This window comes from Rhodococcus sp. NKCM2511 (assembly GCF_014905595.1).
Taxonomy (GTDB): domain Bacteria; phylum Actinomycetota; class Actinomycetes; order Mycobacteriales; family Mycobacteriaceae; genus Rhodococcoides; species Rhodococcoides fascians.
Genome location: NZ_BNHJ02000001.1, coordinates 634,667 through 692,131, shown reverse-complemented (window position 1 = coordinate 692,131; position 57,465 = coordinate 634,667). Strand labels below are relative to the sequence as shown.

The 57,465-nt window shown below is 65.3% G+C and carries 55 protein-coding genes (2 of these 55 only partly in view); 45 read left to right on the top strand and 10 right to left on the bottom strand.

Annotated elements, in window-relative coordinates; all coding sequences use genetic code 11:
* Positions 1-498, top strand: the 3' portion of a protein-coding gene (locus JLZ96_RS03060) for an HU family DNA-binding protein (protein ID WP_027496655.1). It extends 198 nt beyond the left edge of the window; the window shows 498 of its 696 coding nt (coding positions 199-696); the start codon falls outside the window, past its left edge; its stop codon occupies positions 496-498.
* A gap of 120 nt (positions 499-618) precedes the next feature.
* On the opposite strand, the gene JLZ96_RS03055 is transcribed toward JLZ96_RS03060, so the two are convergent.
* The 3 genes from JLZ96_RS03055 to cofC form a co-directional block, all read right to left on the bottom strand.
* Positions 619-1,554, bottom strand: a complete 936-nt coding sequence (locus tag JLZ96_RS03055; RefSeq protein ID WP_032407046.1) for an NUDIX hydrolase — start codon at positions 1,552-1,554, stop codon at positions 619-621.
* Positions 1,554-3,674 (bottom strand): RNA degradosome polyphosphate kinase, encoded by a 2,121-nt coding sequence (locus JLZ96_RS03050; RefSeq protein WP_228139401.1) that lies wholly within the window; start codon positions 3,672-3,674, stop codon positions 1,554-1,556. The genes JLZ96_RS03055 and JLZ96_RS03050 overlap by 1 nt, the downstream gene beginning before the upstream one ends.
* A gap of 187 nt (positions 3,675-3,861) precedes the next feature.
* Positions 3,862-4,659, bottom strand: coding sequence for a 2-phospho-L-lactate guanylyltransferase (gene cofC, locus JLZ96_RS03045; protein WP_174557266.1), 798 nt, complete (start codon positions 4,657-4,659; stop codon positions 3,862-3,864).
* Between the two features lie 101 nt (positions 4,660-4,760).
* Between cofC and JLZ96_RS03040 the strand changes: the two genes are divergently transcribed.
* Both JLZ96_RS03040 and JLZ96_RS03035 read left to right on the top strand, forming a co-directional pair.
* A complete protein-coding gene (locus tag JLZ96_RS03040) occupies positions 4,761-5,759 on the top strand; it encodes an NAD(P)H-dependent glycerol-3-phosphate dehydrogenase (protein ID WP_201009482.1) in 999 nt (332 codons plus the stop codon).
* 73 nt (positions 5,760-5,832) lie between these two features.
* Positions 5,833-6,939 carry a D-alanine--D-alanine ligase family protein gene (locus JLZ96_RS03035; RefSeq protein WP_236253819.1) on the top strand — a complete coding sequence of 369 codons (1,107 nt, stop codon included), beginning with the start codon at positions 5,833-5,835 and terminating at the stop codon, positions 6,937-6,939.
* 7 nt (positions 6,940-6,946) lie between these two features.
* Here the strand turns inward: JLZ96_RS03035 and JLZ96_RS03030 are convergent, their stop codons facing one another.
* A complete protein-coding gene (locus JLZ96_RS03030; protein ID WP_201009480.1) occupies positions 6,947-7,576 on the bottom strand; it encodes a DUF3515 domain-containing protein in 630 nt (209 codons plus the stop codon).
* Positions 7,577-7,579: 3 nt separating this feature from the next.
* Positions 7,580-7,828, bottom strand: a complete 249-nt coding sequence (locus JLZ96_RS03025; protein ID WP_032366384.1) for an Lrp/AsnC ligand binding domain-containing protein — start codon at positions 7,826-7,828, stop codon at positions 7,580-7,582.
* Positions 7,829-8,061: 233 nt separating this feature from the next.
* Between JLZ96_RS03025 and JLZ96_RS03020 the strand changes: the two genes are divergently transcribed.
* From JLZ96_RS03020 to JLZ96_RS03010, 3 genes are read left to right on the top strand one after another with little or no spacing between them, the layout of a single operon-like run.
* Complete coding sequence (locus tag JLZ96_RS03020; protein WP_374758023.1) at positions 8,062-9,021, top strand: thiamine-phosphate kinase; 960 nt, start codon at positions 8,062-8,064, stop codon at positions 9,019-9,021.
* A gap of 38 nt (positions 9,022-9,059) precedes the next feature.
* Positions 9,060-9,584: a gamma carbonic anhydrase family protein gene (locus JLZ96_RS03015; protein ID WP_032366386.1), complete on the top strand. Its 525-nt coding sequence runs from the start codon at positions 9,060-9,062 to the stop codon at positions 9,582-9,584.
* On the top strand, positions 9,581-10,273 hold the full coding sequence (locus tag JLZ96_RS03010) for a uracil-DNA glycosylase (RefSeq protein ID WP_045841868.1): 693 nt from the start codon (positions 9,581-9,583) through the stop codon (positions 10,271-10,273). The genes JLZ96_RS03015 and JLZ96_RS03010 overlap by 4 nt, the downstream gene beginning before the upstream one ends.
* Before the next feature lie 5 nt (positions 10,274-10,278).
* On the opposite strand, the gene JLZ96_RS03005 is transcribed toward JLZ96_RS03010, so the two are convergent.
* Both JLZ96_RS03005 and rpmB read right to left on the bottom strand, forming a co-directional pair.
* Positions 10,279-11,073 carry an enoyl-CoA hydratase/isomerase family protein gene (locus tag JLZ96_RS03005; protein WP_230073411.1) on the bottom strand — a complete coding sequence of 265 codons (795 nt, stop codon included), beginning with the start codon at positions 11,071-11,073 and terminating at the stop codon, positions 10,279-10,281.
* A gap of 145 nt (positions 11,074-11,218) precedes the next feature.
* Positions 11,219-11,410, bottom strand: a complete 192-nt coding sequence (gene rpmB, locus JLZ96_RS03000; protein WP_008717389.1) for a 50S ribosomal protein L28 — start codon at positions 11,408-11,410, stop codon at positions 11,219-11,221.
* 283 nt (positions 11,411-11,693) lie between these two features.
* Here rpmB and JLZ96_RS02995 point away from each other — a divergent pair, with 283 nt between their 5' ends.
* The 14 genes from JLZ96_RS02995 (at position 11,694) to smc (ending at position 29,267) form a co-directional block, all read left to right on the top strand.
* Positions 11,694-13,361, top strand: a complete 1,668-nt coding sequence (locus tag JLZ96_RS02995) for a DAK2 domain-containing protein (RefSeq protein ID WP_032366388.1) — start codon at positions 11,694-11,696, stop codon at positions 13,359-13,361.
* A gap of 14 nt (positions 13,362-13,375) precedes the next feature.
* Positions 13,376-15,655 (top strand): ATP-dependent DNA helicase RecG, encoded by a 2,280-nt coding sequence (gene recG / locus JLZ96_RS02990; RefSeq protein ID WP_032372635.1) that lies wholly within the window; start codon positions 13,376-13,378, stop codon positions 15,653-15,655.
* Positions 15,656-15,765: 110 nt separating this feature from the next.
* The gene (locus JLZ96_RS02985; RefSeq protein WP_201009479.1) at positions 15,766-19,182 is read left to right on the top strand and encodes a pyruvate carboxylase; all 3,417 of its coding nucleotides are present in this window, start codon (positions 15,766-15,768) and stop codon (positions 19,180-19,182) included.
* A complete protein-coding gene (gene rsmD / locus JLZ96_RS02980; RefSeq protein ID WP_027496669.1) occupies positions 19,179-19,751 on the top strand; it encodes a 16S rRNA (guanine(966)-N(2))-methyltransferase RsmD in 573 nt (190 codons plus the stop codon). The genes JLZ96_RS02985 and rsmD overlap by 4 nt, the downstream gene beginning before the upstream one ends.
* A gap of 128 nt (positions 19,752-19,879) precedes the next feature.
* Entirely contained in the window at positions 19,880-20,368 is a 489-nt protein-coding gene (gene coaD, locus JLZ96_RS02975) for a pantetheine-phosphate adenylyltransferase (protein WP_027496670.1), read from the top strand.
* Between the two features lie 169 nt (positions 20,369-20,537).
* Positions 20,538-21,329, top strand: coding sequence for a DivIVA domain-containing protein (locus JLZ96_RS02970; RefSeq protein ID WP_045841865.1), 792 nt, complete (start codon positions 20,538-20,540; stop codon positions 21,327-21,329).
* A gap of 91 nt (positions 21,330-21,420) precedes the next feature.
* The gene (locus JLZ96_RS02965) at positions 21,421-22,029 is read left to right on the top strand and encodes a DUF177 domain-containing protein (RefSeq protein WP_027496671.1); all 609 of its coding nucleotides are present in this window, start codon (positions 21,421-21,423) and stop codon (positions 22,027-22,029) included.
* Positions 22,030-22,212 (top strand): 50S ribosomal protein L32, encoded by a 183-nt coding sequence (gene rpmF, locus JLZ96_RS02960; RefSeq protein WP_032397784.1) that lies wholly within the window; start codon positions 22,030-22,032, stop codon positions 22,210-22,212. It begins immediately after the preceding gene.
* Between the two features lie 26 nt (positions 22,213-22,238).
* Entirely contained in the window at positions 22,239-23,021 is a 783-nt protein-coding gene (gene rnc, locus JLZ96_RS02955) for a ribonuclease III (RefSeq protein WP_027496672.1), read from the top strand.
* Positions 23,021-23,887: a bifunctional DNA-formamidopyrimidine glycosylase/DNA-(apurinic or apyrimidinic site) lyase gene (gene mutM, locus JLZ96_RS02950; RefSeq protein WP_045841863.1), complete on the top strand. Its 867-nt coding sequence runs from the start codon at positions 23,021-23,023 to the stop codon at positions 23,885-23,887. Before rnc ends, mutM begins: the two co-directional genes overlap by 1 nt.
* Positions 23,888-23,936: 49 nt before the next feature.
* Complete coding sequence (locus JLZ96_RS02945) at positions 23,937-24,365, top strand: OsmC family protein (protein WP_032400562.1); 429 nt, start codon at positions 23,937-23,939, stop codon at positions 24,363-24,365.
* The gene (locus tag JLZ96_RS02940; RefSeq protein ID WP_201009478.1) at positions 24,365-25,261 is read left to right on the top strand and encodes an SMP-30/gluconolactonase/LRE family protein; all 897 of its coding nucleotides are present in this window, start codon (positions 24,365-24,367) and stop codon (positions 25,259-25,261) included. Before JLZ96_RS02945 ends, JLZ96_RS02940 begins: the two co-directional genes overlap by 1 nt.
* Positions 25,258-25,533, top strand: a complete 276-nt coding sequence (locus tag JLZ96_RS02935) for an acylphosphatase (RefSeq protein ID WP_027496676.1) — start codon at positions 25,258-25,260, stop codon at positions 25,531-25,533. Before JLZ96_RS02940 ends, JLZ96_RS02935 begins: the two co-directional genes overlap by 4 nt.
* 59 nt (positions 25,534-25,592) lie before the next feature.
* Positions 25,593-29,267, top strand: a complete 3,675-nt coding sequence (gene smc, locus JLZ96_RS02930) for a chromosome segregation protein SMC (RefSeq protein WP_167325578.1) — start codon at positions 25,593-25,595, stop codon at positions 29,265-29,267.
* 7 nt (positions 29,268-29,274) lie between these two features.
* Here the strand turns inward: smc and JLZ96_RS02925 are convergent, their stop codons facing one another.
* Positions 29,275-29,907 (bottom strand): MSMEG_1061 family FMN-dependent PPOX-type flavoprotein, encoded by a 633-nt coding sequence (locus JLZ96_RS02925; protein WP_045841949.1) that lies wholly within the window; start codon positions 29,905-29,907, stop codon positions 29,275-29,277.
* 97 nt (positions 29,908-30,004) lie between these two features.
* Here JLZ96_RS02925 and ftsY point away from each other — a divergent pair, with 97 nt between their 5' ends.
* The 12 genes from ftsY to trmD all read left to right on the top strand — a co-directional run bounded on the left by ftsY (position 30,005) and on the right by trmD (position 42,806).
* A complete protein-coding gene (gene ftsY, locus JLZ96_RS02920; protein WP_027496679.1) occupies positions 30,005-31,381 on the top strand; it encodes a signal recognition particle-docking protein FtsY in 1,377 nt (458 codons plus the stop codon).
* Between the two features lie 186 nt (positions 31,382-31,567).
* Positions 31,568-32,872, top strand: a complete 1,305-nt coding sequence (locus JLZ96_RS02915) for an ammonium transporter (RefSeq protein WP_370878683.1) — start codon at positions 31,568-31,570, stop codon at positions 32,870-32,872.
* A 72-nt stretch (positions 32,873-32,944) separates the two neighbouring features.
* Positions 32,945-33,283 (top strand): P-II family nitrogen regulator, encoded by a 339-nt coding sequence (locus tag JLZ96_RS02910; RefSeq protein WP_019664269.1) that lies wholly within the window; start codon positions 32,945-32,947, stop codon positions 33,281-33,283.
* On the top strand, positions 33,273-35,804 hold the full coding sequence (locus JLZ96_RS02905; RefSeq protein WP_027496681.1) for a [protein-PII] uridylyltransferase: 2,532 nt from the start codon (positions 33,273-33,275) through the stop codon (positions 35,802-35,804). Before JLZ96_RS02910 ends, JLZ96_RS02905 begins: the two co-directional genes overlap by 11 nt.
* Positions 35,805-36,006: 202 nt before the next feature.
* Positions 36,007-36,966 carry a M23 family metallopeptidase gene (locus JLZ96_RS02900; RefSeq protein WP_094717600.1) on the top strand — a complete coding sequence of 320 codons (960 nt, stop codon included), beginning with the start codon at positions 36,007-36,009 and terminating at the stop codon, positions 36,964-36,966.
* Between the two features lie 153 nt (positions 36,967-37,119).
* Positions 37,120-38,679 (top strand): signal recognition particle protein, encoded by a 1,560-nt coding sequence (ffh, locus tag JLZ96_RS02895; RefSeq protein WP_032366589.1) that lies wholly within the window; start codon positions 37,120-37,122, stop codon positions 38,677-38,679.
* Positions 38,680-38,690: 11 nt separating this feature from the next.
* Complete coding sequence (locus JLZ96_RS02890; RefSeq protein WP_201009477.1) at positions 38,691-39,809, top strand: amidohydrolase family protein; 1,119 nt, start codon at positions 38,691-38,693, stop codon at positions 39,807-39,809.
* Entirely contained in the window at positions 39,802-40,677 is an 876-nt protein-coding gene (locus JLZ96_RS02885; protein ID WP_201009476.1) for a CPBP family intramembrane glutamic endopeptidase, read from the top strand. Before JLZ96_RS02890 ends, JLZ96_RS02885 begins: the two co-directional genes overlap by 8 nt.
* 171 nt (positions 40,678-40,848) lie before the next feature.
* The gene (rpsP, locus tag JLZ96_RS02880) at positions 40,849-41,328 is read left to right on the top strand and encodes a 30S ribosomal protein S16 (RefSeq protein WP_032366399.1); all 480 of its coding nucleotides are present in this window, start codon (positions 40,849-40,851) and stop codon (positions 41,326-41,328) included.
* The gene (locus JLZ96_RS02875) at positions 41,325-41,567 is read left to right on the top strand and encodes an RNA-binding protein (protein ID WP_027496687.1); all 243 of its coding nucleotides are present in this window, start codon (positions 41,325-41,327) and stop codon (positions 41,565-41,567) included. Before rpsP ends, JLZ96_RS02875 begins: the two co-directional genes overlap by 4 nt.
* Positions 41,568-41,582: 15 nt before the next feature.
* Positions 41,583-42,122: a ribosome maturation factor RimM gene (rimM, locus tag JLZ96_RS02870; RefSeq protein ID WP_027496688.1), complete on the top strand. Its 540-nt coding sequence runs from the start codon at positions 41,583-41,585 to the stop codon at positions 42,120-42,122.
* A 3-nt stretch (positions 42,123-42,125) separates the two neighbouring features.
* A complete protein-coding gene (gene trmD, locus JLZ96_RS02865; protein WP_032391540.1) occupies positions 42,126-42,806 on the top strand; it encodes a tRNA (guanosine(37)-N1)-methyltransferase TrmD in 681 nt (226 codons plus the stop codon).
* Positions 42,807-42,811: 5 nt separating this feature from the next.
* On the opposite strand, the gene JLZ96_RS02860 is transcribed toward trmD, so the two are convergent.
* Complete coding sequence (locus JLZ96_RS02860) at positions 42,812-43,768, bottom strand: class A beta-lactamase-related serine hydrolase (protein WP_236253818.1); 957 nt, start codon at positions 43,766-43,768, stop codon at positions 42,812-42,814.
* A gap of 68 nt (positions 43,769-43,836) precedes the next feature.
* Here JLZ96_RS02860 and JLZ96_RS02855 point away from each other — a divergent pair, with 68 nt between their 5' ends.
* The 13 genes from JLZ96_RS02855 to JLZ96_RS02795 all read left to right on the top strand — a co-directional run bounded on the left by JLZ96_RS02855 (position 43,837) and on the right by JLZ96_RS02795 (position 57,086).
* Complete coding sequence (locus JLZ96_RS02855) at positions 43,837-46,188, top strand: Tex family protein (protein WP_201009475.1); 2,352 nt, start codon at positions 43,837-43,839, stop codon at positions 46,186-46,188.
* A gap of 107 nt (positions 46,189-46,295) precedes the next feature.
* Complete coding sequence (locus JLZ96_RS02850) at positions 46,296-47,159, top strand: hypothetical protein (protein ID WP_374758022.1); 864 nt, start codon at positions 46,296-46,298, stop codon at positions 47,157-47,159.
* Positions 47,160-47,292: 133 nt separating this feature from the next.
* Positions 47,293-47,634, top strand: a complete 342-nt coding sequence (gene rplS, locus JLZ96_RS02845) for a 50S ribosomal protein L19 (protein WP_027496692.1) — start codon at positions 47,293-47,295, stop codon at positions 47,632-47,634.
* A 184-nt stretch (positions 47,635-47,818) separates the two neighbouring features.
* Positions 47,819-48,610, top strand: a complete 792-nt coding sequence (lepB, locus tag JLZ96_RS02840) for a signal peptidase I (RefSeq protein ID WP_094663035.1) — start codon at positions 47,819-47,821, stop codon at positions 48,608-48,610.
* Entirely contained in the window at positions 48,607-49,368 is a 762-nt protein-coding gene (locus tag JLZ96_RS02835; protein WP_080729283.1) for a ribonuclease HII, read from the top strand. The genes lepB and JLZ96_RS02835 overlap by 4 nt, the downstream gene beginning before the upstream one ends.
* Before the next feature lie 37 nt (positions 49,369-49,405).
* Positions 49,406-49,711, top strand: a complete 306-nt coding sequence (locus tag JLZ96_RS02830; protein WP_008717288.1) for a DUF2469 domain-containing protein — start codon at positions 49,406-49,408, stop codon at positions 49,709-49,711.
* 397 nt (positions 49,712-50,108) lie between these two features.
* Positions 50,109-50,453 (top strand): Lsr2 family protein, encoded by a 345-nt coding sequence (locus JLZ96_RS02825; RefSeq protein ID WP_027496695.1) that lies wholly within the window; start codon positions 50,109-50,111, stop codon positions 50,451-50,453.
* A 351-nt stretch (positions 50,454-50,804) separates the two neighbouring features.
* Positions 50,805-51,161 carry a YraN family protein gene (locus tag JLZ96_RS02820; RefSeq protein ID WP_027496696.1) on the top strand — a complete coding sequence of 119 codons (357 nt, stop codon included), beginning with the start codon at positions 50,805-50,807 and terminating at the stop codon, positions 51,159-51,161.
* Entirely contained in the window at positions 51,161-52,666 is a 1,506-nt protein-coding gene (locus JLZ96_RS02815) for a YifB family Mg chelatase-like AAA ATPase (RefSeq protein WP_201009474.1), read from the top strand. Before JLZ96_RS02820 ends, JLZ96_RS02815 begins: the two co-directional genes overlap by 1 nt.
* Positions 52,663-53,784: a DNA-processing protein DprA gene (dprA, locus tag JLZ96_RS02810; protein WP_201009473.1), complete on the top strand. Its 1,122-nt coding sequence runs from the start codon at positions 52,663-52,665 to the stop codon at positions 53,782-53,784. Before JLZ96_RS02815 ends, dprA begins: the two co-directional genes overlap by 4 nt.
* A gap of 98 nt (positions 53,785-53,882) precedes the next feature.
* Positions 53,883-54,665 (top strand): siderophore-interacting protein, encoded by a 783-nt coding sequence (locus tag JLZ96_RS02805; protein WP_268963031.1) that lies wholly within the window; start codon positions 53,883-53,885, stop codon positions 54,663-54,665.
* A gap of 69 nt (positions 54,666-54,734) precedes the next feature.
* The gene (locus JLZ96_RS02800) at positions 54,735-55,661 is read left to right on the top strand and encodes a tyrosine recombinase XerC (RefSeq protein WP_027496700.1); all 927 of its coding nucleotides are present in this window, start codon (positions 54,735-54,737) and stop codon (positions 55,659-55,661) included.
* 69 nt (positions 55,662-55,730) lie between these two features.
* Positions 55,731-57,086: an AAA family ATPase gene (locus tag JLZ96_RS02795; protein ID WP_374758021.1), complete on the top strand. Its 1,356-nt coding sequence runs from the start codon at positions 55,731-55,733 to the stop codon at positions 57,084-57,086.
* Positions 57,087-57,089: 3 nt separating this feature from the next.
* On the opposite strand, the gene JLZ96_RS02790 is transcribed toward JLZ96_RS02795, so the two are convergent.
* Positions 57,090-57,465 carry the 3' portion of a M23 family metallopeptidase gene (locus JLZ96_RS02790; RefSeq protein ID WP_201009471.1) on the bottom strand. 125 nt of this gene lie beyond the right edge of the window, so only the last 376 of its 501 coding nucleotides appear in the window; its start codon lies beyond the right edge, outside the window; it ends in the stop codon at positions 57,090-57,092.

The window sequence follows — 57,465 nt, the reverse complement described above, 5'->3', positions numbered from 1 at the left end:
GAGACCGTTCGCGTCAAGCCGACCAACGTACCGGCATTCCGTCCAGGCGCGCAGTTCAAGGCCGTCATCGCCGGTGGACAGAAGCTGCCCGCAACCGGACCTGCCGTCAAGCGCGGTTCGGCAGCAGCTCCGGCCAAGAAGACTGCGGCAGCGAAGAAGACCGCCGCCAAGAAGGCAGCGGTGAAGACGACCGCCCGCAAGGCCACCACCGCGGCAGCCAAGAAGGCGGCTCCGGCGAAGACTGCCGCCAAGAAGGCAGCTCCCGCAAAGACCGCCGCCAAGAAGGCAGCTCCCGCAAAGACAACCGCACGCAAGACCACGACGGCTGCTGCCAAGAAGGCTCCGGCCAAGACGACCGCACGCAAGGCCGCAACCACTACGGCCCCTGCCAAGAAGGCTCCGGCCAAGACAGCGGCCAAGAAGACCGTCGCCAAGAAGGCCCCCGCCAAGAAAGCTCCGGCCAAGAAGGCACCCGCGAAGCGCGCTGCAAAGAAGTAGCGCTCGACCGGCACCGGTCATCCAGGACCGGGGCGTTCTCGCACTCCACAGAAGGCCCCGACCGAAATTTCGGTCGGGGCCTTCTGCTGTGTTCGTGATCCGAGGATCCTCGGATGCAACTCAGTCGTCGGCGACCAGGTTCGGTAGTGGGCTGGCGATGTGGTCGGCCGCGACGAGCCGACCCTCGTGGCGCGAGAGCACCCACACGCTCCCTTTTCGATTTCTGTTGGCAGGCAACGTGATGCCGTCCTTGTCGGCCCACCATCGCATGAGGTCGGGGATCACCTTGCCTTGGCTGCAGATCACCGGTGTGCTCATGGTCTCGGCGATGTCGCGAGCCCGGTGGCGGCCCTTTCGGGGGTCCTCGGCGTACCCCTCCTCGGACAGCAGATGCTCCGGTTCGACCTGTACGCCCAGCGATTCGGCAAACGGCGCGACCGTCTGTTCGCACCGGACGCGGTCGGCCGCATACACCGAGTCACCGCCGAACGCGCCCAGCAGTGAGACCAGTGCCTCGGCCTGACGTCTACCGGTCTTGTCGAGGGGGCGATCGGCGTCGTTGCCCTTGTATCGCGACCGCGAGCCGGCACTGCCGTGCCGGACCAGCAGCACGGTGGACGTAGCGGCCGGCTTGGCGACGAATCGTCGAAGAATCTTGTGGTCCATGGGATACGAGAGTTCGCCGCCGATCTTGTCGGGTGCGATCCAACGGAGTTCGTCCACTTCGTCGTTCGGGACGAATTCTCCGCCGGTTGCCTCGGCAGCCCAGTAGAGCACCTTCTTCATGCGACGGTGGCCGGGAATCGGGTAGGTGACGTAGGACAGCGACCGTCCGAGAGTCGAGTCGAAACCCGTCTCCTCCTTGACTTCTCGGACAGCCGCGTCGACCGCTGTCTCCCCGGGATCGAGCTTTCCCTTGGGAAAAGACCAGTCGTCGTACTTCGGCCTGTGTACCAGAGCTACTTCCACCACCGAGTCGTTCTCCGGCGATCGTCGCCACAGAATCGATCCGGCCGCGAAGATGTTGGCGCGGGGGGAGCCATCGGAAGTGCCCATCAGGACGCCTGATTCCTCCGGCTGCGCATCAATTCCACCTGGTGTTCTCGGACACTTTCGCCTTGCGCAGGCGACGCGACCCAGCCACCGTCCGGCCCCAGTTCCCAGCAGCGGGTGGTGGGGTCGAGAGCCGAGTCGAAGATGTCACCGAGTTGCTTGGTCAGCTTCGGATCCTTGACCTGGGCCATCACTTCCACTCGCCGGTCGAGGTTCCGGTGCATCATGTCGGCGCTGCCGATCCAGAATTCGTCGGCACCCTGGAAATGCAGAACCCGTGAGTGTTCGAGGAACCTGCCGAGAATGGACCGAACTTCGATGTTCTCCGACAGGCCCGGTACGCCCGGCTTGAGCGCGCAGATCCCGCGTACGACCACCTTGACGGGGACCCCGGCGACCGATGCGCGGTACAGAGCGTCGATCACCTGCTCGTCGACAAGAGCGTTGGCCTTGAGGCGAATTCCGGCTGCGCGACCCGCCTTGAGGTGCTCGACTTCCGCTTCGATGCGCTCGACGATGCCGCGTCGCACGCCGTACGGGGCCACGAGAAGATTGCGGTACTTGGACTTTCGCGAGTATCCGGTGAGCGAGTTGAACAGGTCGGTGAGGTCCGCACCGATCTCGGGCGACGACGTGAGCAACCCGACGTCCTCGTAGATACGCGCCGTCTTCGGGTTGTAGTTGCCCGTGCCGATATGGCAGTACCGGCGGATGACCGATCCTTCTCGGCGGACGACGAGGCAGGTCTTGCAGTGAGTCTTCAACCCGACGAGGCCGTAGACCACGTGCACCCCGGCCTTTTCGAGCTTGCGTGCCCACTCGATGTTCGCCTGCTCGTCGAAACGTGCCTTGATCTCGACGAGTGCAACCACCTGCTTGCCGGCCCCGGCCGCGTCGACGAGTGCGTTGACGATCGGCGAGTCACCCGAGGTGCGGTACAGAGTTTGCTTGATCGCGAGGACCTGCGGATCGGCCGCAGCCTGTTCGATGAAGCGCTGCACGCTGGTGGAGAACGAGTCGTACGGGTGATGCACCAGAACGTCGCCGTCGCGCAGCGTCGAGAACACGCTCTTCGGGGTTTCGCGCTCACCGAACGCGGGATGTGTTGCCGGGACGAAGGGAGCGTCCTTGAGATTGGGGCGGTCGACGCTGTAGACCTGCCACAGGCACGACAGATCGAGCAGACCGGGAACCTGAATGACGTCGCCCGGATCGACGTCGAGTTCGCGTAGCAACAGTTCGAGCATGTGCTCGGTCATGTCGTCGGCGATCTCGAGGCGGACGGGAGAACCGAAACGCCTACGCGCCAGCTCTCGTTCGAGTGCCTGCAAAAGATCCTCGTCGCGGTCCTCTTCGACCTCGAAATCGGCGTTGCGAGTAATGCGGAACGCGTGGCTCTCGACCACCTCCATGCCGGGGAACAACACGTCGAGGTGCGCCGAGATCAATTCCTCCATCGACAGGAAGGCGTCGATGCGATGGCTCCCCTCACCGCGCTTGACGCGCACGAATCGGTCGACGTTGTCGGGTACCTTCACACGGGCGAAGTGCTCGCCGGTTGTGGAGTAATCCTTCACCGTCACAGCGAGATTCAGGCTCAGGCCGCTGATGTACGGGAAGGGGTGCGCCGGGTCGACGGCCAGCGGGGTGAGGACCGGGAAGACCTGTTCGGTGAAATAGTCGGACAGACGCGCACGCTCGTCGCTGTCGAGATCGGACCACCGGATGATTGCGATGCCCTCGGCCGTGAGCTCGGGCAGGATCGAATCGAGCAGTACTCGGGCGTGTTTGAGAGCGAGCTCCTGAGTGCGCTGCCCGATGACCGCGAGCTGCTCGCGCGGGGTCATGCCATCGGCCGATCGAACCGACAGTCCGGTCTCGTCGCGGCGTTTGAGCCCTGCGACACGAACCATGTAGAACTCGTCCAGATTGGACGCGTAGATGGCCAGGAACTTGGCACGCTCGAGTAGCGGCAGGGACGAGTCCTCTGCGAGCGCGAGAACACGGGAGTTGAAATCCAGCCAGCTCAATTCCCGGTTCAGGTACCGATTTTCGGGAAGCACCATGGCGGCATCCACCGATTCCGGAGTGGCGGCAGGAAGGGCGGAGGGAATGCTCGGCATCGTTGCGGTCACCGGGGCACTCCACACCGGCTCCGCACCGTTGCTGTCCGCACCGTTGCTCTCCGCGGTCTCGATCGCCGGATCTTCGGTCGCTGGCTGCGCGTCGTCTGTGCTCACAGCACGATCATCCCCCATACCCGCCGTCGGTGAAACTCCGATGACCGAACTTGTTCGCACGTCCACCGAATCACGCGGTGGTTGCGGATTCCTCGTCGCTCCAACCGAGTGAGCGAAGTACGGCTGTCGTCTCCGGCCCGACCCCGAGTCGATGAGCCCGACGTACGTCGTCGACGGTGTCGACGTCGAGTCGAAGTCCCGGCCACGTGCCGTCCAGTGGTCGCGCTCCCGACAAGGTGTGGCGGCGTGCGGAATCCGATCCGAACAGCGGCGCGAGCTCGTCGGCAGAATTCTTCAGGATCAGCGCTGCGGTTCCGGTGCCGTGATGGTCGACCACGACCGACCTGCCGCCGGAGACTGCCGTCGCATACGCCTGCGCGAGTTCGGCGGGACGCAGCGCAGGCAGATCCGCTTGCAGCGCAACGATGTCGACCCGATCGGCCGGGGCCGCGCCGGGGTTCCCGTGGCGATCGCGTGGTGCGTGATCGACTCGCAGTGCGGCCGCAGCAGCGGAGAATGCGGCATTGAGACGGGCTTCGGGATCTCGAGCGCCGGAAGCCGACGGTTCGTCCAGCACCCGGGCACCGATTTGTCGCGCGGTGTCGGCGACGACCGGATCGGGTGTGACGACGGTGACCGAATCGACCACCGACACCGAACCGGCCGCGGTGACCGTGTCGACGAACATGGCGAGCACCAATCGGGTCCGGTCGGCCCCGGAGAACTCGGACGCCAGACGGGACTTCGCCGCTGTCAGGTCCTTGACCGCGATGACGACTCCCACCGCGCGGCGCAGTGCATCGGACGGCCGACCCTCGCGGTCGTCGTCGCTGCTTCGAATTGCGCCCATGGTGTTCGATCCTGCCAGCGTCACCGATGTCTGCCGACTCCGACCGCCCGGGCAGGTCTGCGCGTTAGGGTGATGCGCGCGTAGGCAGGGCATCGGCGAGCAGGTGAGAGGTTGGCGGCATGAGCAGAGCAGCGGTACTGGGGTCCGGGTCGTGGGGTACCGCATTCGCCAAAGTGTTGGCCGATGCCGGAACCGATGTCACCATGTGGGCGCGCCGAGAGGAACTCGCTGTCTCGATCAGCGAACGACACGAGAACGCGGACTACCTACCCGGAATCGAACTGCCGTCGTCGATCCGCGCCACGAGCGATCCGGCGACCGCCCTCGACGGTGCGGACATCGTGGTGCTTGCGGTGCCGTCGCAGAGTCTGCGCGCGAACCTGGGGGAGTGGACGGATGCGATCGCACCGCACGCGACACTGCTGTCTCTGGCCAAGGGCATAGAGACCGGAACGCTCATGCGCATGAGTCAGGTGATTTCACAGGTGACCGGGGCCGATCCCAGCCGGGTGGCCTGCCTGTCCGGGCCGAATCTGGCGCGCCCGATCGCCGAGGGGCAGCCGGCCGCGACGGTCATCGCGTGTTCCGACTCGCAACGAGCGCTCGAGATTCAAAAAGCTTGTGCCACAGGATATTTCAGGCCGTACACCAACTCCGACGTCATCGGTGCCGAGATCGGTGGCGCGTGCAAGAACGTCATCGCCCTCGCCTGTGGAATGGCCAGCGGAGTCGGCTACGGCGAGAACACCCTCGCGTCGATCATGACCCGAGGCCTGGCCGAGATCATCCGGCTCGGTGTCGCGCTCGGGGCCACACCGTCGACGCTGTCCGGGCTCGCCGGCGTGGGAGATCTGGTCGCGACCTGCTCGTCGCCGCTCTCGCGCAACCGTACGTTCGGTGAGCGGCTCGGTTCGGGAGGTTCCCTCGAGAGCGCGCAGGAAGCAGCGCACGGGCAGGTGGCCGAGGGCGTCAAGTCCTGTACGTCGGTGCGCGCGCTCGCCGAGAGCTACGACGTCGAGATGCCGTTGACCGATGCCGTGCACCGTGTGTGTCACGGGGGAATGTCGGTTCCGGACGCGGTGGGCCACCTGCTGGGGCGTCGAATCAAGCCCGAGTGAGGTCACGTTCGCGACGTGTGCACTAACAGGGCGAATCCGCGTTCGCGGGGAGACGGCGGTACGGTTTGTCACCGTGAGTACTCCCCGAATCAAAGTTGCCGTCGTCTTCGGTGGCCGCAGCAGTGAGCACGCGGTGTCCTGTGTCTCGGCGGGTAGCGTGCTCGCGAATCTGGACCCCGATACCTACGAGGTGGTCCCGGTGGGGATCACCCCCGACGGTGCCTGGGTGCTCGGCTCCAGTGATCCGGATGCGCTGACGATTCGGGATCGAGTACTGCCGACGGTGGACAAGTCCGGTGCCGCACTCGCGCTGAGCACCGATCCGGGACGCGCAGGCGCGCTGATCGCTCTCGGTGAGGGCGACGCCGGACAGGTCCTGGCTGCGGTCGACGTCGTGTTTCCGGTGCTGCACGGGCCGTACGGCGAGGACGGCACCCTGCAGGGAATGCTCGAACTCGCCGGTGTCCCGTACGTGGGTCCCGGAGTGTTGGCCAGTGCCGCAGGCATGGACAAGGAGTTCACCAAGAAGCTTCTGGGAGCCGACGGACTACCGATCGGCAGGCAGGTCGTGCTGCGACGCGGCACCGATGACCTGACCGAAGCCGAACGCGACCACATCGGTCTCCCTGCCTTCGTCAAGCCCGCGCGAGGCGGATCGTCGATCGGAATCTCGCGCATCACCTCGTGGGATCACCTGCAGTCGGCGATCGGCGTTGCCCGCGAGCACGACCCCAAGGTGATCGTCGAAGGAATGATCCACGGCCGCGAGGTCGAATGCGGCGTACTCGAATTCCCCGACGGCAGCGTGCGCGCCAGCGCGATCGCCGAGATCCGGCTCCCCGACGCGGACAGCGACGATCACGCCTTCTACGACTTCGACACCAAGTACCTCGACGATGTCAGCGAATTCGACATTCCTGCCGCACTCGACGACGACATCAGCGATCGTATTCGCGAACTCGCAGTCTCGGCCTTCCGCGCACTGGACTGCCAAGGATTAGCGCGGGTCGACTTCTTCGTCACCGAGCAAGGCCCGGTGATCAACGAGATCAACACGATGCCCGGATTCACGTCGATCTCGATGTACCCCAAGATGTGGGCCGAGAGCGGAATCGACTACTCGACCCTGATCAGCACCCTGATCGACACCGCTCTCGCACGCGGTACCGGCCTGCGCTGACCCGGCGCTACTGCAACGGTGCCGGGTCGAGGGGCTGCTGGGGTAGTGCTGCCGACACTGCCGACGAGGCATCCTGCAGAGGTGTCGGGCCGGAGTCGCCGGGAATGGTGAGAGCGATGTACGTGCCGCGATCGACGACGAACCATGTGCTGGCGTCGATGCCGTCGTTCTCGCCGGACACCTCGAACCACTGGACGCCGTCGATCACCTGAAGTGGTGCGGCCACGTCGAATCCGACAGGGCGAGGCAGCCCGCAGCGAAGCACGACCGGCTCGGCGTTCTCCTCGGCCGATACCCAGGCTCGGACTCCGACAGGTGCCGGGTCGGCCAGGTCGGCGCGGCTGTAGTCGCCCAGCTCGTCGGGCAGCGCATCGAGGAGGGTCGAGCACTGTGCGCTCGCGGCGTCGGGTGCGTCGACCGGTCCCAGCGCTACCGGATCGTGGGCGGGGGAGCTGTTCACCGCTATCGCGGCCACGAGAACTCCCACCACCAACGCGACCGGCAGGGCGATCGCGGTGGCTATGACCGCAGGGTGGCGCTTCTCGTCGGCCGCTGCTGCATTCTCGGACCGGGTGCCGGCGTCGTCGCCGTTGTCTTTGTCGTGGTTGTGGTCGTGGTCGTGGTCGGCAGAATTCATGCGCTACCGAACCGTCGAGGTCGACTGCGGGGCGACGGGACAGGTGAGGGTGCGCGTGATGGCGTCGACCTTCTGAATTCGGGAGACGATGTCCGCGATCTCGGTGTCGGATGCGCCGTCGGCCCTGACGATGACGTCGTAGGGTCCGACCACAGCTTCTGCGGATACGACGCCGTCGACCGACTCGATCTGCCGCGCAACGGTCGTGGCACGGCCGACTTCGGTCTGAACGAGAACGAAGGCTTGCACCATCGGTGGTCCCTTTCCTTGCTGGGACGATCGACTGTAAGTTGAGTCGACTGTACGTTGAGTCGGTTGCGTACTCACAGCACGAAACCGGCTGCGCCGGACCGGGCCCGGGCACCGCTAAAGGTACCGCAGGCGCGGTGCCGGTTTCGCGGGAGACCGACGTCCGAATTGCGCTCTGAGGGAGGAACATCATCGACGACACCGGCCCTTCGGGGACCACCGCCGCCGAACCGACGGTGGCCCAGATCGGCGAGTTCGACGTCATCGCCCGGGCCGTCGCCGATCGAGTGCAACCGACGTCGACCATCGTCGGCCCCGGCGACGACGCTGCCGTCGTCAGTGCATCCGACGGCAGGGTGGCCGCCACGACCGATATGTTGGTGCACGGCAGGCACTTTCGGCTCGATTGGTCGACTCCGGTGGAGATAGGCCGGAAGGCGATCGCGCAGAACGGGGCAGACATCGCCGCGATGGGTGGGCAGTGCTCGGCATTCCTGGTTGCTCTCGGCTGCCCGGCGGATACACCGGTGAGCGTGACGGACGGTCTGAACGAGGGCATGTGGCGCGAGGCGTCGGCTGCGGGTTCGGCGATCGTCGGCGGTGATGTGGTGCAATCGGATCAGCTGGTGATCTCGATCACTGCGCTCGGTGACCTACAGGGTAGGGCTCCCGTACTGCGATCGGGTGCGCAGGTCGGTGATGTGATCGCGTTCGCGGGGCGGCTCGGGTGGTCCGCGGCCGGACTCGCTCTGTTGCTCGCGGGCGGCGATCGCTCCGGGCACGACGCGGTTCTCGATGCACACCGCGTGCCCTCCCCGCCGTACCGTGCCGGTATCGAGGCCGCCGAAGCAGGCGCGACATCACTCACCGATGTGTCCGACGGGTTGTCGGCCGACCTGGGTCATATCGCCGACGCGTCCGGCGTATCGATGGTTCTGGAACCCGAGCGTCTTCCGATCGCCGACGAAGTCCGTTCGGCTGCAGAGCTGTTGGGGGTAGACCCCCTCGAGTGGGTACTCACCGGCGGCGAGGATCATGCTCTCGTCGGCACGTTCCCCGGCCTCGCTACCGTTCCGACGGGCTGGATCGTGATCGGCCGCGTCGAGCCGGCGTCGAATGCAACCGACGGTGGCGTCACTGTCGCCGGGCACCACCGCGTGGGCAGATCCGGTTGGTCGAGCTTCGACCGAGAGTGAGCTCCGACCGGGTCGATGGAGTCGGCTAAGTTGCAAGGATGGCTATCTACGCGCTCGGCGACCGCGAACCCGATATTCACCCGGACGCCTATGTCCATCCCGATGCAGTCGTCATCGGAGCGGTGACCTTGGCGGCGGGGTCGTCGGTGTGGCCGACGGCCGTGCTCCGAGCCGATTACGGCACGATCTCCGTCGGTGCGGGCACCAACATCCAGGACGGGACCGTCATCCACTGCACCCCCATCGACGCGACCGTGATCGGTGCCGGTTGCGTTCTCGGTCACAACGCGCATGTTGAGGGTGCGACCATCGGCGACAACTGCCTCATTGCATCGGGTTCCGTGGTGCTCAACGGCTCGAGGATCGGGGCCGGTTCCATCGTGGGTGCGGGTGCGGTGGTGCCGTTCAAGTTCGTCGTTCCCGAACGCAGCATGGCGCTCGGTGTTCCCGCGAAAATCCGTGAAGGCTTCGAGGTCCCGGAGGGGCACGTCGACATCAACGTGCAGATGTACTCCGCGAACGCCGCGTACTACCGCGACGCGCTGCGCCGGATCGACCGGTGACGGCCCGCCCGCTCGCCGAGAGCGTAGATCCGGGTTGGGCCCGTGCCTTGGCTCCGGTCGAGACGAATGTTGCTGCGATGGGCGACTTTCTGCGAGCCGAGCTCGCCGCCGGAAAGCACTACCTCCCTGCCGGCGAGAACGTTCTGCGTGCTTTTCGGTACCCGTTCGACCGGGTTCGGGTGCTGATCGTCGGCCAGGACCCGTACCCGACCCCGGGTCATGCAGTGGGGCTGAGCTTTTCGGTCGCCCCCGACGTGCGTCCCGTTCCGCGCAGTCTGGCCAACATCTTCAAGGAATATTCGGACGATCTCGGTCTGCCGACACCCAGCAACGGTGATCTCACGCCGTGGGCGGAGCAGGGTGTGATGCTGCTCAACCGAGTGCTCACGGTCGAACCGTCCGCAGCGGCGTCGCACCGCAAGAAGGGCTGGGAAGCGGTGACGGAGCAGGCAATTCGTGCTCTTGTTGACAGAGCCGAGGATCCCCGGGCTCCTGGCCTGGTGGCGATTCTCTGGGGCCGTGACGCGGCGACGCTCAAACCCATGCTGGGTTCGGTGCCGTACATCGAGTCGGCCCATCCGTCACCGCTGTCCGCATCACGGGGATTCTTCGGATCCAAGCCCTTCAGTCGCGCCAACGAATTGTTGGTCGAGGGCGGAGACGAACCGATCGACTGGACGTTGCCGTGACCGGCTCAGGAAAAATCGGGGCGACGCTTCTCGACGAATGCGTCGACGCCTTCCACTCCTGCAGGTGAGACTGCGGCTGCCGAGATCGAGGCGGCCTCGGCATCCAATTGCTCTGCCAGAGTAGCGGTGTCGGACGCCGCGAGCAGCTTCTTGATTCCTTGATACGCCGAGGTGGGGCCGACGGCGAGGGTTCGGGCCAGTCGTTCGGCCTCGCTGTCGACGAAGTCGTCGCCCACGAGGCGGCTGAGGATTCCGAGGCGCACCGCATCCTCACCGTTGAGAATCGAATCGTTCAGCAGGATGTCCATTGCGTGGCCGGATCCGACGATGCGGGGCAAGGTCCAGGACATGCCACCGTCCGGTGTGAACCCGATGGCGGGGTAGGCCGGTCGAAGCTTGGTCGACGGTCCGCCGATGGCGATATCGGTGAGACACACCAGGCTCATGCCTGCACCGGCCGCCCAGCCGTGTACACCAGCGACGATGGGAACCGTCACTGCTGCCAGTTCGCGAACGAACGCATGGAACGTATCTGCGACGGACCCGACGAAGGCACCGCGATCGTCGGCACCGGCGAAATCGCGCACATTGCCGCCGGCGCAGAAGTTCGGCCCGCGGCCGATGAGCAGGACGCTTCCTACAGATGTGGCACCGGTGTTCACCTCGTGCAGTGCCTGCGTTCCCGAGGTGATGCCGTCCAGGTCGAGAGAGGAACCGCCCGCCTCGGTGGCGACGACGATGTGCAGCACTCCGTCTTCGATGCTGACCTTGCTCGAGCTTTCGCTGTCCGAATGAGTCACGTTCGGCACTCTATCGGACGTCCAACTGTTTGCCCGAATGCGCAGGAACATCGACAGACAACTGTGCCCCGCATCCGAGTGGATGCGGGGCACAGTTCTCGCACGCGGTCGAGGCCGTGGAGGAAATCGAAGAGCGGGGCCGAAATCAGCCCCGAACCACCTTGCCTGCCTTCAAGCAGGAGGTGCACACGTTCATGCGCTTGGAGTTGCCAGGCGCAACCTGAGCGTGAACGGTCTGAATGTTCGGGTTCCAACGACGGTTGGTCCGTCGGTGCGAGTGCGAGACCGACTTACCGAAGCCGGGCCCCTTGGCGCATACGTCGCAGACGGCAGCCATAGTCGCGAACTCCTTGTTAGATGTTGAGCGTTACATGTGGTCGAAGACATCGAAACGAACTACGAGCAGATGCAAGGATTGCAATGCGTGAAGATCGCCTCGAGGCAACCCTGCAAGAATAGCGGCGTCCCACCCAATCACCAAACCGCCACCGCAGACGAGGTGTACCGGCTCACGCGCGCCGCGCTGACGATTCTGCCCGACTAAGCTTCGGGCACTGTCCGCGGCCGACATCGTCGGGCCCGGGCGCAGGTACGGACGGAACGCAGGGGAGGCGCTCGAGGTGGTCGACGTACTCGAATCCATCGATGCCTCGGGCCTGCGCCGGTGGGCCTATCGCTGTGTGGATTCCCTCACTGCTCGGTGCGACGAGATCGACGCACTGAACGTCTTCCCGATTCCGGACTCCGATACCGGCACCAACCTGATGTTCACGTTCCGCGCTGCGGTCGAGTCCATGCGCAGTGCCGGGCCGGCCGCAGGCGCGGGTGCAATCGGACGGGCTCTGGCGGTGGGAGCCGTATCGGGCGCGCGAGGAAATTCCGGGGTCATCGTCTCGCAACTCCTGCGCGCCGTGGGTGAGGCCGCAGCCGACGGTCCGCTGGACACCGTGTCGATCCAGGCGATGTTGCGGCGTGCACGAGTTCTGGTGGCGGGCGCGGTCAGTGTCCCCGCCGAGGGCACCATGCTCACGGTGCTCGAAGCCGCTGCCCACGAGGCCGCTGCCCACGACGCGAACGTCGATCTGGCCACGCTGGTGGTCGATATCGCGGAGGCCACCGCTCGCGCTCTCGATCGCACGACGGACCAACTCGCACCGTTGCGAGAGGCGGGCGTCGTGGATGCGGGGGCGCTGGGGTTGTCTGTGATTTTCGACGCGTTGGTCGAAGTCGTGACCGGCCGCACCCCGCCGAGGCGACGCTATCGCCGTCCTCAGGACCACGAACGGGTGATCGAAGTCGGTGTTTCGAACGCACCCGGAGCCTCCGACGGGGCAGCGACCCGCTCGCAGTCCCGGCCGCTCGGCTACGAGGTTCTCTACGTCGTACCCGGCATCGACGACACCCGCGCGGCAGCGCTGCGTGCAGCGCTGTCGGACCTCGGCGATTCGGTCGTGGTTGCCGGAGACGGCTCCGGGGCGTACTCCGCTCATGTGCACACCACCGACCCGGGCGGTGCCGTCGAGTGCGGGATCGCGGCGGGAAGCATTCGAGGAGTACGCATCTCGTGTTTCGGACTGGCCGAGTACTCCGTCGACGCGAACGTCGGTGAGCACGAGCCCGAGGCTATGTCGGTGGGTCGCGATATTTTGGCCCTGGTCGCCGGTGACGGTGCCGCGGCTCTCTACGTACAGGAAGGTGCGACGGTGGTGCGATGCGACGAGCCCATCGATTCGTCGGTGTTGCATCGCGCCATCGTGGGCATGAAGCACCGCGAGGTTCTGGTGCTGCCGAACGGGGCGCTGTCCGCTCAGGAGCTCGTTGCCGTCGGTGCTGCGGCCAGGGCCGACGGTAAGGACGTGTCGATGTTGCCGTGCTCGGCGATGGTGCAGGGGTTGGCTGCGCTTGCAGTGCACGACGCGGCCAGAGCAGCCGTCGACGATGCGTTCGCGATGTCCGATGCTGCAGCGGGGACGAGGTGGGGTTCGTTGCGCATCGCCGAGCAACGCTCGCTGACCTGGGTCGGCATGTGCGAGCCGGGTGACTGTCTCGGTCTGGCCGGGCAGGAAGTGGTGATCGTTGCCGAGCATCCGCTCGATGCCGGATGCAGACTGCTGGACCAGCTGTTGGCCACCGGCGGTGAGATGGTGACGGTCTTGCTCGGGGCGCTGGCTCCTGCGGATCTCGGAGGTCGGCTCGCCGACTATGTGGCGGGTGCGCATCCCGGCGTCGACGTGGTGGTCTACCCGGGCGGGCAGCCCGGGGATCTCGTGCAATTCGGAGTGGAATAGGGAATCTCGGAACTATGGCAACGCTGGTGGATCGGCTCGACGATGTCCTCGGAGCGGCGGCTGCGGCACCGCTGGCCGAGGTGTTCGGCATCCATACCGTAGAAGACCTGCTGCGGCACTACCCGCATCGCTACATGACGCACGGTTCCGAGCTCGGCGAGAAGGAACCCCCCGAGGGGGAACACATCACCATCGTCGCCACCGTGGAATCGGCCACCCTGCGTTCGATGAAGAACCGCAACGGTCAATTCCTTGCCGTCACCCTTGCGGCCGACGGGCAGCGGATCGAAGCCACGTTCTTCAGCCCGCACAAGCTCAAACACGTGGTCGTGCCCGGGCGGCGGGGCATGTTCTCGGGCAAGGTCAAGTATTTCGGTCGGCGGTGGAACCTCACCCACCCCAGTTACGTGATCCTCGGGGGCGACGACAACGACGGGGCCATCGTCCCCGCGGGTCGCATCGTCGGCGGTGGCACGCTGGCCGGCCTGGCGCGTGGCTCGGTCGATTCGTCCGGAGCCGTCGACATGTCGGTGTTCGACCGCGCCTTCGTACCTATCTATCCCGCGGCGAAAGATGTCGAGAGCTGGACATTCATGCGCTGCGTTCGGCAGGTACTCGACCAGCTGGACGACGTGGTCGATCCGCTGCCGGAATCGGTGCGCCGCGAGCGTGGCCTCATCGACATCGACGCCGCGCTGCGTTCGGTCCACTTTCCCGATACTGCGGCGGACAAGGACGCCGCCCGGGAACGATTGAAGTTCGACGAGGCATTGGCTGTTCAATTGGTACTCGCGGACCGACGACGCGACGCGTCCGACCGGGTAGCCGCGCGGTGCCCACCGATCACCGACGGCATCGCGGCGGAGTTCGACCGCCGGCTGCCGTTCGAGTTGACGGTCGGTCAGCACCAGGTTGCTGCGGAGATCGCCAACGACCTGTCGGGCCCGCATCCGATGTCGCGTCTGTTGCAGGGCGAGGTCGGCTCGGGTAAGACCATCGTCGCGTTGCGTGCCATGCTGCAGGTGATCGACGCCGGACACCAGTGCGCACTGTTGGCACCGACGGAAGTGCTTGCCTCCCAACATGCGCGATCGATCCGATCGATGCTCGGCACGCTGGCCGCCGGTGGCGAGCTGGGATCGCACGAGCTGGCCACCAAGGTGGCTCTGCTGACGGGGTCGATGTCCACTGCGGCAAAACGATCGGCCCTGCTCGACGCCGTGACAGGTGATGCCGGGATCGTCATCGGAACCCACGCTCTCATCGAGGATCGGGTCGAGTTTCTCGACCTCGCGATGGTCGTCGTGGACGAGCAGCACAGATTCGGTGTGGAGCAGCGAGATGCCTTGCGCGCGAAGGCTCGTGGAAACACCAGCCCGCACCTCCTCGTGATGACGGCGACACCGATTCCGCGCACGATCGCGATGTCGACACTGGGGGACCTGGAGACGTCGGTACTGACGGAGCTTCCGCGCGGCAGGTCGCCGATCGTCAGCAACGTCGTCCCGGCCAGATCCAAACCGGGATGGGTGGATCGAGCCTGGCAACGGATTCACGAGGAGGTCGCGGCGGGCCGGCAGGCCTACGTGGTCTGTTCTCGTATCGGTGACGGCGAGGATGCGGACACGGGCAAGAAGAGCGGAGCGGCGAAGAAGGCTGCGCCGAAAGTGGAGGACGGGCCGGAGACCACGGCTGCCGTGGATCTTTACGAGACGCTCTCCGCCGGTCCGATGGCCGATCTTCGTGTAGGGCTTCTGCACGGGCGACTGTCCGGTGATGACAAGGACATCACCATGTCGGAATTCAACGCGGGTGAGATCGACGTGCTCGTCTGCACGACGGTGGTCGAGGTGGGCGTGGATGTACCCAATGCCACGGTCATGGTGATCATGGATGCCGACCGCTTCGGCGTCAGCCAGCTCCACCAGCTGCGTGGGCGAATCGGCCGCGGCGGGCATCAGGGGCTGTGCATCATGATCAGCTGGCTCAGCCCGGGCGGTGGGTCGTTCGCTCGGCTCGAGGCTGTGGCCGCCACCAACGACGGGTTCGAGCTCGCCAAACTGGACCTGGCGACCCGCCGAGAAGGTGACGTGTTGGGAGCCGCACAGTCGGGCACGGTGACCGGACTTCGGTTGCTCTCGTTCATCGACGACGAGGACATCATTTCCGACGCCCAGGATTGTGCCCGGTCGTTGTTCGCGCGGGACCCGTCTCTGGCCGACAATCCCGGCATCGCGTCGATGATGCGTTCGGCGTGGCGATCCGACAGAATCGACTACCTCGACAAGTCCTGACCCCGTCGCAGTCCGCACTGCACCGTTTCAGTAGCCGAAATTGAACAAAAGTTCCCGCATCGTGGGATCAGTACGCCTCCGGGGCTGTGTCTGCCGGGTAAGTTGAGCCAATGTTCTCCAAAGTTTTGGTTGCCAACCGCGGCGAGATCGCTATCCGCGCCTTCCGTGCGTCCTACGAACTCGGTGCCTCGACGGTGGCGGTGTTCCCGTTCGAGGATCGAAACTCGGTGCACCGAACGAAGGCCGACGAGGCGTATCAGATCGGGGAGAAGGGCCATCCCGTTCGGGCGTATCTCTCGGTCGACGAGATCGTCGCCGCCGCCAAGCGTAGCGGTGCCGATGCTGTGTACCCCGGCTACGGATTCCTTTCCGAGAACCCGGATCTCGCCGCAGCCTGCGCCGACGCGGGCATCACGTTCGTCGGGCCCTCCGCCGATGTCCTCGAGCTGACCGGTAACAAGGCGCGTGCGATCGCCGCTGCGAAGGCCGCGGGACTACCGGTGTTGGCGTCGTCGGAACCGTCGTCCGATATCGACGAATTGGTCGCGGCATCGGAGTCGATGACTTTCCCGCTGTTCGTCAAGGCCGTGGCAGGTGGCGGTGGTCGCGGAATGCGCCGCGTGGCCGAGCCCGAGCAGCTACGCGAGTCCATCGAAGCTGCTGCGCGCGAAGCGGAGTCGGCGTTCGGCGATGCGACCGTGTTCCTCGAGCAGGCAGTGATCGACCCCCGTCATATCGAGGTACAGATTCTTGCCGACGGCCAAGGAAACGTCGTCCATCTCTTCGAGCGCGATTGCAGTGTGCAGCGTCGACACCAAAAGGTGATCGAACTGGCCCCGGCACCCAACCTTCCTCAGGAACTACGCGAGAAGATCTGCGCCGACGCCGTGGCGTTCGCCAAGCAGATCGGCTATTCCTGCGCCGGTACCGTCGAGTTCCTTCTCGATACCCGCGGCAATCACGTCTTCATCGAGATGAATCCGCGAATTCAGGTGGAGCACACAGTCACCGAAGAAGTGACCGATGTAGACCTGGTGCAGTCGCAGCTGCGTATCGCCTCCGGTGAGACGTTGGCGGACCTGGGATTGCAGCAGGAGAACATCGTGTTGCGCGGTGCAGCGTTGCAATGCCGCATCACCACCGAGGATCCCGCCAACGGATTCCGGCCCGACGTCGGCCGCATCACTGCCTACCGCACCCCGGGCGGTGCCGGCGTGCGCCTCGACGGTGGCACGACGTTGGGTGCCGAGGTCGGTGCCTACTTCGACTCGATGCTCGTCAAGCTCACCTGTCGCGGCCGTGATTTCGACACTGCCGTGGCGCGTGCCCGACGTGCGGTGGCGGAGTTCAGAATTCGCGGTGTCGCGACGAACATCCCGTTCCTGCAAGCGGTTCTGGTCGACCCCGATTTCACCGCAGGACGCGTCACCACCTCCTTCATCGAGGAACGTCCGGAACTGCTGACGTCGCGTTCCTCGGGTGACCGTGGCACCAAAATTCTGACCTACCTGGCCGACGTGACGGTCAACAAGCCGCACGGCGAACGTCCCTCGCCGGTATACCCGCACGACAAGCTGCCCGAGGTCGACTTCTCGGCTCCCATTCCCGACGGCTCCCGGCAACGGCTGCTGGCCCTCGGGCCGGAAGGGTTCGCCCGCGATCTGCGCAATCAGAAGGCGCTCGGTGTCACCGACACCACGTTCCGTGATGCCCATCAGTCGTTGTTGGCAACGCGTGTGCGCACCAGTGGTCTGCTCGGCGTAGCGCCGTACGTGGCGCGAACGACGCCGCAGTTGCTCTCGATCGAGGCCTGGGGAGGGGCGACGTACGACGTGGCGTTGCGCTTCCTGCACGAGGATCCGTGGGAGCGGTTGGCGAGCCTGCGAGAAGCCGTGCCCAACATCGCGATTCAAATGTTGCTGCGCGGCAGGAACACCGTCGGATACACCCCGTACCCGGAGAAGGTCACCCGTAGCTTCGTCGCCGAGGCCACCGACACCGGAATCGACATCTTCCGTATCTTCGATGCGCTCAACAACGTCGATCAGATGCGTCCGGCGATCGATGCAGTGCGCGAAACCGGTACGGCCATCGCCGAAGTAGCCCTGAGTTACACCGGCGACCTGTCGAATCCGAACGAGAACCTGTACACGCTCGACTACTACCTGAAGTTGGCCGAGCAGATCGTCGATGCCGGCGCGCACGTGCTGGCCATCAAGGACATGGCGGGTCTGTTGCGTGCCCCCGCGGCCAAGACGCTGGTGACGGCGTTGCGGTCCAACTTCGATCTGCCGGTGCACGTGCACACCCACGACACTCCCGGCGGACAGCTCGCTACCTATCTCGCGGCCTGGGAAGCCGGAGCCGACGCGGTCGACGGTGCCTGTGCTGCGATGGCAGGAACCACCAGTCAGCCCGCGCTGTCGGCGATCGTCGCCGCGGCTGCGCACACCGAGCGCGACACCGGCCTCGATCTGCAGGCCGTCTGCGATCTCGAGCCGTACTGGGAGGCCGTGCGAAAGGTGTACGCGCCCTTCGAGTCCGGGCTGCCTGCACCGACCGGTCGCGTGTACACCCACGAGATTCCGGGCGGCCAGCTGTCGAACCTACGCCAACAGGCCATTTCGCTCGGTCTCGGTGATCGCTTCGAGACGGTCGAAGCCAATTACGCTGCGGCCGACCGCATGTTGGGTCGATTGACCAAGGTGACGCCGAGCTCGAAGGTCGTCGGCGATCTGGCTCTTGCGCTCGTGGGTGCCAATGCGTCCGCCGAGGAATTCGCCGAGGACCCCAGCCGGTACGACATTCCCGATTCCGTTGTCGGGTTCCTACGCGGCGATCTCGGAACACCCGCCGGCGGCTGGCCCGAGCCGCTGCGCACCAAGGCGCTCGAAGGCCGTGGTGCGGGCAAGCCGGTGACGCCGCTGACCGACGAGGACGAGAAGAACCTCGACGGGACGTCGGCACAACGCCGTACCACTCTGAATCGGTTGCTCTTCCCCGGCCCCACAGCGGAACTCGAAGCTCATCGAGAGAAGTACGGCGACACCACCCGACTGTCTGCCAACCAGTTCTTCTACGGTCTGCGTCAGGGCGAGGAGCATCGAGTCACGCTCGAGAAGGGCGTCGAACTGCTCATCGGACTCGAAGCGATCTCCGACCCGGACGAACGCGGTATGCGCACCGTCATGTGCATCCTGAACGGGCAGCTACGTCCGGTGTCGGTGCGCGATCGGTCCATCGCGAGCGAAGCACCCACGGTCGAGAAGGCAGACCGCTCCAATTCCGGACACATTCCGGCTCCGTTCGCCGGGGTGGTCACGCTGGCGGTCGAGGAGGGCCAGAAGATCTCGGCCGGCGACACCATTGCCACGATCGAAGCGATGAAGATGGAGGCAGCGATCACCGCACCGCGGGGCGGCTCGGTCACTCGTCTGGCGATCTCGGGCGTACAGCAGGTGGAGGGCGGCGATCTGCTCGTCGTCATCGGTGGGGGGTCGACGGGCGAAGAGGCCGGGAGCGAATGACCCGGATCGTCGCGGGCGTTGCCGGGGGTCGCCGATTGGCGGTCCCCGGCCAAGGCACCCGGCCCACGTCGGAGCGGGTTCGAGAGGCACTGTTCAGTGCGCTCGAAAGTCGGATGGAGCTCGACGGGGCCGCGGTGTTGGATCTGTTCGCAGGGTCGGGTGCGCTCGGACTCGAAGCACTCTCACGTGGGGCCGCGTCGGCGGTGCTGGTCGAATCCGACGCACGGGCGGCCGCGGTAGTGCGCAAGAACATCGAATCGGTCGGCCTGACCGGAGCTTCGGTCAAATGCGCGCCGGTGGCCTCGGTCCTGGCCGGCACCGCCGACGCGGCGTACGACCTGGTGTTGGCAGATCCGCCGTACGCCGTCACGGATACCGCCGTGGCCGGCCTCCTCGAGCGGCTCGTGAGCGGGGGATGGCTCTCGGTCGACGCGGTGGTCGTGCTCGAACGGTCGTCGCGTTCGCCGGAGACCGTATGGCCGACTGGGCTCGTGCCGGAGAAGTCCAAGAAGTACGGCGAGAGTCGAATCGAGATCGCAATCCGGTCAGGAGTGGAGCCAGCGGAATGACCGGGTTGGGTCAGGAGTGGAGCCTGCGGAATGACCGGGTTGGGTCAGGAGTGGAGCCTGCGGAATGACCGAAGTGGTCAGGAGTGGAGCCAGCGGAATGAGCTGGCTGAGCTGATAGGTTCGCGGGCATGACTGGCGCACTGTGTCCTGGATCCTTCGACCCGGTGACCATCGGTCACCTGGATATCTTCGAGCGCGCGGCGGCCGCCTTCGACGAGGTGGTGGTGACGGTGATGGTGAACAAGAGCAAGAAGGGCATGTTCAGCGTCGAGGAGCGGATCGAGATGCTCGAGGTCGCGACCGAGCATCTGCCTAACGTTCGGGTCGGTTCGTGGTATGGCCTGCTGGTCGATTACGCACGGCAGGAGGGCTTTTCGGCGATCGTGAAGGGTCTTCGGAGTGCTGTCGACTTCGATTACGAGTTGCAGATGGCGCAGATGAACCGGACGCTGACCGGAGTGGACACGGTGTTCCTCCCTGCGAATCCGGCGCACAGTTTTCTGTCGAGCTCGTTGGTCAAGGAGGTGGCCACGTTCGGGGGAGACGTCACCGGTATGTTGCCGCCGTTCGTGCAGGACCGGTTGATGTCGCGTATCGCCGAGCGTGCCGCCCAGTAGTTCGATGGCCCAGTAGTTCGAAAGGGCGCAGTAGTTCGAAAGGGCGACACACCGGGTGGGTATAGCGCAGACCGGCGTATCGGCGGGCAGACTGAACAGCGAAGAACTGTGGGTGTCGTCTGCGGAGCAGATGCGTTCGCGGTGGCAGATTCGACGATTGGGGTAACCGGTGTACCGCGTATTCGAGGCGCTCGACGAGCTCGTCGCCATTGTCGAGGAGGCGCGCGGCGTTCCGATGACTGCCGGGTGTGTCGTCCCTCGCGGCGATGTCCTGGAACTGCTCGACGACGTCCGTGACGCCATCCCCGGCGAGCTCGACGATGCGCAGGACGTGTTGGATCATCGCGACAAGCTGGTGGGTGATGCGCGGGCGACGGCGGAGAAGACCGTCACCAGTGCGAACGCCGAAGCTCAGGACACGGTGGAGAACGCACGCGACTCGGCGGACCGCATTCTCGCCGACGCCAAAGCACAGGCCGATCGCATGGTGTCCGAAGCGTCGGCGCATGCCGATCAGCTCGTGGCCGATGCCGAAGCCGAGGCCGAGCGAACGGTTCTCGAAGGCCAGCGTGAGTACGAGGCGCTGACCGTTCGCGCTCGCACCGAGGCCGATCGGATGATCGAGTCCGGTACGGCGTCGTACGAGCGGTCGGTCGCAGACGGCACCGCCGAACAGAACCGGCTCGTCTCGGAGACGGAGGTCGTTCAGGCGGCCCACGCCGAGTCGGCTCGGGTGATCGACAGCGCACACGCCGAATCCGATCGGATGCGCAGCGAGTGCGACGTCTACGTCGACACCAAGCTTGCAGAGTTCGAGGAGTTCCTCAGCGGCACCATTCGGTCGGTGGGTCGCGGTCGGCAGCAGTTGCGCACCGGCTCGGGCGTCCCGGACTACGGCAACGAACCGTACGGTGACACCTCCTACGGAAGTGCAGACCAGGGACGTCGTAGTCGGCACTGACCCGTCACGATTTGCTCACGTATGCGCAGATGCGTATCGTTGTGTGGTTGCTTACCGACAGTAGGCACACCGACAGTAAGGAAGATCAGCCGTGCCCCCGCCCAAGAGAACGACGCGTCCCGAACTGGACGCAGGATTCGTTCTGGACATTCTCAACCTCGGTCGTCGACCCGGGTCGACGAAAACCATCGAGCGGACGGTTCCGGCTCCTTCCCGAATCGGCCTCGATGCCATCGCCATCGAAGCCGGTGTACCGGTTTCGCTCGATCTGCAGTTGCAGGCGGTATCCGAGGGCGTTCTCGTCACCGGTTCCGTGCGAGCTGCCACGGCCGGTGAGTGCACGCGCTGCCTCGACCCGGTCACTGGCAATGTCGACGTCTACCTCACCGAGCTGTTCGCTTACCCGAACAGCATCACCGAGGAGACCACGGATGCGGACGAGATTCACCGTATCGTCGACGACCTGATAGATCTCGAACCCGTCATCGTCGACGCGGTCGGTCTGGAGCTTCCACTCCACCCCGTCTGCAGTGACGAGTGCGAGGGATTGTGCCCAGAATGCGGCGTTCGCCTGGCGATTGCTGAATCCGGCCACAGTCACGATACAATTGATCCTCGCTGGGCTGGACTTGCAGCCAAATTTGGCGTGGATCCAGAACCGAGCACAGAACTTGTGAACAACGAAGCCGAGGAGAAGTAAGTGGCTGTCCCGAAGCGCAAAATGTCGCGTTCCAACACGAGGTCGCGTCGTGCACAGTGGAAAACCACTGCGCCCACCCTCGTGACGTGCCCCAACCGTGGTTGCGGCGAGAAGACGCTGCCCCACATCGCGTGCCCTTCGTGCGGTACCTACAAGGGCCGCCAGGTCGTCGCAGCGGTCTGATTCCCGCTCAGGTGACAAACGAAGTAGTGGACCGACACAACGGCGGGCCACAGAACAATAGCTCCACTGCCGTCAGCGGCGGGGACGACCGAGAGTCGCTCCTCGCCGCTATCGGTGTTTCTCTGTCCGAACCCTTGTTGACGCTGGCTCTGACGCACCGGTCGTTCGCCTACGAGCACGGTGGTCTGCCGACCAACGAACGGCTCGAGTTCTTGGGCGACTCCGTGCTCGGCTTGGCGGTCACCGAGCACCTGTACGCGGTGCACCCCACCAAGTCCGAAGGACAGCTGGCAAAGATCAGAGCCAGTGTGGTCAACATGCATGCGCTCGCCGAGGTGGCTCGTGATCTCGGTGACGGCGGCCTCGGTCGTCATCTGTTGCTGGGTAAGGGCGAAGAGCAGACCGGCGGGCGCGACAAGCCCAGCATCTTGGCCGACGGTATGGAGTCCTTGCTGGGTGCCATCCACTTGCAACACGGAATCGATGTTGCCCGCACCGTGGTTCTGACACTGTTCGCCGGCTTGCTCGATCGGGCTCCCAAGCTCGGTGCGGGTCTGGATTGGAAGACCAGCCTGCAGGAGTTGACTGCGGAACGTGCATTGGGTGTCCCCGCGTACGAGATCTCGTCGACCGGACCCGACCACGACAAGGAATTCACGGCCACTGTGCTCGTCGGCGGATTCCCGCGCGGCGTCGGGGTGGGCCGGTCGAAGAAGGAAGCCGAGCAGAAGGCTGCCAGCACGGCGTGGAACTCGTTGTCGGACAATGAGACTCCTGTCGTTGCCGACTCCGCATCCGACTCTTCCTGATGCCCGAACTGCCTGAGGTCGAGGTGGTCCGGCTCGGCCTGGAATCCCACGTGGTCGGCAAGACGGTGCGCTCGGTGGAGGTGCTACATCCTCGCGCCGTGCGGCGACACGACCTCGGCGGCCTCGATCTGATCGGCCAATTGCGGGGCCAGCGCATCGCTTCGGCCCAGCGGCGTGGCAAGTATCTGTGGCTGGTGATGGCACCCGGCGATTTCGCGACCGTCGTCCACCTGGGTATGAGCGGGCAGATGCTCGTGCAGCCTCCCACTGCCCCGGACGAGAAGCACCTGAGAATTCGAGCTCGCCTGGACGACGGTAGCGACCTCCGCTTCGTCGACCAACGGACCTTCGGCGGTTGGGCACTCGCTCCGATCGTGACGGTGAACGGGACCCAGGTACCCGAACCGGTCGCGCACATCGCCCGCGATCCTATCGACCCACTGTTCGATGCCGAATCGGTGGTGAACGTGTTGCGCGGCAAGCACACCGAGATCAAGCGGGCACTGCTCGACCAGACCGTGCTGTCCGGTGTCGGCAACATATACGCAGACGAAGCGTTGTGGCGCGCGAAGATTCACGGCAATCGAATCGCAGAAACACTGACGCGTCCCGCGCTGCGGCGTCTGCTGACCGGGGTCCACGCGGTGATGGGGGAGGCCCTCGCTCAAGGCGGAACGTCCTTCGATGCGCTGTACGTCAACGTCAACGGGCAGTCCGGCTACTTCGACAGGTCGCTCGATGCCTACGGGCAGGAAGGACTGCCCTGTTCGAGGTGCGGCGCACCGATCCGGCGCGAAAAATTCATGAACCGCTCCTCGTTCAGCTGCCCCACCTGCCAGCCGCGGCCGCGACACCTCCGGACCTGACCCCATTCCGCAGGCTCCACTCCTGAACCGCCCGCCTAGTATTTCGGTCATGGCAGAACAGAGCACGCCGACCAACCTCTGGGTCGAGCGCACAGGCACACGTCGATACACCGGTCGCAGTTCGCGGGGAGCCGAGGTGCTCATCGGTTCCGAGTCGGTCGAGGGTGTTTTCACTCCGGGGGAGCTGCTCAAGATTGCCCTCGCGGCGTGCACGGGCATGAGCTCCGACGTCCCGCTCTCTCGTCGACTCGGTGACGACTACTCCGCCACTGTCGAGGTGTCGGGGACCGCCGACCGCGAGAACGAGCTCTATCCCGAGTTGAACGAGATCCTTCGAGTCGACCTCAGCGCGATGGACCCCGAGGCGCAGCAACGCCTGCTGACCGTCGTCGAGCGTGCCATCGACAAGGTGTGCACGGTCGGAAGGACCTTGAAGGCCGGAACGACGATCAACCTGGACATCGACGTGGACGCCTGATGAAGTCTCGGGCGATCTTCACCGCGGCGTTGCTCTGCGGCGCGTCGATCGCCGCGGCCCCGGCCGCACAGGCGTCGAGTGCGTGCACTCCGTGGTCGGTGAGCACAGTGGCGTCGGGATTCGGGATGCTCGAAAATCTCGAGTTCGACGGCCGCGGTTCGATGATCGTTTCCGAGACGTCGCCGATCGGACCGGGTGCTCTACGTAGCGTCGCGCCGAACGGAGACCGGGGCACTCTGGTGCCGGGCGTCGAGTCACCCGGCGGCTTGGTGCGGGACGGAGACACCCTGTACTTCACCACCGGAAACAGTGCGGCCGCAGGATTTTTCGATTCCTCGACCGGAACGATCGAGGCGCTCGATCTCGATACCGGCGGTCGCTCGACGTACGCGTCGGGCCTGGCGATGCCCAACGGACTGGCGAGATCGGAGACGGGTGATCTCTTCACCACCCGTAATCTGGGTGTCGCTGCAAGCCTGAGCCGGATCGCGACCGATCGCACCGTGTCGACGGTACGTACGGATCTGGGGTCTGCCAACGGGATTGCGATTGCGCGCGGAAAGATATACGTGGGCAACACGTTCGATGTCGAGCCCGTCGTCTACGTCCTCGACGAGCAGGATCCGTCCGGTTCTGTCTCGCGTGTTCGCGTCGACGGATTCGGACCACTCACCATGTCGGACGACCTGACCGTGGGTGTCGACGGAATGATCTATCTCGCACAGAATCTCGCGGGACGAGTTATTCGCATCGACCCGACGTCGGGGTCGTCGTGTGTCGTGGCGACAGGTGTGCCGCTGACATCCGCGGTCGCGTTCGGCGGGGTGGGATTCGACCCGACGTCGTTGTACGCAACGAGTTTCGACGGATCCGTCCGAGAGTTGAGCCCGGCATGAACGACGAGCGTCTGACGGCGTGGGTGCACGGCCTGGTGCAGGGCGTCGGGTTTCGGTGGTGGACTCGATCGCGTGCTCTCGAACTCGGTCTCGTCGGTCATGCGACCAACCACGCCGACGGACGGGTGCTGGTGATCGCCGAGGGACCGCGCGATCGTCTCGACGCGCTTCTCGAACTGCTACGCGGCGGTGGAACCCCCGGAACGGTGACGCTCGTCGTCGAGAGTTGGGGGTCGGCCCGCGGTGATCTGAGCGGTTTCGTCGAGCGCTGACCTGCACTACCGGAGGCTGGGCGCGCGGGTGGGCACCTGGCCGGTAAAGTACGGACGCTATGTATCTGAAGAGTCTGACGCTCAAGGGCTTCAAGTCCTTCGCTTCGGCGACGACTCTTCGATTCGAGCCCGGTATCACCTGCGTGGTCGGACCGAACGGCTCCGGTAAATCGAATGTCGTGGACGCTCTGACCTGGGTGATGGGCGAGCAGGGTGCCAAAGCCCTGCGCGGCGGCAAGATGGAAGACGTCATCTTCGCGGGAACCTCGGGTCGAGCGCCGCTGGGTCGAGCCGAGGTGACGCTGACGATCGACAACTCCGACGGAGCGCTGCCGATCGACTACTCCGAGGTATCGATCACCCGCCGCATGTTTCGCGATGGTGCGGGCGAGTACGAAATCAACGGAAGTTCCTGCCGTTTGATGGACGTCCAGGAGCTGCTGAGCGACTCCGGTATCGGGCGCGAGATGCACGTGATCGTCGGGCAGGGCCGGCTGGCGGCGATTCTCGAATCCCGCCCGGAGGACCGGCGAGCATTCATCGAGGAAGCTGCCGGCGTTCTCAAGCACCGCAAACGCAAGGAAAAGGCGGTCCGCAAGCTCGACGCGATGCAGGCCAATCTCGCGCGGCTGACCGATCTGACGACCGAACTGCGTCGGCAACTCAAGCCGTTGGGTCGGCAGGCCGAGGTCGCGCGTCGAGCGCAGACGGTGCAGGCAGACCTGCGCGACGCTCGCCTCCGGCTGGCGGCAGACGATCTGGTGGCCAGGCGAGAAGAATTCGCCAACCAGACGCAGGACGAGGAAGCGGCTCGCGAGCAGTATGCGATGGTGCAGGACGCCCTCGAGGCGGGGACCGTCGCCCTCGCCGAACACGAGCAAGCCGTGGCTCGCCTGACGCCCAGCGCCGAAGCGGCCGGGCAAACGTGGTTTCGCCTCTCTGCGCTGGCCGAACGAGTCAACGCGACCGTTCGCATCGCGCACGAGCGGGCCCGGCACCTCGACTCCGTGCAGAGCGCAGGCCGAGGGCAGGACCCAGACGAGCTGGAGGCACAGGCCGAGCGGGTCGCCGAAGAAGAGATGGAACTCGTCGAAGCCGTGGAGATGGCGCGGGAAACCCTCGAAGCGGCCCGCGAACAGTTGGCCGAACGAGAGTCGGCGGCCGCGGCTGCGGAACGGGCGCACCTGGCGGCCGTGCGTGCGGTGGCCGATCGCAGGGAGGGCTTTGCACGCTTGTCCGGGCGGGTCGATACCTTCCGGACCAAGGTCGAATCTATCGACGCCGAGGTGGCACGCCTGTCGGTGGCCATCGACGAGGCCCGTGAACGGGGCGAGGCGGCCCAGCGCGAGTTCGAGAGCGTGCAGGACCAGATCGGTACCCTCGACGCCAGCGAACTGAGCTTGGACACCCACTACGAGCGCGCAGTGGCTGCGCTACGTCATGCCGATGCGCGTGTCTCGGAATTGCAGGCCGAGGAACGGACCGCGGGTAAGAGGGTGGCGTCCTTCGAAGCAAGGATCGAGGCGCTGACGATGGGCCTCGAACGAAAAGACGGTGCCGGCTGGTTGGTGGAGAACGAACAGGACGGACTGTCGGGACTGCTGGCCGGGCACCTGACGGTCGAGCCGGGATACGAGATCGCGGTCGCAGTCGCGATGGGACCTGCGGCCGACGCTGCCCACGCAGAGTCCTTCGCCGCTGCCCGCGATGCAGTCCTGGCGCTCCGCGCCGCGGACGGTGGTCGCGCAGCCATAGTGCACAGCAGTTCCGTTGCAGTGCAACCACTCTCACGTCCCGAACTTCCTGATGGCGCGCGGTGGGTGCTCGATCTCATCGACTACCCGGACCGCCTGGCCGGTGCCATGACGGCATTGCTCGACGGCGTGGTTGCCGTCGACTCGCTCGACACCGCGCACCGACTCGTCTCCGACAACGGCCGACTGCGCGCGGTGACCAAGGACGGCGACGTCGTCGAACCCGGGTGGGTGACCGGAGGATCGGACCGACGGCCCAGCACGCTCGAAGTGCAATCCGCCATCGACACCTCGACCGTCGAGCTGGCTGCGGCCGTGCGCCGGGCCGAGGAACTCGATGCAGCGCTTTCCGGTGCACTCGCGGAACAGCGCGACCGACGTGAATCGGCGGAGCAGGCTCTGGCTGCCCTCAATGAATCCGATGCCGCAATGGCAGCTGTGTACGAGCAGCTGGGCAGGCTCGGTCAATTGGCGCGGTCTGCTCATGCCGAGTCGGCACGGTTGACGACGCAGCGTGATTCGGCAGAGACGAGTCGCGAGGAAGCGGTCGCTCGGCTGGCCGAGCTGGAAGACAGCCTGCGATCTGCCGAGGACGAACAATCCGGGTTTGTGGGAGACGGTGAGAGCGGCGACGCGGCTACCACGATGGAGCGTGAAATGGCGGCGGCCGCACTCACCGAGGTTCGCGCCGTGGAAGTCGAAGCTCGGCTGAACGTGCGCACCGCGGAGGAGCGTGCGCAGTCGGTCCGGGGACGGGCAGATTCGCTACGCCGGGCGGCGCGAGCCGAGCGGGAAGCCAGAGCCAGGGCCGAGAGGGAGAGCGCGGCTCGGCGTCATGCTGCCGCGGTCGCTGCCGCAGTGGCGGAGTCGGGTGAAGAGCTCGCGACTCGTCTCGGGGCGGTCGTCGCTGCTGCCGCACGACGGCGCGACGAGCTCTCGGCCGAACGGACAACGCGCACAGCCGAACTCGACACGGTCAAGGAGCAGGTTCGGGCACTGCAGGGACAGTTGGCCTCGATCACCGACGCGGTGCACCGCGACGAGGTGGCGCGTGCCCAGGCCGCCCTGCGCATCGAGCAGCTCGAGACGACCATTCTCGAACAGCACGGGATCGGGCTCGACGATCTGGTGGCGGAATACGGCCCCGACGTCCCGCTGCCTCCGACCGAACTCGAAATGGCCGAGTACGAGGCGGCCAAGGAACGCGGTGAGCAGGTGGTGGCACCCGCCCCGATGCCGTTCGACCGCGCCACTCAGCAGGCGCGTGTCAAACGCGCCGAACGGGATCTGGCCACGCTCGGCAAGGTGAACCCGCTGGCTCTGGAAGAGTTCGCGGCACTGGAAGAGCGATACAACTTTCTGTCCACCCAGCTCGAGGACGTCAAGTCCGCGCGCAAGGACCTGCTCGGGGTCGTCGCCGACGTGGACGACCGCATCCTGCAGGTGTTCACCGAGGCCTGGCTGGACGTCGAGCGTGAATTCACCGGTGTCTTCGCCAAACTGTTCCCCGGTGGCGAGGGACGGCTGATTCTGACCGACCCGTCGGACATGCTCACCACCGGAATCGAAGTGGAAGCACGGCCGCCCGGCAAGAAGGTCAAGCGGCTGTCGCTGCTGTCCGGCGGCGAGAAGTCGCTGACGGCCGTTGCGATGCTCGTGGCGATCTTCCGTGCTCGACCGTCGCCGTTCTACGTGATGGACGAGGTCGAAGCAGCGCTGGACGACACCAACCTGCGGCGACTCATCGGTTTGTTCGAGCAACTCCGCGAGAAGTCGCAACTGATCGTCATCACGCACCAGAAGCCGACGATGGAAGTGGCCGACGCCCTCTACGGCGTCAGTATGCGCGGCGACGGCATCACCACCGTCATCTCGCAGCGGCTCAATCGCGAGCGCGTCGCCGTCGATGCAGTCGAACCCGCCGTCGAGGCCGCCGAACCGGACGTGTCGGTGCCCAGCGACACCGATTCCGCGACGTGAGGTTGCGCTACTTCTCGGGGTAGAGCTGCTCGGCGTAGGAGGGCCCGTAGTACTCGCGGAGTTCTTCCACCGTTTCGGGTGCCTGCGGAATCAACGCTTTCGTCAAGGACGCGACATCGGGAATGGAGTCCGCATCCCACGTGTCCGGCTGCCACAACTTGGACCGCATGAATGCCTTGGCGCAGTGGTGGAACACCTGCTCGATGTCGACGACGAGGCACATGATGGGTCGGTGGCCCTTGACCTGTAGTTCGTCGAAGAACGGTGCGTCGGTCACCAGCGACGCGCGACCGTTGATGCGCAGGGTGTCGCCGCGCCCCGGCACGAAGAAGTTCAGGCCGACGAACGGATTCTCGAGAATGTTGCGGTAGCCGTCCATTCGACGATTACCGGGCCGTTCGGCCAGTGCGATCGTGGCCTCGTCGATGACGTGGACCAGGCTGCCAGGCGGATCACCCTTGGGGGAGACGTCGCACCGCCCGCTCGCGTCCGAGGTTCCCATCAGGCAGAAAGGCGAGGCCGCGAGCCATTGCGCGTCGAGCGGATGCAGGGTCCGGCGATCCTTGTTGGCCGCCCGAAAGCTGGGTTCGCCGAACATGGCGGTCAGTTGGTCGGCGTCGCGCACCGTGGTCCACGTCATGGCGACGATGCTATCGACACGACCCGGACGGCGGACAGTCCATTTCGGCGATGCACCACCGATGCGTTCGGTCGTGACAACCTGAGAGGATGGTCACGTGAGTAATCAAGCGTGGATCATCGTCGCGGCGATCGCTGCCGTCCTGCTCGTCGTCCTCGTCGTCGGGTTCGTTCTGTCCCGTCGCCGGAGAGTGTCCCTCAAGTCGGACGAGGCCGCCCGAATCGAGGACGCGGCCACCAAGGACAGATCCGGTGGCTACACCGCGGGCAGCGGTTTCTCGTTCAGTCAGGGCACTGCGACCGCCGAGCCCGTCCCGCCTGCCCCGAAGCCCGTCCCGCCTGCCCCGAAGCCTGTCGAGACCTTCCCGGTCGAGCCGACGCCGGTGCCACCCACCCACACTCGGGACGAGCCGGAGGTCCTCGACCCCGAGGTTCCGGTCGTCGAGCCTCAGGTGCCGGTTGTCGAGCCAGCCGAGCCGGCCGAGCCCACCGCGCCTGCGGTGCCGGAACCCGCCCCGGACGCCGAGGCGCCTGCTCCTCGACTGGACACCATCGATCCGACCGAAGGTCGGTTGGACCGTCTACGTGGACGTCTGGCTCGTTCCCAGTCCGCGGTGGGCAAGTCCCTGCTCGGATTGCTCGGCGGCGGAGACCTGGACGAGGACTCCTGGGAAGAAGTCGAGGACACGCTGCTGATCGCCGACATCGGCTCGGCCACGACGACGGAGATCATGCGCACGCTGCGCGAGCAGATGGCAGCTCGCAGTATTCGTACCGAAGCCGATGCGCGAGCCCTGCTGCGGGAAATTCTGGTGGCGCAACTGCATCCGGAGTTCGATCGTTCGATTCGCGCGCTTCCGCACGACGGCGCGCCTGCGGTGTTGTTGGTCGTCGGAGTCAACGGCACCGGCAAGACCACGACCACCGGCAAGCTCGCCCGTGTCCTGGTCGCGGACGGCCGACGAGTGCTCCTCGGTGCGGCCGACACGTTCCGCGCTGCTGCCGCGGATCAGCTGCAGACCTGGGCCGAGCGAGTCGGTGCCGAAGTGGTGCGCGGAAAGGAAGCTGCCGACCCGGCCGCCGTTGCCTTCGACGCGGTGAGCAAGGGAATCGAGAACGGAGTCGACGTGGTGCTGGTCGACACCGCAGGTCGCCTGCACACGAAGTCCGGTCTGATGGACGAGCTGAGCAAGGTCAAGCGCGTCATCGAGAAGCGGGCCCACGTCGACGACGTGCTGCTCGTTCTGGATGCGACGGTCGGCCAGAACGGACTGACTCAGGCGCGCGTCTTCGCCGAGATCGTGGACATCACCGGTGTCGTGCTGACCAAGCTCGACGGAACCGCGAAGGGCGGCATCGTTTTTCAGGTACAGCGGGAACTCGGGGTACCCGTCAAGCTCGTCGGTCTCGGCGAAGGTGCCGACGATCTGGCTCCGTTCGAGCCAGGGGCGTTCGTCGACGCACTGCTCGGTTGATCGACCTCGCCGGGCTCCCGCGAACCGGGTAAAAAGCACAAACGCCAGCACGAAACCTTTTAGCAACAGAATTCGGTCATGCGTTCACATGCCCGAAACACCCGAGTGTCACGGATGAAACTTCGTGAAACCACTCTTCTTGCGTAACGGCGCGCCAACCGGTGTGCAGGAGAATGGAGGGTGTACGTGAGTCCCGAGGATATGTTGGCCAACTCCGGCAACGCCGCGTGGATGCTGATGGCAGCATCGCTGGTACTGCTGATGACGCCGGGCTTGGCGTTCTTCTACGGCGGTATGTCGCAGTCGAAGTCCGTGTTGAACATGATGATGATGTCGTTCGGAGCCATGGCCGTCGTCTCGATCATCTACTTCTTGTGGGGATGGTCGATGTCCTACGGCACCCAGGACATCGGCGGTGTCTTCGCCAACCCGTTCGAGTTCTTCGGACTCAAGGATTCGATCACCGACGCGGACGGCAACTACATCGCCGGCGCGTGGGGTTACGCCAACGTCATCGACGTGGCGTTCCAGGTCACGTTCGCCATCATCACGGTCGCCCTGATCAGCGGCTCGATCGCCGGTCGAGTCAAGTACGGCACCTGGCTCGCCTTCGCCGGAATCTGGGTCACCCTCGCGTACTTCCCGCTGGCCCACATGGTCTGGGGCGGCGGACTGCTCTCGGGTTCCGAGAAGGGCTTGGCTGCAAAGATTTTCGGAACGATGGTCAACGACGACGGTGACACCGTCGCCAACGTCGCACCGATCGACTTCGCCGGTGGAACCGTCGTGCACATCAACGCCGGTATCGCCGGCCTGATCCTGGCGATCATCATCGGCAAGCGAGCCGGATTCGGCAAGGTCGCCTACCGTCCGCACAACCTCCCGTTCGTCATGCTCGGCGCAGCGCTGCTGTGGTTCGGCTGGTTCGGATTCAACGCCGGATCGGCATTCGCCGCCGACGGTATCGCCGGTGTGGCCTGGGTCAACACCACCGCAGCCACCGCTGCGGCCATCGCGGGCTGGCTGATCACCGAGCGCATCCGCGACGGACACGCAACCAGCCTCGGTGCCGCATCGGGCATCGTCGCAGGTCTGGTCGCCATCACCCCGGCCGCCGGCGCGCTCACCCCGGTCGGAGCCATGATCCTCGGCGTCATCGCCGGCGTGCTGTCGGCTCTCGCCGTCGGACTGAAGTTCAAGTTCGGCTACGACGACTCGCTCGACGTCGTCGGCGTCCACCTGGTCGCAGGCCTGTGGGGCACCATCGGAATCGGCTTCCTCGGATCCGAGACCGGCCTGTTCTACGGTGGTGACTACAAGCAGCTCGTCGTGCAGATCGTCATCGCGTTGTTCGCATTGGTCTTCACCGCAATCGTGACCGCGGTCATCGCCTTCGCTCTGAAGCCGCTGGGCTGGCGCGTGACGGACGAGGAAGAGGCGAACGGCATCGACGAGGCCGAGCACGCCGAGACTGCATATGATTTCGCCTGACAAGGTAGAGATAGAGATGAACGCTGCACCGTACGACAACGGGCACTCGAGGTCTTGTGAAGGGAAGCAAAAATGAAGCTGATCACGGCAATCGTCAAACCGTTCACCCTGGAGGACGTCAAGACGGGGCTGGAACAGGCCGGCGTGCTCGGAATGACCGTCAGTGAGGTTCAGGGCTACGGCCGCCAGAAGGGCCACACCGAGGTGTACCGAGGTGCGGAGTACTCGGTCGATTTCGTTCCGAAGGTGCGTGTCGAGGTAGTCGTCGACGACGCCGCAGTGGAGAAGGTCGTCGAGGTCATCGTCGAAGCAGCCCGCACCGGCAAGATCGGTGACGGCAAAGTGTGGGTTTCCCCGGTGGATTCGGTCATCCGAGTCCGTACCGGAGAACGTGGCGCCGATGCGCTCTGACCCCACAGGGTCTCGGTCCGGGGGCCCCGGTTCTGGCGCACGCGCGCCAGAACCGGGGCCTTCGGTCTCTACGGGCTCCGCATCGAAGGGCACGAGCGATGCAGCTGCGGATCTCGCTCGGGCCAGAAAGCAACTGCTCGACGGCGGCACCCGCAACCGCCGCCTCGATGCGCCCTCGCTCAGGCAGGCGCTCGTCGATCTTCACGAGTTCTGGCTGACCACCAAGGGCGCAGAACTGGGCGTGAAGCCGGATTCCGGTTTCGCGATAGTTGCAGTAGGAGGTCTGGCGCGTCGCGAACTGCTGCCGTACTCCGACCTGGACTTGATTCTGTTGCACGACGATCTCGACCCCCGCATCGTGGCCGACGTCGCCGACAAGCTTTGGTATCCGTTGTGGGACGCCCACATCAAGCTCGATCACAGTGTGCGGACGGTGCCGCAGGCCCTGCAGGTTGCCGCGGCGGACATGACCGCAGCACTCGGAATGCTCGAAGCACGCCACATCGCCGGTGACGTGGAATTGAGCAACCTGTTGATCGGTGGCATACGTCGGCAGTGGCGCACCGGAATTCGCGGTCGCTTCGACGAGCTGATCGGCCAGACTCAGGGGCGCTGGGCACGAAGCGGCGAGATCGCACACCGTGCCGAACCCGACCTCAAGAGCGGCCGCGGCGGGCTGCGCGACGTGCAACTGCTCGACGCCCTCTCGATTGCTCAGTTGACCGATGGCATGCCCGGGTTGGGACCCGAATCACCGGGCGGCGGTTTGGCATTCGCGCACGGGCGACTTCTCGACGTGCGTACCGAACTGCACCGGGTGGCCGGTCGTGCCCGAGATCAGCTGCGTGCGCAGGACGCCGACGAGATCGGTGCTGCGCTTCGCATCGGCGATCGGTTCGATCTCGCTCGTGTGCTCAGCGATTCGGCACGCACCATCAGCTACTCGGTCGATGTGGGTTTGCGTACCGCCGGCAATTCGCTTCCGCGACGCGGTCTTTCGCGTCTACGTCGCGTACCCGTTCGCCGTCCGCTGGACGAGGGAGTCGTCGAGCACGCGGGCGAGGTGGTGCTGGCACGCGATGCACGACCGAACAAGGATCCGGGTTTGATCATGCGGGTTGCGGCAGCGTCGGCTCAGACCGGCATGCCGATGTCTGCCTCCACACTCAACCGTCTGTCCGACAGCGCCCCCGAACTCCGTGAGCCGTGGCCCAAGGAAGCACTCAACGATCTGTTGGTGCTGCTGGGATCCGGCCGCAAGGCCATCGCGGCCATCGAGGCGCTCGATCGAACCGGATTGTGGGGCAGGCTGATTCCGGAATGGGGTGCGGTTCGAGATCTGCCGCCTCGAGATGCGGTGCACACCTGGACGGTGGATCGACACCTGGTCGAAACTGCCGCGTACGCAAGTGCATTGACCACACGCGTCGCTCGTCCCGATCTGCTGGTGCTCGGCGCGCTCGTCCACGACATCGGAAAGGGACGCGGCGGCGACCACAGCGTCGTCGGTGCCGATCTCGCCGTTCAGATCGGTAACCGGCTCGGCTTGTGGCCCTCCGACGTGGCCCTGCTGACGGCAATGGTCCGCTATCACCTTTTGCTGCCGGAGACTGCCACCCGGCGCGATCTGGACGACCCGGCAACCGTGCAGACCGTCGTGGATGCGCTCGGTGCGGACACCGTTCTGCTGGAGCTTCTGCATGCACTCGCCGAGGCGGACTCTCTCGCGACCGGACCCGGAGTGTGGGGGGACTGGAAGGCGTCGCTGATCCGTGAACTCGTTCGTCGTTGTCGGCTGGTGATGGCGGGAGAGACTCTGCCGTCGCCGGATCCGCTCGACCCGGCGCACATCGAGTTGGCCTCGCGCGGGGGAGTGCACGTCGACATCACGCCCACCGACGGTCTGCACACCTTCGTCGTGACCGTGGTTGCACCCGATACTCCGGGACTGCTGTCCGACGCGGCCGGAGTGCTGGCACTGCATTCGTTGCGGGTGCTGTCGGCCTCGCTCGGCAGTCACGACGGTTCGGCGATCAACTCGTTCGATGTCGCACCGTTGTTCGGTGCTCCACCGCAGGCGGGGTTGATTCGGCAGGAGATCATCCGTGCGCAGGCGGGCGAGCTCGACCTGGTCGCCGTGCTCGACGCGAAGGAACGAGACGCCCGCGTCGAGACCTCGGACGAGGACGGCGAGGATTCGGCTGTGCCGGTCCTGTACGCCCAGGCTCCGCCTCGGGTGCTGTGGTTCGACGACAACGAACCGGGTCAGGTCGTGCTCGAACTGCGAGCCGAGGACCGCCTCGGCCTGCTGTGTCGATTGGCGAGCGCAATCGAGCAGCAGGGATTCGATATTCGCTGGGCGCGGGTATCGACGCTGGGTAGTTCTGTGGTCGATTCCTTCTGCATCGACTTGGCCGGTGCGGACAGTCGGGCTGTGCGCGAGGATCTCGAACGCGCGCTCCTCGCCGTCGTGCCATCGCCGGAACCGCCCAAACCCCCGGAAAAGCCCGAGGGCACTTGACCGTTGGTCGGAAGTTCGTCGGAAACCGACATGCCGTGGTGACATTTCACGAACTTCCGGCCGATGGGTTTACCCCCGAGACCGATTTGTTATGTTCGTCACCTGACGCAGCAGGCCCTTCGGGCCGAACTGCCGGCTCCGCTGCTCGAGCGTCTCGTCGTTCCTGCAGGCTCCAATTCTGACATTTCGAGAGGCGCGCACTGTGGGATCACACCGACGGTCGAACATCTACGTACCGGCCGAGACGGCATCGGGGACGCCCGGTGGCAAGCATCGCGCCGCGGAGGAAGTTCAGGACACCGGCAGGCGTGCGGCCACCATCGTCGCCGCAACCGGTGCCATCGTCGTCGGCGCGACCACCATGGGCGCGGGCACCGCAGGCGCGGCACCCGTCCCGGAACCGCCCGCGGCCGGATTCCCCTTCGCCGTCCCGGAGGGTTTGCTGCCTGCCGGATTCGAGCTGCCCCAGTTCGTACCACCGCAGTTCGTGCCACCGCAGTTCGAGTTGCCGCAGTTCGCGCCGCCTTTCGGTGCGCCGCCGCAGGCCGCACCGGACTTGGCTCCGGCCCCACAGACCGATCTTTCGGCAGTCCCGTCGGACGCCGCGACACAGGCACCGACTCCGGGGCCGCTCGCCGCTCTCGGCCCCGAGGTGGACGCCGCGGCCCAGCAGTGGCTCGACGACGTCGGACTCGGTGGAACGGGTGCCGGGCCGGCGTCGCCGCTCGAGAGTTTGCGTTCGTTGAAGAAGGCGACGGTCCAGCCCGTCGCCGGAGTGTTGACGTCGAACTTCGGTTCGCGGTGGGGCACTCAGCACAGCGGACTGGACATCGCCGCCCCGATCGGCACGCCCATCTACGCTGCAGCCGACGGCACGGTGTCCGATGCGGGACCGGCGTCCGGGTTCGGACTCTGGGTCAAGGTTCTGCACGACGACGGCACCGAGACCATCTACGGACACGTCAACGACTTCTCGGTGCAGCCCGGTCAGCGGGTCACAGCCGGAGAACAGATCGCAACTGTGGGCAATCGCGGTCAGTCGACCGGCCCGCACCTGCATTTCGAGGTGCACGATCCCGCCGGCGTCAAAGTCGATCCCGCACAGTGGCTCTCCACCCGCGGCGTCGCTGTGACGTGGAGTGATTCGGCAAGCAAGGCCTGACCGGTCGCACCGCACCGAACGGACTCACTGCCCGACGCCCTGAGCGAGGATAAGGTGGGCTGGCGTTAGTCTGGTGACAACGCCGGACTCGGTCTGGTGACAGTGCCGGACTCGGCTCGTTTTCGGTGATCGGCTAGCTCAGGAGTGCAATCGGTGTTCGAATCCCTTTCCGACAGGTTGACCGGGACTCTCAAGGACCTGCGTGGCAAAGGTCGACTGTCCGGTGCGGATATCGACGCCACAGCCCGCGAGATCCGACTGGCCCTGCTCGAGGCCGACGTGGCGTTGCCCGTCGTGCGGGAGTTCATCAACCGCATCAAGGTCCGCGCCAAGGGTGCCGAAGTATCGGGCGCACTCAACCCGGCTCAGCAGGTCGTCAAGATCGTCAACGAGGAACTGGTCGGCATCCTCGGCGGCGAAACACGCAGACTGGTGTTCGCCAAGAACCCGCCCACCGTCATCATGCTGGCCGGCCTGCAGGGTTCCGGTAAGACGACCTTGGCGGGCAAGCTCGCCAAGTGGCTCAAGGGTCAGGGTCACACCCCGCTTCTCGTCGCCTGTGACCTGCAACGTCCCGGTGCCGTCAGCCAGCTCCAGATCGTCGGCGAACGGGCAGGCGCGGCAGTCTTCGCCCCGCATCCGGGCACGTCCATCGGCGGTGGCGAGAACGCGCTCGGCGTGTCGGCCGCGGACCCGGTCGAGGTGGCCCGCGCCGGAGTGGCCGAGGCTCGCAGCAAGCAGTACGACGTGGTCATCGTCGACACCGCAGGCCGTCTCGGTATCGACACCGAGCTGATGAGCCAGGCCGCCGGGATTCGCGACGCGGTCGAGCCGGACGAAACCTTGTTCGTTCTCGACGCCATGGTCGGCCAGGACGCCGTCAGCACCGCCGAGGCGTTCCGCGACGGAGTCGGCTTCACCGGCGTCGTGCTGACCAAGCTCGACGGCGATGCCCGCGGCGGCGCAGCACTGAGCGTGCGCGAGGTGACCGGGCAGCCCATCATGTTCGCGTCGACCGGCGAGAAGCTCGAAGATTTCGACGTCTTCCACCCCGACCGCATGGCCAGTCGCATCCTCGGCATGGGCGACGTGCTCAGCCTCATCGAGCAGGCCGAGCAGCACTTCGACGCCGAGCAGGCCGAGGCCACCGCCAACAAGATCGGCTCCGGCCAGCTCACGCTCGACGACTTCCTCGAGCAGATGATGGCCGTTCGCAAGATGGGGCCCATCGGAAATCTGTTGGGAATGTTGCCCGGCGCGGGCCAGATGAAAGAACTGGCCAATGTCGACGAGAAGCAACTCGACCGGGTGCAGGCGATCATTCGCGGCATGACGCCGCAGGAGCGCACCGATCCGAAGATCATCAATGCCTCTCGACGACTGCGGATCGCGAACGGCTCGGGCGTGAAGGTCTCCGACGTCAACCAATTGGTCGATCGGTTCTTCGAGGCACGCAAGATGATGTCGGCGATGGCCGGTCGGATGGGCATGCCGGGTGCGCGAAAGCAGGTGCGCAACAACAAGAAGGGCAAGAAAGGCAAGAAGGGTGCTCGCGGGCCCACACAGCCGAAGATCCGCGGCGGGTTCCCCGGAATGCCGGGTGGAATGCCTGCCGGAATGCCCGACCTGTCGTCGATGCCCAAGGGCCTCGATCAATTGCCGCCGGGACTCGAGGGAATCGATCTCTCGCAGCTGAAGCTGCCGAAGAAGTAAGCGGGCCTGCGGTGTCGGCATTGCGGGTGCGGGGACGCGGGCTGCCGGACGAGTCCCCGATCGACCTATGGATCGACGGGGGCGTCCTGTCCACGGAGCCCATCGCCGATGCCGACTTCATCCACGACGGCGGGTGGATCCTGCCCGGGCTCGTCGACGCGCACTGTCATGTCGGCATCGAGTACGGCGGAGGACACACCGACCTGGCCGGGTCGATTGCGCAGGCCGAGACCGAACGAGGCGTCGGGGCTCTGCTGCTGCGTGACGCGGGATCTCCGGTCGACACGCGGGCGTTGGACGACCACGACGATCTCCCGCGCATCATCAGGGCGGGGCGGCACATCGCCTCCCCGAAGCGATACATCCCTGGCCTGGCGATCGACATCGAGGACGAATCACAACTTCCCGAGGCGGTCGCGCAACAAGCGCGATTCGGCGACGGGTGGGTCAAGCTCGTCGGTGACTGGATCGACCGCTCGGTGGGAGACCTCCGGCCTCTCTGGGACGACGCGATCCTCGTCGACGCCATTGCCGCGGCCCATGCGGAAGGGGCACGCGTCACCGCGCACGTCTTCGGGGAAGACGCGCTCCCCGGACTGATCGCGGCAGGCATCGACTGCATCGAACACGGCACCGGCCTGACCGACGAGACCATCGAGATGATGGTCCAGCACGGGACAGCGTTGGTGCCGACGTTGATCAACATCGAGACCTTTCCCGGCATCGCGGACTCGGCCACCCGCTACCCGGTCTACGCCCGGCACATGCGCACGTTGCATGCGCGAGTCGGCGATACCGTCGGCCGTGCCCACGACGCAAGTATCCCGATCTTCGCCGGAACCGACGCCGGCGGATCCATCGCGCACGGCCGCATCGCCGACGAGGTGGACGCTCTGGGACGCGTCGGATTGTCACCGACCGACGCGCTCGGTGCTGCTTGCTGGGACGCCAGGTCGTGGCTGGGGCGAGGCGGGCTCGAGCACGGTGCGCCCGCCGATCTCGTCGTGTACTCCGACGACCCGCGCGGGGGAGCGGACGTGTTGTCCAACCCCGAGCTGGTGATTCTGCGCGGCCGCGTGACCGATCGTCGCGGACGCGCCGCGAGTGGATCGGGATTCGGCGATGGTTGATCCGCGGCAAGGCCCGGACCGATTCGATGCCGACCAGTTCGGCCGCACACCAGGAGGCGCGGGGGAATTCGACGTGAACCGGCCCAGCTGGGCGGGAATGGCACCGATGAATCACGTGCAACAGCAGGGCTCGGGACTGTCCGAGACATACTGGCGTGCCGAAGCAGCGGCCGCGGAGCGCAGACCCGGCCAACGGTGGGGACTGCCGGCGGCCGCCCTCGTGCTCGGCCTCAATCTTGCCGGGTTTGTGCTCCTCGGCCTGGTCGTGTCCTCGGAGTCCTCGCCGCTGTTCGTCGTGGGGATCATGATCCCGAGCGTGCTCGCCGCAGGACTGGCGGTGGCGGTCACGATGTCGAGGGGCAACGGCCCCGTCGTCGACTTCGGGCTCCCGAGATCCGTTCACGAACTCGTCGGTCATATCCGATCGGGTCTGGCCTGGGGTGGAGTCGCCCTGATCGGTGGAGTGCTGCTCGCACTCGTGCTGCTCTCGCGTATCGATTTTCAGGATCAGGCACCGCTGGGCGGTATGTCAGACATCGCCGTGGGGTGGAAAGTCGTTTTCGCCGTGTGGATTTGGATCGGCGCACCGATCTGCGAAGAAACGATGTTCCGCGGCATGTTGTGGGGAGCTCTCGAAAAACGCACTCGGCCCATGCCGATGGCGTGGCTGGGCGACCGCTGGGTGGTACTGGTGATCACGGCGGTGATGTTCGCGATCTGGCACCGAGAATGGTGGCGCTTCGTCGTCCTGCTGTGGGGAGGACTCGCCATCGGCATCGCGAGAATGAGAAGTGGCTCGATCGTCGCGTCGACCACGGCTCACTCTGTCAACAACACCTTTCCGGCTTTGGTGATTCTGCTGGCCTGACCGGGCGATTGAGGGTATCGGGTGGTCGTCTGGCAGAATGGACCGCTGTTCGCCCGTCTCCGGTTACGTACCGCGCGGCGGTCACGACAACTCCAACGCAAAACCGGGTTCGCATGCCGTGCGAACCGCTGAATTGCGCAGTGACCACTCCTCGAAAGGCTTCACCAGAACATGGCCGTCAAGATCAAGCTCATGCGTATCGGCAAGATCCGCACCCCGCATTACCGCGTCGTCATTTCCGACGCCCGCACCCGCCGTAACGGCCGTGCAATCGAGACCATCGGGACGTACGAGCCCAAGCAGGACCCCAGCGTCATCGAGATCAACTCCGAGCGTGCGCAGTACTGGCTGGGCGTCGGCGCGCAGCCGACCGAGCCCGTCGAGGCACTGCTGAAGATCACCGGCGACTGGCAGAAGTTCAAGGGCCTGCCCGGCACCGAGGGCACCCTCCGCGTCGCCGAGCCCAAGCCGTCGAAGCTCGACCTCTTCAACGCTGCGCTGGCGCAGGCGGATTCCGAGCCCCAGGGCGAGGCCACCACCGCCAAGAAGAAGAAGGCACCGAAGTCGGACGATTCCGCTGCCGCGGAGACCACCGACGCTGCAGCAACCGAGACGGCAGACGCGCCGGCCGCCGAGGCTGCTGAGAAGTGAGTGCCGTTGTCGCCGATGCCGTCGAACATCTCGTTCGCGGCATCGTCGCCAATCCCGATGACGTTCGCGTCGAGATGATCACCGGCCGTCGTGGTCGCACCGTGGAAGTTCACGTGCACCCCGACGACCTGGGCAAGGTCATCGGACGCGGTGGTCGCACCGCTACGGCGCTGCGCACTCTCGTCTCCGGAATCGGTGGTCGCGGCATCCGTGTCGACGTCGTCGACACGGACCAATAGGTCACGTAACCCATCATGGAGCTGGTCATCGGTCGTGTCGCCAAGTCGCACGGCATCAAAGGTGAAGTGGTTGTCGAGGTTCGCACCGACGACCCCGACGACAGATTCGCCGTCGGCACTGTTCTGCGTGGCCGCAAGCCACGATCGAATGCACAGCCCGTGACACACACGGTGGACGCCGTCCGGGAACACTCCGGGCGGCTTCTGCTGCGTCTGAACGGTATCGACGACAAGACCGCAGCGGACGAACTGCGCGGAATTCTCTTCGTCGTCGAATCGACCGATCTCCCGCCGTCCGACGATCCGGACGAGTTCTACGATCACGAACTCGAAGGCCTCACCGTGGTACTCACCGACGGTTCGGTCGTCGGTACCGTCCGCGAGGTCCTGCACTCGGCAGCAGGCGAACTGCTGTCCATCACGCCGAGTGCTGACGAGGAATCCGGTCGTTCCGAGATACTCGTACCCTTCGTCTCGGCCATCGTGACCTCTGTGTCGTTGGCAGACAAGACAATCGAGATCGATCCGCCCGAGGGCTTGCTGGATCCGGAGTAGTTCGTGCGCCTCGACGTCGTCACCATCTTCCCGGAATACCTCACCCCACTGCGTACTGCTCTGCTCGGTAAGGCGATCGATCGCGGGCTGGTATCGGTGGGGGTTCACGACCTGCGCTCCTGGACCCACGATGTGCACAAGGCCGTCGACGATTCCCCGTACGGCGGCGGGCCGGGAATGGTCATGAAGCCGACCGTCTGGGGTGACGCACTCGACCACGTGCTGACCGACGAGTCGCTCCTCGTCGTCCCCACTCCCGCAGGCGTGCCGTTCACGCAACGCACTGCCGAAAGATGGTCCACCGAACAGCATCTCGTGTTCGCGTGCGGTCGCTACGAAGGCATCGATCAACGCGTGTTCGACGACGCCGCACGCCGCGTTCGGGTCGAGGAAGTCAGCATCGGAGACTACGTTCTCATCGGCGGCGAGGCGGCAGTACTGGTCATGGCCGAGGCCGTCGTCAGATTGATGCCGGGCGTACTCGGCAATCAGCAGTCGCACCAAGAGGATTCGTTCTCCGATGGGCTGCTGGAGGGTCCGAGTTACACCCGGCCGGCCCGATGGCGAGAACTCGACGTCCCCGAGATTCTGTTGTCCGGCGACCACGCGAAGATCGCCGCCTGGCGTCGAGAACAATCTCTGCGCAGAACAGCGGACCGACGCCCGGATCTACTGACGGACTGACGTTTTCAGCTGATTCTGCCGTCGGGGAACAACATCGACACGAAGCCGGTCAGGGTGTCCCGTGCGTGCAGTGCGCTGGCGTCGTCGCTCACGTCGACGACGGCTGTGTCCGGGTAACTTTCCATGTCGTCGGCGTAGAAGATGTCTTCACGGGACGACAGGGCCAGTATGTAGCGATTGTCCGCGCCGATGGTTCCCGTCGACAGATGGACCCACCGATCGGACACGCAGCACATCCAGCCCTGCTTGACTGCATGCACGGTCTCGCCCGGTAAGCCGTCGACGATCCCGAAGTGTTGCTTGTAGCCGTCGGCAGCTACGGGGGCCGAGCGTCGCAGCATTCCGATGATGATGTCGGTCGACGCGGTGGTCAGACCGCCGCTGCCGTTCAGCAGCCCGGCGTAGTAGCCGACCAGGTCGCTGGGAGTCGTTTCCGTGTTGTACCACTGGTCGTCGCCGGGAGCGTCGGTGTTCCTCAGGGCATATCGCGCCGCGACTGCGCGGACGATCTCGGACGAACCGTATCGATACCAGAGCGTGTATGCGGCATTGTCGTCGGAGAATTCGAGCATGCTGGTCATCGTGGCCAGCTCGTCGGCGGAAACGGGGCGGTTCTGCGACTGCGCCTCGAACATCACCTCGTCGGCAATGAAGAGCTTGGAGACCGACGCCGTCTCGATCGGCTCGTCGGCATCGCTGCTGTAGTAGGAACCGGTCTCTCGATCCAGCAACGCGAAGTTCACATCGGCACCGCGGGCTCGCGCCGATTCCACCGCCATCGGAATACGCGCTTCCAAGGCCACGCCGTCGACCTTCTGGATATCCGGGAACGGCGATGCCGATGTCTCGGCCGAATCCCTGCCACCGGGATCGCCGGCTTGATCATCGGGCGGTACGGAGCACGCGCTCAGGACCAACAGTGCGGCGCAGGTGGCGGTCAGTAACCGAGCCCCCCTGACCATCTACAGAACTCTCCCGCACATAGAACCGCTGACCGACCTGTCCCACACTAGCGGTAGGGTCCATCGCCGTGACCACTGCTCTGAAATCTGTGAACAAGCGCATAGCCGAAGAACTCGATGTTCGCGAAGAACAGGTTCGTGCCGCTGTAGAACTCCTCGACGGCGGGTCCACGGTCCCGTTCATCGCGCGCTACCGCAAGGAGGTCACCGGCACACTCGACGACGCGCAATTGCGCCAACTCGACGAGCGACTTCGATACCTCCGAGAACTCGACGAGCGGCGAGATGCCGTCATCGAATCGATTCGTTCGCAGGGCAAACTCGACGACGCGCTCGAACAGTCGCTGATGCTGGCCGAGACCAAGGCCCGCGTCGAGGACATCTACCTGCCGTTCAAGCCCAAGCGTCGGACGAAGGCACAGATTGCGCGGGAGGCCGGCCACGAACCCGTCGCAGACGCCCTGTTCACCGATCCGTCCACCGACCCGGCGCAGTTCGATCAGGAGCAGCTCGACGGGGCACGAGCAATTCTCGTCGAGCGTTTCGCCGAGGATGCCGACCTGGTGGGTGAGCTGCGTGAACTGATGTGGACCTCCGGCAAGCTGGTCGCCACCGTGCGCAAGGGAAAAGAGGAGGAAGGCGCGAAATTCTCGGACTACTTCGAGTTCTCCGAACCGTTCACGAGCCTGCCCTCGCATCGCATCCTCGCGACGCTACGCGGTGAGAAGGAAGAGATTCTGTCCCTCGGGTTCGAACCCGAGCGGGACGAGCCGACTCCCGGTGTGCCCAGTGTCTACGAGGGGCGTATCGCCACCAAGTTCGGAATCGCAGATCGCGGCCGCCCGGCCGACAAGTGGCTGCTCGATACCGTTCGCTGGGCATGGCGCACCAAGATGCTGGTCACCGTCTCACTCGATACGCGCATGAGACTGCGCCAGTCGGCCGAGAAAGACGCCGTGGACGTGTTCGCGAGCAACCTCAAAGACCTCTTGTTGGCCGCACCCGCCGGAAACCGCACCACGATGGGACTCGACCCCGGCTTTCGCACCGGAACCAAGGTGGCGATCGTCGACGCCACCGGCAAGGTCGTCGACTACGACACGATCTATCCCCATAAGCCGCAGGGCAAGTGGGACCAGGCGGTGGCCACACTCGCCGGGCTCGCGGCCAAGCACAAGGTGGAGCTCATCGCCATCGGAAACGGTACGGCGTCACGCGAAACCGATTCTCTGGCAGCAGAATTGATTGCAAAATTCCCGGCGGCGAATTTGACCAAGGTGGTGGTGTCCGAGGCGGGTGCCTCGGTCTACTCGGCATCGGCGTACGCCTCGAGTGAGCTGCCCGAACTCGACGTCTCCATCCGCGGCGCGGTCTCGATCGCTCGCAGGCTGCAGGATCCGTTGGCCGAGCTGGTCAAGATCGACCCCAAGTCCATCGGTGTCGGCCAGTACCAGCACGACATCTCCGAAACTCTGCTCGCCCGTTCTCTCGGGGCCGTGGTCGAGGATGCGGTGAACGCGGTGGGTGTCGACGTCAACACAGCGTCGGTGCCCTTGCTGTCGAGGGTCTCCGGTATCGCCGGTTCGCTCGCCGAGAGCATCGTGGCGCACCGCGACCAGAACGGTCCGTTCGCCAGCCGCAGCACCCTCAAGGACGTACCGCGCTTGGGTCCCAAGGCTTTCGAGCAGTGCGCCGGGTTCCTGCGCATCTCCGGGGGAGAGGATCCACTCGACCGCTCCAGCGTGCACCCGGAGGCCTATCCCGTCGTGCGCCGCATAGTCGGCAAGGCAGGCGTGGGCGTGCGCGAGGTGGTCGGCAACACCGCACTCCTGCGCCGCCTCGACCCCGCCGAATTCGTCGACGAACGATTCGGGTTGCCCACCGTCACCGACATCATCTCCGAGCTGGAGAAGCCTGGACGCGACCCGCGTCCGGAGTTCAAGACCGCTACCTTCGCAGCCGGTATCGAGAAGGTCGCCGACCTGAAGCCGGGGATGACGCTCGAAGGTGTCGTGACCAACGTGGCGGCGTTCGGTGCTTTCGTCGACGTCGGCGTGCATCAGGACGGACTCGTTCACGTCTCTGCGATGTCGCACAACTTCGTCAAGGACCCGCGTGAGGTCGTCAAATCCGGCGATGTGGTGCGGGTCAAGGTGATGGAGGTCGACATCCCACGTCAGCGCATCGGCCTGAGTCTGCGGTTGGACGACGAACCCGGTGCCAGCGGTGGCAAGGACGCACCTCGTGGGCAGCAGGGTGACCGCGCCCGCGGTACGTCCTCGAGCAAGGGCAACGGCCGTCAGAGCAATGGCGGCCAGGGCAACCGCCCGCAACGCGACCGACGCGGCGGTGGCCCCGCAGCGACACCTGCGGCAGGTTCCATGGCCGACGCGTTGCGCAAAGCGGGCTTCGGGAAGTAGCGCTCGGACTTTCCCGGTCGATGCAGACCCCGGCGGCGACGAACGAGAATAGGCTGATTCGGCGATAGCCGTTGTTTCGGGCGTGCGGCGGGAAGGACGTGGAGCGCGTGAGGTGGTTGGAGCACGGTGTCGTCGAGCACGGCCGCCTTCCGTTGCTCTGCTTCCTGCTCGGCCTACTCGCGGGATTTCTGCTGATTCGCCTGAGCGTCAGAATGATTCGCGCGGATGTGAAGTGGTGGCCTGGCAACATCACCCCTGGCGGTCAGCACATTCACCATGTCGTGTTCGGAATCGTGCTGATGCTGTTGGCGGGGATCGGGCTCATCGCGGTGTACGTGGACGGGTCGCAGACCATCGGTGCCGTGCTGGCGGCGATCTTCGGCAGCGGTGCTGCCCTCGTGCTCGACGAATTCGCACTCATCTTCTATCTCCGCGACGTCTACTGGTCCGAGCAGGGCCGAACATCCGTCGATGCGGTATTCGCAGCCGTCGCCTTCACCGGGTTCCTGCTACTGGGACTTCACCCGTTGGAGTTGCTCAGCCCCGCCGATTTCCGGGCCGATCCCGATCCCTGGGTTCGCGGAACACTCGGTGTGCTGGCACTGCTCAACCTGAGTCTGTGCGTCGTCGTGCTGCTCAAGGGCAAGATCTGGACCGGGCTGATCGGGCTGTTCGTTCTGCCCATCCTCATTCTGGCCGCGGTCCGACTCAGCAGGCCGAGTGCACCCTGGGCGAGGTGGCGCTACACGAGCAGACCGAAGAAGATGGAGCGTGCGCTGCGGCGAGAGAAGAAGTGGCGCAGGCCGTTGATACGGGCCAAGATCTACCTGCAGGATGCGATCGCGGGCAAGCCCAGCATTGTTCACGCGGTCGAGGCCACCGAGGACGAGCTCGCGCGGACCGTCGTGCCTGCACCCCAGGCCGGAACCGTGGCCCAGTCCTCGGTCGGGGCGATTTCCTCGAACGCCTGACGGTCTGGCACAATAGGCGGGTTGCCTCTCGCGAGGCACACACCTCACTCGGAGTACGAACCAGTTGTGCCGCCCCGGTGGCGAGCCGCTCGGTTCCTCTGCTCAAGCGCAGAACGCAAGGATGGCACAACCGATGAACACCCTGGACTTTCTCGACAATCAGTCGCTGCGTAGCGACATCCCCGATTTCCGCCCCGGCGACACGCTGAACGTGCACGTCAAGGTTATCGAAGGCTCGAAAGAGCGTATTCAGATCTTCAAGGGCGTCGTGATTCGACGTCAGGGCGGTGGCGTCCGAGAGACGTTCACCGTTCGTAAGGTGTCGTTCGGCGTCGGCGTGGAGCGCACTTTTCCGGTGCACAGCCCCAACATCGCGCAGTTCGAGGTCCTCACTCGCGGCGACGTTCGTCGCGCGAAGCTGTACTACCTCCGCGATCTGCGTGGCAAGGCCGCCAAGATCAAAGAAAAGCGCTGACTCGGTCGTATTGACCGCTTCGAGCAGCAACCATGCCGCGTCACCGAACATCGGTGACGCGGCATGGTGCGTTGGAGCCACCGCCCTGATGTTTCGGACGCACCGGTACGAGCGATGCTCGGTGAAAACGCCGCAGGCGCGGACCGACCGGCCCGCGGGCGACGGTTCCGGCTAACCTGTCCAGGTGACGCAGTCCCCACAGGATCCGACCCCACAGGGTTCGACGAACGAGCCCGACGACGAGTCTCCCCGGAACAAGCGTGCGGATCGCAAGCAGCGGTCCTTCTGGCGCGAACTTCCCATCCTCATTCTGGTAGCTCTCGTGCTGAGTTTTCTGCTTCAGACGTTCGTCGCCCGGGTCTATCTCATCCCATCCGAATCCATGGAACCGACACTGCACGGCTGCGCCGGCTGCACCGGGGACCGCATCGTCGTGGAGAAGATCGGCTATCGATTCGGCGATCCGAAGCCCGGCGATATCGTCGTGTTCCGCGGCCCCGATTCCTGGAACGACGAATTCGTCTCGCAGCGCTCCGACAATTCGGTCATCCGCGGGGCCCAGGAAGTGGGCTCTTTGATCGGAGTCGTCGCTCCGGACGAGAACGATCTGGTCAAACGCGTCATTGCCACCGGCGGTCAGACGGTCGAGTGCTGTGACGCTCAGGGACGGGTGCTCGTGGACGGAAAGCCGTTGGACGAGCCGTACATACAGATGGATTTCCCGTTCGTTCCGGACACGATGACGTGCGAGACCGAATTGAAGTCGGGCCGGTGCTTCGACCCTGTCACGGTGCCCGAGGGCAACATCTGGGTCATGGGCGACAATCGCAGCAATTCGCGAGACTCGCGGTATCACGTCACCGACGAGTTCACCGGCACCGTTCCGCTGGACAACGTGATAGGCAAGGCCGTGGCCATCGCGTTGCCGCCATCGCGAACCGGCCTCCTGGACTCGCCGGACATTCAGGGTCGATGACGGCCCGTCCTCGTCCCGCGCCTCGTGCGCGCGCATCTCTGAGCCGCTCGTCGTGGCCGCCTCGTCCCATCATCAGGAGGGCGGCGGGGCTGCGGACCATGGAATCGGCACTCGAACGCAACGGGCTCGGTCCGGTTGCGGGTGTCGACGAAGCAGGCAGGGGAGCCTGCGCGGGGCCGTTGACGGTCGCGGCGTGCATCCTGGGTTCTCGGTCGCACACTGCCCTCGCGGACCTCGACGATTCCAAGAAGCTGACCGAGCGTCGCCGGGAGGAGCTCTTTCCCCGGATCAAGAAATTGGCACTCGCGTGGAGTGTGGTGTTCGTCGACGCGGCCGAGGTCGACCGAATCGGGGTGCACGTGGCGAACATCGAGGGAATGCGCCGCGCGGTGGCGGGCCTGGGCCTTACTCCCGGGTATGTCCTCACCGACGGCTTTCGGGTTCCCGGACTTCCGGTGCCGTCTCTACCCGTCATCGGAGGGGACGCCACAGCTGCCTGCATCGCTGCGGCCAGTGTCCTGGCCAAGGTGTCCAGAGACCGGTTGATGGTGCAGATGGACACCGACATTCCCGGTTACGGATTCGCCGTGCACAAGGGGTACAGCACACGTGCGCATTCGACCGCGATGACCACGCTCGGCCCGAGCCGAGAGCATCGAATGTCCTATGCCAACGTGGCTGCCGCGGCAGCCGGTCGCTCGCGTAGCGAGGTCGACGCACTGGGGCGAATGGACTGCACCGACGACGGTGCGCCATGATTGAATTTCACGCCCGACTGGAGGATGAAAGAGACCGATGAGTGCCGAAGATCTCGAAAAGTACGAAACCGAGATGGAGCTCTCGCTGTACCGCGAGTATCGGGACATCGTCGGACAGTTCAACTATGTCGTCGAAACCGAGCGTCGTTTCTATCTCGCGAACTCCGTCGAACTCATTCCGCACAATGCCGACGGTGAGATCTACTTCGAATTGCGGATGTCGGACTCGTGGGTATGGGACATGTACCGACCGGCTCGTTTCGTCAAGCACGTGCGGGTGATCACGTTCAAGGACGTCAACATCGAAGAGCTGGACAAACCTGATCTGCGTCTCCCCGAATAGTCGGTTCCGGGTCGAATCGGCAGGTGTGCCCGGTGCCTGACGGGTGCACCTGGACGGTTCCGCTCGGCGGATTCCCCGTGTGAAGTGTTCCGAAGCGCACCGATCAGCGAAAAGCTGGACAACCGACCGAATAATTCCGCGTGTGCTGTTTCGGGCTGAGGCCCGTTGCCGGGTTACGTCGAGCGCGGGAGAATCGTCGAAATGTGAACGCCGAATTCTGTTGTCTCGCATAGTGTTTCGATTTAATGAAGCAAATAGCTTCCGGTATTCACACGTTTTCGTACCGAATGTTTTCGACCCTACGCCGATGTGAACATCGTTGGGTCTTTGCCTCGGTCCGATAATCGGTGGTAGAACTTGAATTACCACATTCTCCCAGACGCGTAAGAGGTACGAGATGGCACGCAAGACGCTTGTCCAGATGATCGACGATGTCGACGGTTCGGTAATCAAAGAAGGCCAGGGGGAGTCGATCGAATTCGGTATCGGTGGAAACCAGTACCGCATCGACTTGAATCTCAAGCATGCGAACGAACTGCACGAGCAGCTGGCTTTCTGGATCGAGCACGCCGAGAAGATTTCCGGTCGCCGCCCCCGTAAGACCGGTGCCGCGCCTGCACCGGCTCGAGGAAAGGTCGATCTGCAGGACATCAGAGCGTGGGCTCGCGAGAACGGCCACGAGGTCAGCGCCCGAGGTCGGATCAGCCAGGAAGTTCAGGCCGCCTACGAGGCTGCGCACTGACCGCCTCCCAGCCTTGATATGCCCGCTGTCTTCGGTCAGCGGTAGTTCGGTCATCGAATTCGATTACCGATTCCGTGCTTCAGCTCCGTCCGTGCAGTAATCCGGACGGAGCTTTTGCACGTTCGAACCATTTGTCGGGCGATCGACAGGGCATGCACGCCGGTAAGCACACAGGTACGACAAAACAGGTGTTTCGGCCCTGCGATTCGACGGTTCTCTCCACAGGATTGCGCGTGTCCACAGGGCAATGCGGCACCTGCACTTTCTCGGAATCACCTCCTTTCGGTCGTGTCACCGTCATGGCGACCGGATCCGGCCGTGCTGTGCGGCCGCAGAGTGGAGGAATTCGACATGCCGACCAATCAAGAACTCGGGGCCCGCGGTGAGGACCTTGCTGCACGCCATCTCGAGCACATCGGCCTGGAGGTGATCGAGCGGAATTGGCGGCATCGTTCGGGGGAGCTCGACATCATTGCGCGCGAGGGCGAGACGATGGTGTTCGTCGAAGTGAAAACGCGTTCGGGAATCGGTTACGGAACGCCGGCGGAAGCGGTGACGTACACCAAGCAGACTCGGATCAGAGGATTGGCGTTGCAGTGGCTTTCGCTTCGCGGAGGGCCGTGGGTGCACATCCGATTCGACGTGATCGCCATCGTGATCGGTCGCGGTGACGACCCTGTTCTCACTCACGTCAGGGCGGCGTTCTGATGCCCCTGGGGCGAGCCCATTCGGTGGCGGTCAACGGCGTCGACGGAGTGTTGGTGGAGATCGAAGCCGATATCGGTCAGGGTCTTCCGGGGACCCATCTGGTGGGACTGCCCGATACCGCGCTGAACGAATCGCGTGATCGTGTCAAGGCCGCGGTGAAGAATTCGGGTGGTACCTGGCCGGACAGTCGAGTGATTCTCGCGTTGTCTCCGGCGACGTTGCCCAAGGGTGGCTCGGTGTACGACCTGGCGTTGGCATTGTCGGTCCTCGACGCCGCCAAGGCCATTCCGCGGGGAAGCCTGTCGGAGACGGTGTTTCTGGGTGAGTTGGCTTTGGACGGCAGGTTGCGTGCGGTCCGCGGGGTACTGCCCGGAGTGCTCGCGGTGAAGGCGGCGGGGTGGCAGCGGGTGGTGGTGCCGAGTCGGTGTCTGCCAGAAGCGGGTCTGGTGGACGGTATCGAGGTGTTGGGTGCCGATTGCCTGGCGGATGTCGTTGCGTGGCTTCGTGGTGAGCAGGCGCTGGAATCGCCCACCCCGACCGACTGGCATCAGGAGAGCTATCCGGATCTCAGTGACGTTGCCGGTCAGGCAGATGCCCGATGGGCGTTGGAGGTCGCTGCGGCCGGTGCGCATCACATCATGTTGACCGGTCCACCGGGAATCGGGAAAACGATGCTTGCGCAACGTCTTCCGGGGATACTCCCGCCGCTCACCGAGTCCGAGGCGCTGGAGGTGACCGCGATCCATTCGGTGGCGGGGCTGCTGACGAGTGCGCGGCCGCTGATCACATCGCCGCCGTTCATCGCGCCACACCATTCGACGTCGGTGAGCGCGTTGGTCGGCGGAGGTACCGGTATGGCCAAGCCCGGCGCAGTCAGTCGCGCGCATCGCGGAGTTCTGTTTCTCGACGAATGCGCCGAGATGAGCATCCGGGTACTCGAAGCGTTGCGAACCCCACTCGAAGACGGTGAAATTCGGATTGCGCGTCGCGACGGGGTGGCCCGGTACCCGGCGAGGTTCCAACTCGTCCTGGCGGCCAATCCGTGTCCGTGCGCACCGGCGCGGCAGGCCGACTGCGTGTGCGCGCCCACTGCTCGCCGCAAGTACTTGGGAAAACTGTCCGGACCGCTCCTCGACCGGGTCGATCTCCGAATTCAGATGATGGGAGTCGCGACCGGGGCGCTGGTCGACGACGTCGGAGAAGGAACGGCCGACATCCGCGCACGGGTGACGGGAGCACGAGATGCCGCGACCCATCGTTGGTCGGAGTTCGGGTGGAGGACCAATGCGGAAGTGCCCGGACCCGCACTGCGTCAACGGTTTCGGCTCGCTCGGTCGACGCTGGCACCGATCGAGCGGGCATTGCGCAACGGATCGCTGACCGCGCGCGGCGCCGATCGTGCGATACGGGTGGCGTGGACTCTGAACGATCTCGCCGGCGGCGCCGTGCCCGGTGCAGACGAGGTCGGTGCCGCACTGGATTTTCGAGACAGGGGAGTGGCATGACCTATGACGCACGTCGGCTGGCGTGGGCGTATCTGTCTCGGGTGGCACAGGGTCCGCATCGCACGGTGACGGACCATGCCGCTGCCCACGGCCCCGAGGCCACCGCCGCAGCCGTACGCGCCGGACGCTTGGGTGAGCGACTGGCAGCACGGGCTCATGTCGACACTGCAGCAGCAGATCTGGACCACATGGCCGCTCTCGGTGGACGGCTGATCACCCCTGACGACCATGAGTGGCCTGCGTGGCGTTTTCTCGGCTTCGATGGGTCCGGCCTCACCGCGGGTGTCGACACGTCGCCGCCGATCGCACTGTGGGCGTTGGGAAACCGGTCTGTCGGAGCAGACACCGAACGATCGGTGTCGATAGTCGGAACCCGAGCGTCGAGTCCGTACGGCGACCACGTCACTGCCGAGATCTCCGCCGATCTGGCGCTGGACGGCTGGACCGTTGTATCGGGAGCTGCGTTCGGTATCGATGCGGCAGCGCACCGCGCGGCGCTCGGAGTCGAGGGGACGACAATGGCGGTGCTCGCCTGCGGCGTCGACCGGGCATACCCGGCGGGACACTCCCGACTGTTGCGTCAGATCGCCTCGAGCGGTGTCGTTCTCAGTGAATACGCGCCGGGCACCACTCCGGCCAAGCACCGGTTCCTGGCGCGCAACCGGTTGGTGGCGGCACTCGGATCGGCGGTGGTGGTCGTCGAGGCGGGATGGCGGAGCGGGGCGCGCAACACCGCGGCGTGGGCGGCGAAACTGGGCCGCCCCGTTCTTGCGGTGCCGGGGCCCGTCACCTCTCCGACGTCGAAGGGATGCCATCGCATGATTCGTGAGGGTGAGGCCGTTCTGGTGTCGAGCTCGCACGATGTGGTGGCCGAGGCCGGGGCGCTCGGCTCGCCGGAGGAACCCCGTCCCGATCTGTTCCGGGAAATAGATGCGCTGTCCGAGACCGCACTGTTGATCTACGACGCGCTGCCTGCCACGGGAGCGTTGTCCACCCGTGAACTGTCGGAGAGTTCCGGGGTTCCGTTGTCGAAGGTCCGTGCCGCGCTACCGGTGATGGAGATGGACGGCTTCGTGAGCAACGACGAGACCGGGTGGGCTCGGGTGGTGCGCGGCTGAGGTGACGGCCCTACCGAGGCCCGGTGAAGGTAGGGTGTTAGGTAATGCTTAGTCGGTGCAGTGAGCATCGGCGTCGTTCGCTCGAAGAGGGGTCTGTAGTGCCGCGTAAGAAAACCACGTTGACCGTAGTGCGCACGGAAGCGCTGACCCCGCACATGCACCGGGTGTATCTGGGTGGTCCAGGCTTCGAGGAGTTCGACGCCATCGATAAGACCGATGCGTACGTCAAGCTGTTCTTCGGAACCGAGGACGATCCGATCATGCGGACCTACACCGTTCGATCCGTCGACACCGACGCGCGGGAAATCGCCATCGACTTCGTGGTGCACGGCGACGAGGGCGTCGCCGGACCGTGGGCCACACGCGCGAAACCGGGCGACGAGATGTCGTTCTTCGGGCCGTCGGGGGCATACGCGCCTCGCCCCGATGCCGATTGGCACCTGTTCGCAGGCGACGAATCGGCTATCCCGGCCATCTCGGCTGCGGTCGAGGCCCTCCCGGAAGACGCCATCGCCAAGGTGTTCATCGAGGTCGGCGATCGTCACGACGAGATCTACATGGAGACTCTCGCAGTCGTCGACGTCACCTGGGTGCACCGGGGCGCGTCGTCGAACGAGATCGGCGACGACCGGGCCGGAGACAGCGCACCGCTGATCGAGGCGGTCAAGAACACCGAATGGCTACCCGGGCAGGCGCAGGTGTTCGTCCACGGTGAGGCTCAGGCCGTCATGCACAACCTCCGTCCGTACATCCGCAAGGAACGTGGGGTCGGGGCCGAGTGGGCGTCGATCTCGGGTTACTGGCGTCGGGGGCGGACCGAGGAAACCTTCCGAGCCTGGAAGCGTGAGCTGGCACAGGCGGAGGCGGGAGTCGACGCCTGATCGCGCACCGACGTCCACCCGACGGCGTGTCCGGTTGTCGCGCGAGACGTCAGCGCCCAAGCTGATCCGATGACCGATTCGCTGCCGCCGCATCTGGAGGTGCACGTCGAGGAGTTCGCCGAACACCTGCGCCTCGGCCGGGAACGGTCGGAGCACACCATCCGGGCCTACGTTGCCGACGCGCGTTCGTTACTGGCGCACCTGGCCGCGTCCTCACCGGGCGCGACGATCGCCGATCTGGATCTGCGTGTCGTGCGCTCGTGGTTGGCGGGGTACTCGGCGGCCGGCGCGGCCCGGACATCGATGGCCAGGCGCACCTCGTCGGTGCGAACGTTCGGGGCGTGGCTCGAACGGGTCGGGGCTGTGAAGGTCGGCCCCGCGCAGCGTCTCGCGTCCCCGTCGGGTCACCGCACCCTGCCCGGGGTGCTGCGTCACGATCAAGCGACGCGAGCGCTGGACGCTGCCGAGTCGGGTGCCGCCGAACTCGATCCCATAGCGCTGCGCGATCGACTCGTCGTCGAACTGTTGTATGCGACCGGGGTCCGCGTGGGGGAGCTGTGCGGTCTCGATGTCGACGACGTGGACACCGATCGACGAGTCGTTCGGGTGGTGGGCAAGGGCAACAAGGAGCGGTCGGCACCGTACGGTCTGCCGGCCGCGCAGGCACTCGACGCCTGGCTCACCGACGGCAGGCCTGCCCTGGCCGTCGATCGATCCGGACCGGCCCTGTTGCTCGGGCGTCGGGGTGGACGACTCGACCAGCGACAGGCCAGGTCGGCGGTGCATGCTGTGCTGGAGACAGTCCCCGGCGGCCCCAGCCTGGGACCGCACGGCCTCCGCCATACGGCAGCCACGCATCTGCTGGAAGGAGGTGCCGATCTCCGGGTGGTGCAAGAACTGCTCGGACATGCATCTCTTGCCACGACGCAGATCTACACTCACGTATCCGTCGAACGGTTGCGGGCGGTGCACGATCAGGCGCATCCCAGAGCATGAGCGTCGAGCTGGGCGGCGCATCGTTTGGTAGCGTCTGCCCAGGATCGACTACACCGAATACGGGGGACCGTGGACCGCGACCGACCGCAAGGTAAATCGGAGCCGTGGTCGACGCATGGCCACAGTGCGCCGGTGAACGGGGCACGACCCGGCAGTGCAGTCGACGGCAGTGCAGTCGCCGGCCGGGGTGACGATGCCGCCGGATCCGTACCGTCGGAACCGATGTCCACTCCACGCTCCACGCCCCGGCAGCCCCCGCCGTGGCAGACGCCCGATTCTGCGCAGCGACCACCCGTGCCCCCGCGGTACAACCCGCCCGTGCCGCTTCTACCGGGCCCGCCGGCCGCCTATCCCGAGGCACAGATGCCGCCCGTTCCGCCCGTCGGGGACGATCGGTCGCAGGCCCAGCCGGCCCAGCCGGCCCAGCAGGCACCCTGGTCCCCGCAGCCGTGGGCAGGTGCCCCGAATCCGTACCGTCCGAGCAGTCAGGACCTGGGTGCCGAATCGCTGCTCAAACGACCCAAGCGCACCTCGTCGTCGGGGTGGCGTCGCGGTGTGCACCGGTTGACCGGTGGCGTCATCAACCCCGGCGAGTCGACGGCCGAGGAGCGCTACCGCAACCAGGTCGATCGCATACGCCAGCCGGTGCTGGGGGACTACCGCATCGCGTTCCTGTCGCTCAAGGGCGGGGTCGGCAAGACGACGACCACTCTGGGTCTGGGGTCGACGTTCGCGTCGCTGCGCGGAGATTGCGTCATCGCCGTCGACGCGAACCCGGATTTCGGGACACTCGGAGAGCGGGTACCGCGTCAGACCGCGTCGACTGTTCGCGACTTGTTGGCCGCAGCCCCGAACATTCGCCGGTATTCCGACATTCGCGCTCATACCTCGCAGGCACCGAGCCGACTGGAAGTGTTGGCCGGTGAGCGGGATCCCTCGGCGTCGGAGATGTTCGGCGAAGAGGACTATCGCGCGGTCATCGACATGCTGCAGGTCTATTACAACCTGATCCTCACCGACTGCGGAACCGGCATCATGCACTCGGCGATGAACGGGGTGCTGCAGCTGGCCAATGCCCTGGTTCTGGTCAGTTCGCCGGCCGTCGACGGGGCACGCAGTGCAGCCGCGACTCTGGACTGGCTGGAACTGCACGGATACGGCCATCTGGTCGAGCGCACGGTCGTGGTGATCAGTTCGGTCCGACCGGGTTCGTCCGCGGTCGACATGAACTTGTTGCAGCAGCACTTCCTGGAACGCTGCCGCGCGGTGCTGGTGGTTCCGTTCGACGAGCACCTCGCCGAGGGGGCCGTGGTCGATCTCGAGAAGCTGCGTCCCCAGACCAGGAGCGCTTTCGTCGAGCTTGCCGCCATGGTCGCGGACGACTTTCCTGCCGCGTCCGGTCGTCACTCCGGCCCTGCGCGCTGACCGTCACCGACCCGGCTCCGGCACGGGTTTCAATCTGATCGGACGGGCACGCACCAGGGCAGTCGGATCGAGGTATTCGCGGCCCCGCTTGATGCCCCAGTGCAGGCACGTCGCCGCGCAGCCGTCGTGTCCCGACGTCAGCGAACCCAGGACTTGGCCGCGTCGTACTCGTGCTCCGGCCCGGACCGCCGCCGTCACGGGTTCGTACGTCGATCGAAGTCCGCCCGGATGGTCCACCGACACCACCGGCTTACCGGCCACGAGGCCTGCGAACACGACCGTGCCGTCGGCGACGGCCAGAACCGAGGTGCCGTCCGCCGCGGCGAGGTCGACCCCGCGATGGCCGGGGAGCCAATCGTGTTCCGGGCGGTCGAACGGT

What these genes read in the sequence shown, in the direction of transcription:
- JLZ96_RS02820 (WP_027496696.1), top strand. Translation starts at nt 50,805, where the DNA reads ATGCCGACCAATCAAGAACTCGGGGCCCGCGGTGAGGACCTTGCTGCA.
- JLZ96_RS02835 (WP_080729283.1), top strand. Translation starts at nt 48,607, where the DNA reads ATGACGGCCCGTCCTCGTCCCGCGCCTCGTGCGCGCGCATCTCTGAGC.
- JLZ96_RS02885 (WP_201009476.1), top strand. Translation starts at nt 39,802, where the DNA reads ATGGTTGATCCGCGGCAAGGCCCGGACCGATTCGATGCCGACCAGTTC.
- JLZ96_RS02800 (WP_027496700.1), top strand. Translation starts at nt 54,735, where the DNA reads ATGACCGATTCGCTGCCGCCGCATCTGGAGGTGCACGTCGAGGAGTTC.
- JLZ96_RS03050 (WP_228139401.1), bottom strand. Translation starts at nt 3,674, where the DNA reads ATGCCGAGCATTCCCTCCGCCCTTCCTGCCGCCACTCCGGAATCGGTG.
- rpsP (WP_032366399.1), top strand. Translation starts at nt 40,849, where the DNA reads ATGGCCGTCAAGATCAAGCTCATGCGTATCGGCAAGATCCGCACCCCG.
- recG (WP_032372635.1), top strand. Translation starts at nt 13,376, where the DNA reads ATGGCAACGCTGGTGGATCGGCTCGACGATGTCCTCGGAGCGGCGGCT.
- rsmD (WP_027496669.1), top strand. Translation starts at nt 19,179, where the DNA reads ATGACCCGGATCGTCGCGGGCGTTGCCGGGGGTCGCCGATTGGCGGTC.
- JLZ96_RS02925 (WP_045841949.1), bottom strand. Translation starts at nt 29,907, where the DNA reads ATGACGTGGACCACGGTGCGCGACGCCGACCAACTGACCGCCATGTTC.
- JLZ96_RS03055 (WP_032407046.1), bottom strand. Translation starts at nt 1,554, where the DNA reads ATGGGCACTTCCGATGGCTCCCCCCGCGCCAACATCTTCGCGGCCGGA.
- JLZ96_RS02910 (WP_019664269.1), top strand. Translation starts at nt 32,945, where the DNA reads ATGAAGCTGATCACGGCAATCGTCAAACCGTTCACCCTGGAGGACGTC.
- JLZ96_RS03025 (WP_032366384.1), bottom strand. Translation starts at nt 7,828, where the DNA reads ATGGTGCAAGCCTTCGTTCTCGTTCAGACCGAAGTCGGCCGTGCCACG.
- JLZ96_RS02945 (WP_032400562.1), top strand. Translation starts at nt 23,937, where the DNA reads ATGGCAGAACAGAGCACGCCGACCAACCTCTGGGTCGAGCGCACAGGC.
- JLZ96_RS02830 (WP_008717288.1), top strand. Translation starts at nt 49,406, where the DNA reads ATGAGTGCCGAAGATCTCGAAAAGTACGAAACCGAGATGGAGCTCTCG.
- coaD (WP_027496670.1), top strand. Translation starts at nt 19,880, where the DNA reads ATGACTGGCGCACTGTGTCCTGGATCCTTCGACCCGGTGACCATCGGT.
- JLZ96_RS02935 (WP_027496676.1), top strand. Translation starts at nt 25,258, where the DNA reads ATGAACGACGAGCGTCTGACGGCGTGGGTGCACGGCCTGGTGCAGGGC.
- rplS (WP_027496692.1), top strand. Translation starts at nt 47,293, where the DNA reads ATGAACACCCTGGACTTTCTCGACAATCAGTCGCTGCGTAGCGACATC.
- JLZ96_RS02940 (WP_201009478.1), top strand. Translation starts at nt 24,365, where the DNA reads ATGAAGTCTCGGGCGATCTTCACCGCGGCGTTGCTCTGCGGCGCGTCG.
- JLZ96_RS02825 (WP_027496695.1), top strand. Translation starts at nt 50,109, where the DNA reads ATGGCACGCAAGACGCTTGTCCAGATGATCGACGATGTCGACGGTTCG.
- JLZ96_RS02860 (WP_236253818.1), bottom strand. Translation starts at nt 43,768, where the DNA reads ATGGTCAGGGGGGCTCGGTTACTGACCGCCACCTGCGCCGCACTGTTG.
- JLZ96_RS02815 (WP_201009474.1), top strand. Translation starts at nt 51,161, where the DNA reads ATGCCCCTGGGGCGAGCCCATTCGGTGGCGGTCAACGGCGTCGACGGA.
- JLZ96_RS02905 (WP_027496681.1), top strand. Translation starts at nt 33,273, where the DNA reads ATGCGCTCTGACCCCACAGGGTCTCGGTCCGGGGGCCCCGGTTCTGGC.
- mutM (WP_045841863.1), top strand. Translation starts at nt 23,021, where the DNA reads ATGCCCGAACTGCCTGAGGTCGAGGTGGTCCGGCTCGGCCTGGAATCC.
- JLZ96_RS03015 (WP_032366386.1), top strand. Translation starts at nt 9,060, where the DNA reads ATGGCTATCTACGCGCTCGGCGACCGCGAACCCGATATTCACCCGGAC.
- smc (WP_167325578.1), top strand. Translation starts at nt 25,593, where the DNA reads ATGTATCTGAAGAGTCTGACGCTCAAGGGCTTCAAGTCCTTCGCTTCG.
- dprA (WP_201009473.1), top strand. Translation starts at nt 52,663, where the DNA reads ATGACCTATGACGCACGTCGGCTGGCGTGGGCGTATCTGTCTCGGGTG.
- JLZ96_RS02985 (WP_201009479.1), top strand. Translation starts at nt 15,766, where the DNA reads ATGTTCTCCAAAGTTTTGGTTGCCAACCGCGGCGAGATCGCTATCCGC.
- JLZ96_RS03040 (WP_201009482.1), top strand. Translation starts at nt 4,761, where the DNA reads ATGAGCAGAGCAGCGGTACTGGGGTCCGGGTCGTGGGGTACCGCATTC.
- rimM (WP_027496688.1), top strand. Translation starts at nt 41,583, where the DNA reads ATGGAGCTGGTCATCGGTCGTGTCGCCAAGTCGCACGGCATCAAAGGT.
- rpmB (WP_008717389.1), bottom strand. Translation starts at nt 11,410, where the DNA reads ATGGCTGCCGTCTGCGACGTATGCGCCAAGGGGCCCGGCTTCGGTAAG.
- JLZ96_RS03030 (WP_201009480.1), bottom strand. Translation starts at nt 7,576, where the DNA reads ATGAATTCTGCCGACCACGACCACGACCACAACCACGACAAAGACAAC.